The sequence below is a fragment of the Paraglaciecola hydrolytica genome (assembly GCF_001565895.1).
GTDB classification, from domain to species: Bacteria; Pseudomonadota; Gammaproteobacteria; order Enterobacterales; family Alteromonadaceae; genus Paraglaciecola; species Paraglaciecola hydrolytica.
On sequence record NZ_LSNE01000006.1, the window covers coordinates 325,744 to 383,414 of the forward strand.

Annotated in this window: 56 protein-coding genes and 4 tRNA genes (1 of these 60 running past the window's edge); 47 read left to right on the plus strand and 13 right to left on the minus strand. The window is 42.1% G+C overall.

Annotation, left to right across the window (positions count from 1 at the left end; genetic code table 11):
- Positions 1-140 precede the first annotated feature (140 nt).
- The 4 genes from AX660_RS13470 (at position 141) to rsgA (ending at position 5,866) form a co-directional block, all read left to right on the plus strand.
- A complete protein-coding gene (locus tag AX660_RS13470; RefSeq protein WP_201027450.1) occupies positions 141-1,454 on the plus strand; it encodes an MATE family efflux transporter in 1,314 nt (437 codons plus the stop codon).
- Positions 1,455-1,456: 2 nt separating this feature from the next.
- Positions 1,457-3,466: an excinuclease ABC subunit UvrB gene (uvrB, locus tag AX660_RS13475; protein ID WP_068377786.1), complete on the plus strand. Its 2,010-nt coding sequence runs from the start codon at positions 1,457-1,459 to the stop codon at positions 3,464-3,466.
- A gap of 169 nt (positions 3,467-3,635) precedes the next feature.
- Positions 3,636-4,559, plus strand: coding sequence for a LysR family transcriptional regulator (locus AX660_RS13480; RefSeq protein ID WP_068377788.1), 924 nt, complete (start codon positions 3,636-3,638; stop codon positions 4,557-4,559).
- Between the two features lie 263 nt (positions 4,560-4,822).
- Positions 4,823-5,866 carry a ribosome small subunit-dependent GTPase A gene (rsgA, locus tag AX660_RS13485; protein ID WP_068377790.1) on the plus strand — a complete coding sequence of 348 codons (1,044 nt, stop codon included), beginning with the start codon at positions 4,823-4,825 and terminating at the stop codon, positions 5,864-5,866.
- A gap of 44 nt (positions 5,867-5,910) precedes the next feature.
- On the opposite strand, the gene queC is transcribed toward rsgA, so the two are convergent.
- Positions 5,911-6,570 (minus strand): 7-cyano-7-deazaguanine synthase QueC, encoded by a 660-nt coding sequence (gene queC / locus AX660_RS13490; protein WP_068377792.1) that lies wholly within the window; start codon positions 6,568-6,570, stop codon positions 5,911-5,913.
- A 141-nt stretch (positions 6,571-6,711) separates the two neighbouring features.
- Between queC and queE the strand changes: the two genes are divergently transcribed.
- From queE to AX660_RS13565, 15 genes are all read left to right on the plus strand, one after another.
- Positions 6,712-7,386: a 7-carboxy-7-deazaguanine synthase QueE gene (gene queE / locus AX660_RS13495; protein WP_068377794.1), complete on the plus strand. Its 675-nt coding sequence runs from the start codon at positions 6,712-6,714 to the stop codon at positions 7,384-7,386.
- Positions 7,386-7,829, plus strand: a complete 444-nt coding sequence (locus tag AX660_RS13500) for a hypothetical protein (RefSeq protein ID WP_068377796.1) — start codon at positions 7,386-7,388, stop codon at positions 7,827-7,829. The genes queE and AX660_RS13500 overlap by 1 nt, the downstream gene beginning before the upstream one ends.
- A complete protein-coding gene (locus AX660_RS13505; protein WP_235594743.1) occupies positions 7,829-8,716 on the plus strand; it encodes a type 2 periplasmic-binding domain-containing protein in 888 nt (295 codons plus the stop codon). The genes AX660_RS13500 and AX660_RS13505 overlap by 1 nt, the downstream gene beginning before the upstream one ends.
- Positions 8,717-8,851: 135 nt before the next feature.
- Positions 8,852-10,783, plus strand: a complete 1,932-nt coding sequence (locus AX660_RS13510; RefSeq protein WP_068377799.1) for an ATP-dependent DNA helicase — start codon at positions 8,852-8,854, stop codon at positions 10,781-10,783.
- Complete coding sequence (tsaB, locus tag AX660_RS13515; RefSeq protein ID WP_068377801.1) at positions 10,780-11,466, plus strand: tRNA (adenosine(37)-N6)-threonylcarbamoyltransferase complex dimerization subunit type 1 TsaB; 687 nt, start codon at positions 10,780-10,782, stop codon at positions 11,464-11,466. The genes AX660_RS13510 and tsaB overlap by 4 nt, the downstream gene beginning before the upstream one ends.
- A gap of 150 nt (positions 11,467-11,616) precedes the next feature.
- Positions 11,617-11,925 (plus strand): hypothetical protein, encoded by a 309-nt coding sequence (locus AX660_RS13520; protein WP_068377803.1) that lies wholly within the window; start codon positions 11,617-11,619, stop codon positions 11,923-11,925.
- Between the two features lie 122 nt (positions 11,926-12,047).
- Positions 12,048-12,650, plus strand: coding sequence for a Slp family lipoprotein (locus AX660_RS13525; RefSeq protein WP_068377806.1), 603 nt, complete (start codon positions 12,048-12,050; stop codon positions 12,648-12,650).
- Positions 12,651-12,771: 121 nt separating this feature from the next.
- Positions 12,772-13,614: an alpha/beta fold hydrolase gene (locus AX660_RS13530; protein WP_068377808.1), complete on the plus strand. Its 843-nt coding sequence runs from the start codon at positions 12,772-12,774 to the stop codon at positions 13,612-13,614.
- A gap of 216 nt (positions 13,615-13,830) precedes the next feature.
- The gene (fadD, locus tag AX660_RS13535; RefSeq protein WP_068377810.1) at positions 13,831-15,486 is read left to right on the plus strand and encodes a long-chain-fatty-acid--CoA ligase FadD; all 1,656 of its coding nucleotides are present in this window, start codon (positions 13,831-13,833) and stop codon (positions 15,484-15,486) included.
- Positions 15,487-15,555: 69 nt separating this feature from the next.
- Positions 15,556-16,734 (plus strand): ribonuclease D, encoded by a 1,179-nt coding sequence (gene rnd / locus AX660_RS13540; RefSeq protein ID WP_068377811.1) that lies wholly within the window; start codon positions 15,556-15,558, stop codon positions 16,732-16,734.
- On the plus strand, positions 16,734-17,015 hold the full coding sequence (locus AX660_RS13545; protein ID WP_068377812.1) for a YcgL domain-containing protein: 282 nt from the start codon (positions 16,734-16,736) through the stop codon (positions 17,013-17,015). Before rnd ends, AX660_RS13545 begins: the two co-directional genes overlap by 1 nt.
- Before the next feature lie 26 nt (positions 17,016-17,041).
- Positions 17,042-17,992 (plus strand): lytic murein transglycosylase, encoded by a 951-nt coding sequence (locus AX660_RS13550; protein ID WP_407669389.1) that lies wholly within the window; start codon positions 17,042-17,044, stop codon positions 17,990-17,992.
- A gap of 3 nt (positions 17,993-17,995) precedes the next feature.
- Complete coding sequence (locus AX660_RS13555; RefSeq protein WP_068377814.1) at positions 17,996-18,676, plus strand: fumarylacetoacetate hydrolase family protein; 681 nt, start codon at positions 17,996-17,998, stop codon at positions 18,674-18,676.
- A 3-nt stretch (positions 18,677-18,679) separates the two neighbouring features.
- Positions 18,680-19,057 carry a hypothetical protein gene (locus tag AX660_RS13560; protein WP_068377816.1) on the plus strand — a complete coding sequence of 126 codons (378 nt, stop codon included), beginning with the start codon at positions 18,680-18,682 and terminating at the stop codon, positions 19,055-19,057.
- Complete coding sequence (locus AX660_RS13565; protein ID WP_068377949.1) at positions 19,054-19,548, plus strand: YcgN family cysteine cluster protein; 495 nt, start codon at positions 19,054-19,056, stop codon at positions 19,546-19,548. Before AX660_RS13560 ends, AX660_RS13565 begins: the two co-directional genes overlap by 4 nt.
- A gap of 41 nt (positions 19,549-19,589) precedes the next feature.
- Here the strand turns inward: AX660_RS13565 and dsbB are convergent, their stop codons facing one another.
- Positions 19,590-20,105 (minus strand): disulfide bond formation protein DsbB, encoded by a 516-nt coding sequence (dsbB, locus tag AX660_RS13570; protein WP_068377951.1) that lies wholly within the window; start codon positions 20,103-20,105, stop codon positions 19,590-19,592.
- Between the two features lie 24 nt (positions 20,106-20,129).
- Complete coding sequence (nhaB, locus tag AX660_RS13575; RefSeq protein ID WP_068377818.1) at positions 20,130-21,710, minus strand: sodium/proton antiporter NhaB; 1,581 nt, start codon at positions 21,708-21,710, stop codon at positions 20,130-20,132.
- 250 nt (positions 21,711-21,960) lie between these two features.
- On the opposite strand from nhaB, the gene fadR reads away from it, so the two are divergent.
- Together fadR and AX660_RS13585 are read left to right on the plus strand one after the other, a co-directional pair.
- The gene (gene fadR / locus AX660_RS13580) at positions 21,961-22,671 is read left to right on the plus strand and encodes a fatty acid metabolism transcriptional regulator FadR (RefSeq protein ID WP_068377820.1); all 711 of its coding nucleotides are present in this window, start codon (positions 21,961-21,963) and stop codon (positions 22,669-22,671) included.
- Between the two features lie 233 nt (positions 22,672-22,904).
- Positions 22,905-24,071 (plus strand): LysM peptidoglycan-binding domain-containing protein, encoded by a 1,167-nt coding sequence (locus AX660_RS13585; RefSeq protein WP_068377822.1) that lies wholly within the window; start codon positions 22,905-22,907, stop codon positions 24,069-24,071.
- 34 nt (positions 24,072-24,105) lie between these two features.
- On the opposite strand, the gene AX660_RS13590 is transcribed toward AX660_RS13585, so the two are convergent.
- The 3 genes from AX660_RS13590 to AX660_RS13600 are packed head-to-tail and all read right to left on the minus strand — an operon-like array spanning position 24,106 to position 27,868.
- Entirely contained in the window at positions 24,106-25,017 is a 912-nt protein-coding gene (locus AX660_RS13590; RefSeq protein ID WP_068377825.1) for a tetratricopeptide repeat protein, read from the minus strand.
- Positions 25,014-25,991 (minus strand): polysaccharide deacetylase family protein, encoded by a 978-nt coding sequence (locus AX660_RS13595; RefSeq protein ID WP_068377827.1) that lies wholly within the window; start codon positions 25,989-25,991, stop codon positions 25,014-25,016. The genes AX660_RS13590 and AX660_RS13595 overlap by 4 nt, the downstream gene beginning before the upstream one ends.
- Positions 25,988-27,868, minus strand: coding sequence for a serine/threonine protein kinase (locus AX660_RS13600; RefSeq protein WP_131811802.1), 1,881 nt, complete (start codon positions 27,866-27,868; stop codon positions 25,988-25,990). The genes AX660_RS13595 and AX660_RS13600 overlap by 4 nt, the downstream gene beginning before the upstream one ends.
- 240 nt (positions 27,869-28,108) lie before the next feature.
- Between AX660_RS13600 and AX660_RS13605 the strand changes: the two genes are divergently transcribed.
- A complete protein-coding gene (locus AX660_RS13605) occupies positions 28,109-28,915 on the plus strand; it encodes a PP2C family protein-serine/threonine phosphatase (RefSeq protein ID WP_068377831.1) in 807 nt (268 codons plus the stop codon).
- Between the two features lie 77 nt (positions 28,916-28,992).
- On the opposite strand, the gene AX660_RS13610 is transcribed toward AX660_RS13605, so the two are convergent.
- From AX660_RS13610 to ygfZ, 3 genes are all read right to left on the minus strand, one after another.
- Complete coding sequence (locus tag AX660_RS13610; RefSeq protein WP_157884339.1) at positions 28,993-29,673, minus strand: FHA domain-containing protein; 681 nt, start codon at positions 29,671-29,673, stop codon at positions 28,993-28,995.
- Between the two features lie 205 nt (positions 29,674-29,878).
- Positions 29,879-30,364, minus strand: coding sequence for an FKBP-type peptidyl-prolyl cis-trans isomerase (locus AX660_RS13615; protein WP_068377835.1), 486 nt, complete (start codon positions 30,362-30,364; stop codon positions 29,879-29,881).
- An 84-nt stretch (positions 30,365-30,448) separates the two neighbouring features.
- Positions 30,449-31,375 carry a tRNA-modifying protein YgfZ gene (gene ygfZ / locus AX660_RS13620; RefSeq protein ID WP_068377837.1) on the minus strand — a complete coding sequence of 309 codons (927 nt, stop codon included), beginning with the start codon at positions 31,373-31,375 and terminating at the stop codon, positions 30,449-30,451.
- A gap of 160 nt (positions 31,376-31,535) precedes the next feature.
- On the opposite strand from ygfZ, the gene AX660_RS13625 reads away from it, so the two are divergent.
- The 3 genes from AX660_RS13625 to AX660_RS13635 are packed head-to-tail and all read left to right on the plus strand — an operon-like array spanning position 31,536 to position 33,118.
- On the plus strand, positions 31,536-31,787 hold the full coding sequence (locus AX660_RS13625) for an FAD assembly factor SdhE (protein ID WP_068377839.1): 252 nt from the start codon (positions 31,536-31,538) through the stop codon (positions 31,785-31,787).
- 31 nt (positions 31,788-31,818) lie between these two features.
- Positions 31,819-32,214, plus strand: coding sequence for a protein YgfX (locus AX660_RS13630; protein ID WP_068377841.1), 396 nt, complete (start codon positions 31,819-31,821; stop codon positions 32,212-32,214).
- A 4-nt stretch (positions 32,215-32,218) separates the two neighbouring features.
- Complete coding sequence (locus AX660_RS13635) at positions 32,219-33,118, plus strand: MaoC family dehydratase (RefSeq protein WP_068377843.1); 900 nt, start codon at positions 32,219-32,221, stop codon at positions 33,116-33,118.
- A gap of 46 nt (positions 33,119-33,164) precedes the next feature.
- Here AX660_RS13635 and nadB read toward each other — a convergent pair whose 3' ends face one another.
- A complete protein-coding gene (nadB, locus tag AX660_RS13640) occupies positions 33,165-34,799 on the minus strand; it encodes an L-aspartate oxidase (RefSeq protein WP_068377845.1) in 1,635 nt (544 codons plus the stop codon).
- A 241-nt stretch (positions 34,800-35,040) separates the two neighbouring features.
- Between nadB and rpoE the strand changes: the two genes are divergently transcribed.
- From rpoE to AX660_RS13690, 10 genes are all read left to right on the plus strand, one after another.
- Positions 35,041-35,622 carry an RNA polymerase sigma factor RpoE gene (gene rpoE, locus AX660_RS13645; RefSeq protein ID WP_068377847.1) on the plus strand — a complete coding sequence of 194 codons (582 nt, stop codon included), beginning with the start codon at positions 35,041-35,043 and terminating at the stop codon, positions 35,620-35,622.
- A 58-nt stretch (positions 35,623-35,680) separates the two neighbouring features.
- Entirely contained in the window at positions 35,681-36,301 is a 621-nt protein-coding gene (locus AX660_RS13650; protein WP_068377849.1) for a sigma-E factor negative regulatory protein, read from the plus strand.
- A gap of 46 nt (positions 36,302-36,347) precedes the next feature.
- Positions 36,348-37,313: a MucB/RseB C-terminal domain-containing protein gene (locus AX660_RS13655; RefSeq protein ID WP_407669390.1), complete on the plus strand. Its 966-nt coding sequence runs from the start codon at positions 36,348-36,350 to the stop codon at positions 37,311-37,313.
- Between the two features lie 2 nt (positions 37,314-37,315).
- The gene (locus AX660_RS13660; protein WP_068377851.1) at positions 37,316-37,804 is read left to right on the plus strand and encodes a SoxR reducing system RseC family protein; all 489 of its coding nucleotides are present in this window, start codon (positions 37,316-37,318) and stop codon (positions 37,802-37,804) included.
- A gap of 262 nt (positions 37,805-38,066) precedes the next feature.
- Positions 38,067-39,863, plus strand: a complete 1,797-nt coding sequence (lepA, locus tag AX660_RS13665) for a translation elongation factor 4 (RefSeq protein WP_068377852.1) — start codon at positions 38,067-38,069, stop codon at positions 39,861-39,863.
- The gene (gene lepB, locus AX660_RS13670) at positions 39,864-40,772 is read left to right on the plus strand and encodes a signal peptidase I (RefSeq protein WP_068377853.1); all 909 of its coding nucleotides are present in this window, start codon (positions 39,864-39,866) and stop codon (positions 40,770-40,772) included.
- Positions 40,773-41,459, plus strand: a complete 687-nt coding sequence (rnc, locus tag AX660_RS13675) for a ribonuclease III (RefSeq protein WP_068377854.1) — start codon at positions 40,773-40,775, stop codon at positions 41,457-41,459.
- Entirely contained in the window at positions 41,449-42,351 is a 903-nt protein-coding gene (gene era / locus AX660_RS13680) for a GTPase Era (RefSeq protein ID WP_068377855.1), read from the plus strand. The genes rnc and era overlap by 11 nt, the downstream gene beginning before the upstream one ends.
- A 43-nt stretch (positions 42,352-42,394) precedes the next feature.
- Positions 42,395-43,036: a pyridoxamine 5'-phosphate oxidase gene (gene pdxH / locus AX660_RS13685; RefSeq protein ID WP_068377856.1), complete on the plus strand. Its 642-nt coding sequence runs from the start codon at positions 42,395-42,397 to the stop codon at positions 43,034-43,036.
- 35 nt (positions 43,037-43,071) lie between these two features.
- The gene (locus AX660_RS13690) at positions 43,072-43,842 is read left to right on the plus strand and encodes a TatD family hydrolase (RefSeq protein ID WP_068377858.1); all 771 of its coding nucleotides are present in this window, start codon (positions 43,072-43,074) and stop codon (positions 43,840-43,842) included.
- On the opposite strand, the gene AX660_RS13695 is transcribed toward AX660_RS13690, so the two are convergent.
- The gene (locus AX660_RS13695) at positions 43,839-44,462 is read right to left on the minus strand and encodes an AhpA/YtjB family protein (RefSeq protein WP_068377860.1); all 624 of its coding nucleotides are present in this window, start codon (positions 44,460-44,462) and stop codon (positions 43,839-43,841) included. The genes AX660_RS13690 and AX660_RS13695 overlap by 4 nt on opposite strands.
- 320 nt (positions 44,463-44,782) lie before the next feature.
- Between AX660_RS13695 and AX660_RS13700 the strand changes: the two genes are divergently transcribed.
- Genes AX660_RS13700 through AX660_RS13715 form a run of 4 tightly spaced genes read left to right on the plus strand, consistent with a single transcriptional unit; the run spans position 44,783 to position 49,390 of the window.
- The gene (locus AX660_RS13700; RefSeq protein ID WP_068377861.1) at positions 44,783-45,763 is read left to right on the plus strand and encodes an ABC transporter ATP-binding protein; all 981 of its coding nucleotides are present in this window, start codon (positions 44,783-44,785) and stop codon (positions 45,761-45,763) included.
- Complete coding sequence (locus tag AX660_RS13705) at positions 45,760-46,494, plus strand: ABC transporter permease subunit (protein WP_068377863.1); 735 nt, start codon at positions 45,760-45,762, stop codon at positions 46,492-46,494. Before AX660_RS13700 ends, AX660_RS13705 begins: the two co-directional genes overlap by 4 nt.
- 2 nt (positions 46,495-46,496) lie before the next feature.
- Positions 46,497-48,365, plus strand: coding sequence for a GldG family protein (locus AX660_RS13710; protein WP_068377953.1), 1,869 nt, complete (start codon positions 46,497-46,499; stop codon positions 48,363-48,365).
- Complete coding sequence (locus AX660_RS13715) at positions 48,362-49,390, plus strand: DUF4340 domain-containing protein (RefSeq protein ID WP_068377865.1); 1,029 nt, start codon at positions 48,362-48,364, stop codon at positions 49,388-49,390. The genes AX660_RS13710 and AX660_RS13715 overlap by 4 nt, the downstream gene beginning before the upstream one ends.
- 59 nt (positions 49,391-49,449) lie before the next feature.
- Here AX660_RS13715 and AX660_RS13720 read toward each other — a convergent pair whose 3' ends face one another.
- Positions 49,450-49,998: a DUF1415 domain-containing protein gene (locus AX660_RS13720; RefSeq protein WP_068377867.1), complete on the minus strand. Its 549-nt coding sequence runs from the start codon at positions 49,996-49,998 to the stop codon at positions 49,450-49,452.
- 25 nt (positions 49,999-50,023) lie between these two features.
- Positions 50,024-50,878 carry a bifunctional methylenetetrahydrofolate dehydrogenase/methenyltetrahydrofolate cyclohydrolase FolD gene (gene folD, locus AX660_RS13725; protein ID WP_068377869.1) on the minus strand — a complete coding sequence of 285 codons (855 nt, stop codon included), beginning with the start codon at positions 50,876-50,878 and terminating at the stop codon, positions 50,024-50,026.
- Between the two features lie 401 nt (positions 50,879-51,279).
- Between folD and AX660_RS13730 the strand changes: the two genes are divergently transcribed.
- From AX660_RS13730 to lon, 8 genes are all read left to right on the plus strand, one after another.
- A tRNA-Pro gene (locus tag AX660_RS13730) sits at positions 51,280-51,356 on the plus strand.
- Positions 51,357-51,384: 28 nt separating this feature from the next.
- A tRNA-Arg gene (locus tag AX660_RS13735) sits at positions 51,385-51,461 on the plus strand.
- A 51-nt stretch (positions 51,462-51,512) separates the two neighbouring features.
- Positions 51,513-51,588, plus strand: a tRNA-His gene (locus tag AX660_RS13740).
- Between the two features lie 3 nt (positions 51,589-51,591).
- Positions 51,592-51,676, plus strand: a tRNA-Leu gene (locus AX660_RS13745).
- A 305-nt stretch (positions 51,677-51,981) separates the two neighbouring features.
- Entirely contained in the window at positions 51,982-53,292 is a 1,311-nt protein-coding gene (gene tig, locus AX660_RS13750) for a trigger factor (protein WP_068377871.1), read from the plus strand.
- An 89-nt stretch (positions 53,293-53,381) separates the two neighbouring features.
- A complete protein-coding gene (clpP, locus tag AX660_RS13755; protein ID WP_068377873.1) occupies positions 53,382-54,026 on the plus strand; it encodes an ATP-dependent Clp endopeptidase proteolytic subunit ClpP in 645 nt (214 codons plus the stop codon).
- Positions 54,027-54,124: 98 nt separating this feature from the next.
- Positions 54,125-55,402, plus strand: a complete 1,278-nt coding sequence (clpX, locus tag AX660_RS13760) for an ATP-dependent protease ATP-binding subunit ClpX (RefSeq protein ID WP_068377875.1) — start codon at positions 54,125-54,127, stop codon at positions 55,400-55,402.
- A gap of 155 nt (positions 55,403-55,557) precedes the next feature.
- Positions 55,558-57,671, plus strand: the 5' portion of a protein-coding gene (lon, locus tag AX660_RS13765) for an endopeptidase La (RefSeq protein ID WP_068377877.1). 253 nt of this gene lie beyond the right edge of the window; only the first 2,114 of its 2,367 coding nucleotides appear in the window; it begins with the start codon at positions 55,558-55,560; its stop codon lies beyond the right edge, outside the window.

The window sequence follows — 57,671 nt, forward strand, 5'->3', positions numbered from 1 at the left end:
GCAGCAAAGCTCGATAACATGCTGTTGGTATTCTCTATTGCCACTTATTTTTGACTACCTGAGTGAGAATTGTATTGAGTCAAACATCTCTAGTACGTCCTGACCTACTAAACAGGGATATTGCTACAACCTTAAAATCCATGACCTTACCGATGATCGTCGGCATGATCATGTTGATGACCTTTGGTTTGGTTGATACCTTTTTTATCAGCATGTTGGGTACGGCAGAACTTGCCGCTATTAGTTTTACTTTTCCGGTGACCTTTACTGTCATCAGCTTGAACATTGGTTTAGGTATTGGCACATCCGCGGTTATAGCTAGGCTATTGGGCGCCAACCTACATGAGCAAGCTAAAGAGACCGCCACTGGTGCTTTGATGTTGGCCTTTGTATTGGCTGTGGTCATGGCACTTATTGGTATTGTCAGCGTAGAGCCCATTTTTAGTTTGATGGGAGCTTCTGAGGATTTAATCGTGCATATTAAAGACTATATGCATGTTTGGTATGCCGCTGGGGTGTTTTTGGCTATGCCTATGGTGGGCAATAGCGTATTACGTGCCGCTGGGGATACTAAAACGCCAAGTTATGTTATGGCTTTTGGTGGACTAGTAAACGTGATACTTGATCCCATATTAATTTTTGGCTGGGGGCCGTTTCCCGCTTTAGGTATTCAAGGGGCCGCCATTGCAACCTTAATATCCTGGGCTATTGGCTTGTTTTATATCATTTATTTGTTGGCGGTAAAACGTCAGTTAATGCAGGCTAGATTATTAAACTGGCCAGAACTTAAACGTAGTTGCGGCGGTATTTTAAAAATTGGTTTGCCGGCGGCAGGTGCCAATATGCTTACGCCTATCGCGACTGGTGTGGTGACGTCCATTGTGGCAGGTTATGGTTCTATTGCCGTGGCAGCGTGGGGCGTGGGTGGTCGTTTAGAGTCCATTGCCAGCATAGTGGTGTTGTCGTTATCCATGTCTTTACCTCCATTTATCAGTCAAAACCTCGGTGCCAACAAGTTAGATAGGGTGTTACAAGCTTTTAATTTGTGTATTAAATTTGTTTTGCTGTGGCAGTTGTTTATTTTTGTGCTGGTGGCATTGGGTGCGCATTTTATAGCGGATATTTTTACTGATGATCCTCAAGTAGCCAGTATTATTCAATTATTTTTAGTCATAGTGCCTTTAGGTTATGGTTTACAGGGTGTGATTATTTTAACCAACTCATCGTTTAATGCCATGCACTTGCCGATGGCAGCCTTGGGTTTGAGTATCGTACGTTTGTTTGTGGTGTTTGTGCCTTTTGCTTATATTGGCAGCCAACTTTATGACTTGTCCGGTTTATTTGTCTCCGCGGTGGTGGCTAATTTACTGGTGGCCATATTGGCTTTTAGTTGGTTTAAAAAGGTCTTACATACTCAAGTTGCCGAATTGAATTTATCAGAAAAAGTTAGTTAAACATGAGCAGAGCATTTGAACTTAGCGCAAAATACAGCCCCGCGGGTGATCAACCCAAAGCCATTAAAGCCTTAGTCGAAGGGCTTGAAGATGGTCTTGCTCGGCAGATATTACTGGGTGTAACCGGCTCAGGTAAAACCTTTACTATGGCTAATGTCATTGAAAAAATGCAAAGGCCTACCCTCATTTTGGCTCACAATAAAACCTTAGCCGCCCAGCTTTATGGTGAAATGAAGGAGTTTTTCCCCAATAACGCCGTGGAATATTTTGTCTCCTACTACGACTATTACCAGCCAGAAGCCTATGTGCCTTCTAGTGATACCTTTATTGAAAAAGATGCCTCGATAAATGAGCACATCGAACAGATGCGTTTGTCAGCCACCAAGTCCCTGATGGAAAGACGTGACGTTATTATTGTTTCTAGTGTGTCGGCTATTTATGGTTTGGGCGACCCTGAGTCCTATATGAAAATGCTGGTGCATTTTCGGGTAGGTGATGTAATGGATCAGCGCGATATACTGCGCCGTTTAGCTGAAATTCAATACAAACGCAATGATGTGGCTTTTGAACGTGGCACGTTTCGAGTCAGGGGCGATGTGATAGATGTGTTTCCGGCAGACTCTGAACGCCACGGTATTCGAGTGGAGTTATTTGATCAAGAAATCGAGCGCATTAGTATTTTTGACCCTTTAACGGGAGCGGTGGAAAAAACCGTGACCCGTACTACGGTTTTTCCCAAAACTCACTATGTGACTCCCCGTGAAAAAATCCTCGATGCCATTACCCACATTAAAGACGAGTTAAGAGAGCGTAAGGCTCAGTTGATTTCAGTAAACAAATTGGTAGAAGAGCAGCGTATCAGCCAGCGCTGCCAATTTGATATTGAGATGATGCAAGAATTAGGTTATTGCTCAGGTATCGAAAACTACTCACGTTATTTATCTGGCCGTGCACCGGGCGATCCACCACCCACCTTGATTGATTATTTTCCCGCTGACGGTTTATTGTTTATTGACGAATCTCACGTTACAGTCTCGCAAATTGGCGCCATGTATAAAGGTGACAGATCACGTAAAGAAACCTTGGTGGAATATGGTTTTCGTTTGCCCTCGGCCTTAGATAATCGGCCCCTTAAGTTTGATGAATTTGAACGTATTTCTCCACAAACCATATATGTCTCGGCAACACCAGGCAAGTTTGAGCTGGAAAATGTACCAGACGACATCGTCGAGCAAGTAGTGAGGCCGACGGGTTTAGTGGATCCAACCATTGAGATCCGCCCAGTGGGTACTCAGGTGGATGATTTGCTATCTGAAATTCATAAGTGTGTGGCGCTTAATGAGCGTGTTTTAGTCACCACCTTAACCAAACGTATGTCCGAAGACTTAAGTGATTATTTGGACGAACATGGGATTAAAGTGCGTTATCTGCACTCTGATATTGATACGGTGGAACGTATCGAGATTATTCGTGATTTACGTATTGGCAAGTTTGATGTCTTGGTCGGCATTAACTTATTGCGTGAAGGTTTGGATATGCCAGAGGTGTCACTAGTGGCTATCTTAGATGCTGACAAAGAAGGTTTTTTACGCTCTGACCGTTCGCTTATTCAAACTATAGGTCGTGCTGCACGCCATCTTAAAGGCCGCGCTATACTTTATGCCGACCGTATTACTGGCTCGATGCAACGCGCCATGGATGAAACCGACAGGCGTCGCGAAAAACAAACGGCTTATAACCTTGAACATGGCATTACCCCTACACAAATGTATAAAGCGGTTACCGATATTATGGACGTGGGAGATGGTAGTAGTGATGGTAAGGTTAAACTGCGTAAGGTGGCTGAATCAGGCAAAAACTATCAAAGCATGAGCTTGAATCAGGTACTGCAAAAAATCAGCGAGCTGGAAAAACAAATGTTTAAGTTTGCCAAAGAGCTTGAGTTTGAAAAAGCGGCTAGTTTACGCGATGACATTGAGATGTATCGCCAGCAAGTGGTGAAACTTTCATAACAGGCTTGGGGTGATTGATATCCTTTCAAGGAGCAATGCCCTTGAGTAAAACGGTAAGTCGATTAGTACTGATTTTATGTATATTTGTTAAATTTCCGTTGTAATCTGGCTATCACTTTTCTAAGATGTAGTTTAGTATCAATAATTATACCTATATACGGTGCTGTCCATGTTAAATCGTCTCCAAGAATCCGATATAAAATTACTCAGGGTGTTTTATGCTGTGGCATCCTGTAATGGTTTTACTGCCGCTGAGCCAGTGTTACGTATGCAGCGCCCCAATATAAGCGCGGCCATTAAAAAACTAGAAGAACGTCTGGACTTGGTATTGTGCCATCGCGGTCGTGGTGGTTTTCAAATGACCAAAGAAGGCGAAGTGGTTTTTCAAGAAACTAAACGTATATTTAATGCCTTCGATAACTTTGTATTTAACCTTAAAAGTTTACATGACGATTATTCTGGCCATATTACTTTGGTGATGATGGCGGGGTTACCCCTGTCCTATCATTTGGCGGTGAGTAAGGCTGTGAAAAGTACCATGAAAAAGTTTGTGGATATTCACGTCAACATTCAAACTCGTTTATACAATGAAGTTGAGCATGTGGCTTTATCGGGCGAATGTCATTTGGTGTTATCCACTTACGATATGTTAAAGCCGGAATCTGTGACTTTTCATGCCACCGAAGTCACCTGTAAAGGACGTTTATACTGTGCGCCATCTCATGCTTTAGCTAAGTATAAAGAAGCCTTACCTCATAATATTCGTATTGAAGATTATCCAGCGATTGGTATTTCCGGTCTGTCTTCGGCCAACTACATCTCTGATGACAGACGTATGTCGATTCAGACCTTTTCAGATTCATTTGATGCCTGTTTATCGGCAATTATGACCGGTGAATATGTAGGTTTATTACCGGATTATGTGTTGTTAAATCAAGGCAGTGGTTTAGGCCTAGTGCCCGTGGGTGGCAGCATGTTTGAATTTAGTCATGAGCTGTTTATGATGAACGGTAAAAATACCCGTTTGAACCCTGTGTTACGCCATTTGATCAAAGAGGTGAGTTATTTTATTCAAATGGTTGAGAAAAAATAAAGTTAAGTCAATGACTTGGCTGTAGTGGTAGGTTTGCTACCTCAACAGCAAAACAATTTTTAAAACGAGATAAATTAAGGAGTGTTTGATGTTTGTATCCATGGCTTTTGCTACGAGTTTTAAACTTGGGTAATTGAGCTCCACTAAACGAATTTTCTGTTTTTTCTGCTCTTTACCCAAACTCACTAAGGGCCAACTGTATATGCAGGTGGCTACTAAATATTAGTGGTGTCTCTGCGCACCTGTAGAATTTGGGTACCAACATGAATACAAATTACTCGTTGCCACAATTGGGTTGGCAAACCACGTTTCAACAACAACTCACTCTTGACGACATCGGCACTACTATTATTGCCAGAGTCAGTGAGCATCATCGCAATCGCTATCAGCTATTAACTGAACAAGGAGAAATCACCTTGTTAATAACGGCTAATTTGCCTGTGATGACAGTGGGGGATTGGTTATTACTCTCGCCACAACTGCAATTTATTCGATTATTAGAACGTCGTTCGTTATTTCAGCGTAAAGCGGCGGGCAGTAAAATAAACACGCAATTGATTGCCGCTAACATTGATACCGTCATGATTGTTTGTTCTTTGAACGATGATTTTAATCTGAGCCGTATTGAGCGTTATCTGGCGCTTTGTCATGAGGCGCAGGCAGAAGTGCTTGTCATACTAACAAAAGCCGACTTATGTGCTGATGCTGAAGTTTTAAAACAAGAGGTTCAACAATTGTCGAGCCTGTTAATCATTGAAACGATTAATGCTTTAGATCTCACCAGTGTTGCAGTACTTACGCCTTGGTGTAAAACGGGTAAAACTCTGGCTTTTATGGGCTCGTCAGGGGTAGGTAAATCGACCTTGGTTAATACTTTGCTTGGTCAGCCCATACAACTGACTGGCGAAATTCGTCATGACGACAGCAAGGGAAAACATACCACCACAGGCCGTTCTTTACATATGATGGACAATGGTTGTTTGCTGCTTGATACGCCGGGAATGCGCGAAATTCAACTGGCAGACTGTGCGAGTGGAGTGGCTGAAACGTTTGCTGAAATCAGTTCCTTAGCCAGCCACTGTCGTTTTAATGATTGCAGTCATAACAATGAGCCTGGCTGTCAGATACAGAGCGCACTGAATCGTGGTGATATTGATGAGCGGCGTTTGCGCAATTACCAAAAGTTGTTACGTGAACAACAACGTAATAATGCTAGTCTTGCGGAACGACGTGCCAAAGATAAAACCATGGGCAAACTGCATCACAGTATTCAAAATGCAGCGCGTAAATATAAAAATCAAGAATAATCCTTTTGAATAACGGCTAGGACTAGCCGTTATTTTCTCATCTGTTATTCATATTCCAGTGGATCATTCACGCCATTTTCAGCAAAAGCTTCGAGTCTTTCTTGGCAAGCTCCGCATTTTCCACAAGCTTTGGCGCGGCCGTTATAGCAGGTCCAAGTTTGGCCATAATCTAAACCTATATTGAGTCCGGTTTTAAGGATGGCAATTTTACTGTCATACAAAAAAGGTGTGACTATTTCCACCGCTTCATAGTTGGCTATGGCGCACACATCATTCATTTTAATGACAAATTCTGGACGACAATCCGGGTAAATGGCATGGTCGCCTGAATGAGCGCCATAAAAAACCTTGCTTGCCTTTAGTGAAACCGCGTAACCTACCGCCATCGACAGTAAGATCATATTGCGGTTGGGCACCACTGTGGTAAGCATGCTTTCTTGTTCGTAATGGCCTTCTGCAACGTCAATATCAGACGTTAACGACGAGCCGCCGATAAGCTCATTAATGGCTGAAATATCAATAATTTTATGTTGCACCTGTAAATTGGCACAGGCACGAGCGGCATAATCGAGTTCTTTTTTGTGGCGCTGACCATAATTAAAAGACAAGGCATAAACCTCATATCCTTGATTAACGGCCATATTAAGTACGGTAAAAGAATCCATCCCGCCTGAAAATATTACTACCGCTTTAGCTGCTGTCATGTTTCACTTCTTTATCTAACTACAATTGGTTAAGATCTTAAGTGATCCTGTGGGGAATTCCCAGAAACTTGCTTATAAAAACTGCGTCAAAAACGGGCGCACAAAACAAGTGCCGAAAATATAAAACTAAAAGGAGCGGTCTTGAGTCAGTACAAAATAAATGAGGTGTTTGAATCGATCCAAGGGGAGGGCAGTTTTACTGGCGTTCCATCGATTTTTATACGCCTGCAAGGTTGTCCTGTGGGGTGTCCTTGGTGTGATACCAAACATACTTGGACTATTGATCCTATGCTAGAGCGCAGTAGGGACGTGGTGATGGCGGAACAAGCTGAGTCAGAGCATTGGTTTACACACTCGGTAGAGCAGTTATTGGCCCTATTTGCTGCACAAGGTTATCAGGCCAAGCATGTGGTGATAAGTGGCGGCGAGCCTTGTATGTATGACTTAGTGCCTTTAACAAGCCATTTAATTACACTAGGTTATAGCGTGCAAATTGAAACCAGCGGTACTTATGAGATCCTAACTCATGTTGATACTTGGGTAACAGTTTCACCTAAAGTAAATATGCCCGGTGGCAAACCCGTGCTTGCCAGTGCGATGCAACGAGCGAACGAGATAAAACACCCCGTCGCCATGGAAAAACATATTGAAGAATTGGATCAGGTGCTTAAGCTTTTGCCTGCGACAAACAAACCACTGATTTACTTACAACCTATTAGTCAGCAAAAGCGCGCAACAGAGCTGGCTATTAAAGTCTGCATACAACGTAACTGGCGTTTATCGCTACAAACTCACAAATTTATCGGGATAGAATAATGGACGGTTCGAGTACTCTAGAGTCTGTTGACGTGCAGCAATTTTTAACAAATTTTGCCGAGACATTTAATAATAATAAACCAGAGTTAGCCGCTACATTTTGTTTGTTGCCCAGTATTATTATTGGCGATCACAACAAAACCGTTTTAAATAGTCAAAAGGCACTGCAAGCGATATTTAGTCGTTTTATCAGACGTTTACATGCCAAGGGTATTGTTAACTTTGTACCAGAGGTTAATCAAACCATGCGTTTGTCGGATAGTTTGTTGTTTACTAATATACGTTGGCAGTTATTCGATAAAGAGGGGCAACTACAAGTGAATGGTTCTTCTTCTTATACTATGCAACTTATGCCCGATCAGCAGTTAAAGATTATTATTACCGTGATCGATGATGAAGAAAAACAACTTGAAAAAATGTTTCCCCTAAGCAAGAGACTGTAATGATTAACATGCGTTATGTGCTGTGTTTGACCTTGTTATTGAGTTTTAGCAGCTCGGCGGCATCGTGGCGGATCAATTATCCCCGTCCTATGTCTGAAAACGACAAAGGTAGTGAATATCCTTTAAAATTGCTGGCGTTGGCGCTGGATCAGACCGGTGTGAATTATCGACTTATCGCTTCTGATCGCATAATGCCACAAAGTAAAGCCCTCAAACGTTTGATGGATAACCGCGAAGTCAACGTCGTCTGGAGCATGACTGACGAGCAGCGTGAAGAAGTGTTGTTGCCAGTGCGTATTCCCATTTATAAAGGTTTGATCGGCTGGCGGATTTTTTTAATTCGTAAAGACATGGACTCACGTTTTAAATATATTCAAAGCTTAGAACATTTGCTAAAACTGAATCCTATTCAAGGCAGTGACTGGCCTGATACCCGTATAATGCAGGCCAATGGATTTGATGTATTAACCGCTTCAGATCACGATGCCTTGTTTGGCATGTTAGTTAGTGCACAGGGAGATTTTTTCCCACGTTCAATTGTGGAAATATGGGATGAGCTCGAAAACAACAATTCACGCAATAATCTAGAAATTGAAAATAAGCTAGGCGTACGCTATCCCGCTGCCATGTATTATTTTGTGAATAAAAAGAGTGTACCGCTGGCCAATCTGATCCAAACAGGTTTAGAGATGGCGATTAAAAATGGCAAGTTTGATGAGCTGTTTTTACAAGTACACCAGCCTTATATTGACGCCTCAGATCTTAAAAACCGCACTTTTTATCAATTACAAAACAGCTATTTGCCTATCAAAACCCCCTTACATCGTAAAGAACTGTGGTTTGAAAACAAACAGCCTATAGTGAACACTGAAGAGCCTGAAAGCTAAGCTCAAGCTCTTTCGCGACGCGATAAACGCAGAGTTTGCAGCACATAATATTTTAGGTTTTATAAAAAGACTAATGCCCATCTTTTTGGCATAATCCCTCGCGTTTTCAATCATTAACTTATTCTGCAAGGTGCCATGTCTCGTACTTCCTACTTATTTGCTGCCGATGGCACCTTGTCTGGTGCTATTGATGGTTTTGTACCACGACAAGCACAAACCGATATGGCGGCGGCCATTGAACAGACTATCATCGACAAGGTGCCATTGATCGTTGAAGCGGGTACGGGCACAGGTAAAACCTTTGCTTATTTGGTACCGGCCATCGAGTCGAAAAAGAAAACCATCATTTCTACCGGTACCAAAAACCTGCAAGAGCAGTTGTTTCATCGTGATTTACCTTTGATTAAAAAAGCCCTGGGCAGCAACAGTAAAACCGCTTTGTTAAAGGGGCGGGCGAATTATTTGTGCTTACATCGTTTGCGTCAGCATGGTGGCAACAGTAATTTACTGGATGTTACGGTATTAGGTGAATTGAGTGAAGTAAGGCGTTGGTCATCCAGTACTAAAAGCGGTGATATGGGTGAGCTCAAAAGCTTGGCCGAAGATGCCAAGGTATTGCCTTTTGTGACCTCGACCACCGACAATTGTTTGGGCAAAGATTGCGCCGATTACGAAGATTGTTATTTAGTCAAAGCACGGCGTAAGGCGTTGGATGCTGACTTGATTGTGGTTAATCATCATTTATTTTTTGCTGATATGGCCCTTAAAGATACCGGTTTTGGTGAGCTTATCCCCGAAGCCGATTTGGTGGTGTTTGATGAGGCTCATCAAATTCCCGATATCGCTAGCGAGTATTTTGGTGAAACCCTGTCAAGCCGCCAATTACATGATATCTGTCGGGATATTGATGTGGTGTTTCGCACGGTATTAAAAGATGCCAAACAGATCAGTACGGCAGCGGATAAATGTAAGATGATCGTGGCAGATTTTCGATTGTATTTTCCAGAAAATCCACAAAAAGGTAACTGGCGTCAGTTGTTACAAAACGAAGAAATTCAGCAGCATCTTAGTAAATTGGACGACAGCTTAAAAATCCTCGCTGAAGTGCTTAAATTACATGTTGGTCGTGATAAAGATTTAGATAATTTGTATGAGCGAGTGGTCGAAAATCAAGGCAAACTTGAACGTTTAACCGACGCTCAAAAACTCGGTGTGAGCTTGTGGTACGAGACCACTTTGCGCCATATCGTTTTGCATTTAACCCCTTTAAGCATAGCAACTAAATTTGCCAGTTTTATTGCCGAGCCAAAACGTTCTTGGGTATTTACTTCAGCTACCTTAATGGTCGATAACGCATTTACCCATTTTCAGCGGCAGATGGGCTTGATGGATGCTCGTACTCTGTCTCTCGATAGCCCCTTTGATTATCCTAAACAGGCGATGTTATGTGTACCGCGTTTTTTACCAGAGCCTAATGCCCGAGAGATGCGCGATACCTTGCTGGATATTTCCATTAAGTTAATTAAAGCCAGTCGTGGCCGTTGTTTTTTGCTGTTTACTAGCCATGCTACCCTCAAAGCCATTGCTCAGTTATTAGAAGGCAAAATTGATAATCCTTTGTTAGTGCAAGGCACTACCACCAAACGGGCTTTGTTAGACGAATATATCAGCAATAAACATGCAGTATTGTTGGGTACTGGTGCTTTTTGGGAAGGAGTCGACGTACGGGGGGATGACTTAACTTGTGTATTAATTGATAAATTACCTTTTGCCTCGCCGGATGATCCTTTATTGCAGGCACGTATTGAAGATTGCCGTAAAGGGGGAGGGAATCCATTTGCGCAGTTGCAAATTCCCCAAGCGGCCATAGCCCTTAAACAAGGTGCAGGGCGCTTGATCCGCGATGAAAACGACAGGGGAGTATTGGTCATTTGTGATAACCGTTTAGTGACCAAAGACTACGGTAAAATCTTTGTTGGCAGCTTGCCCAATATGCAACGTACCCGCGACTTAAACAAAGCGCTGGCATTTTTAGATGAATTAAATAGTAGTGAGGAAACGCCATGAATTGTTTGGTGCTTGATACCGCAACCGAAGCTTGCTCAGTGGCTTTGCAATGGCAAGGTCAGCAGGTAAATCGCTTTGAGGTTTGCCCTCAGCAACACAGCCAACGTTTATTACCCATGGTTGATGAGGTATTAGCTGAGGCTAAGGCCGAATTAACGCAACTGGATTTTATTGGTTTTGGGCGTGGCCCAGGTAGTTTTACTGGTGTGCGGATCGCGACAGGCATGTTGCAAGGCTTAGCTTTAGGGGCAAATTTACCTGCTATTGGGGTATCTACTCTGGCGGCGATGGCGCAACAAGCAATAGAAACCTATCAAGCTCGTGATGTATTTTGTGCCATTGATGCCCGTATGGGCGAAGTGTATTTTGCCCATTATCAGGTCCTTGATGGTTTGGCTAGTTTGCAGGGAGAAGAGCAAGTTTTGCCACCCAGTGAGGCCGCTAAATTACTAGTAGCAAGCTCGGGGGCTTATGGCGTGGGCACAGGTTGGGCTGCATATGCTGAGCTTGATGCAAATCAGCAGATTAAGGTGCTTGCCGATATTTTGTATCCCGATGCTAAATTTATGCAGTCCTTGGCAATAGCACTGTTCAATCAAGGCCAAGTACAAACTGCCGAAGAAGTGCAGCCGGTTTATGTGCGCGATACCGTGACTTGGAAAAAGCTGCCGGGCAGAGAATAGGCCTTAAATAGTCAAAACTGGAACAGAATTTGCCTTGTTTTGATAGATCCGCGGCCAATGAGTGCCCCCGTTCTAGATGTTCAGGGCAGTTCCTTGCCAACTTCTTATGGTTATTACAGAGTATTGCTTTTGAGTTTAAGAGGATAAAGGTTGGATATCGATCCTTCAGGTCTATCATCGCTGCGTGCTATTGGCGTTCCGCTTACTCGGAAGGATAAGTCACGCCCCGTAGGTCCTGAAAATGTTAAACAAGAAACCAAAAACAGCACTGAAATAACCATAGTAAAATCGGGGAGCGAGCCAGTATTCAAACAAGCTGAGGCTTTTCGGGGGAGCGGAACTTCGGGGGCAGTAAACGGTCTTAAACAGCAGGTAGCCATTGAGGCTTACCAGTCAATTGCCAAAGAACAACAACGGCAAGATATTCAGATGTTATTAGGTGTTGATACTTTTGTGTAAGGTTTTTATTAAATAGCGTGTTACACCAAGCCTTAAAAAATCCTTTAAATTCAGCATGAGTTCAGTTAATAATTTAATAATTGTGGTAGCGTAGTCGCTGAAAATTCAAGTGAGGTAGAGATATGTATAAACAAATAAGCATGATGTTGTTGGCCCTACTTGTTAGTAGTTGCGCCACGGTACCGGATAAAATTCAATTACCAGAAGGCACGCCTTTAGTCAGTTATGAAGATGCTGCATCTCAAGCCGACAGCAAAATTGGTCAAAAAGCACGCTGGGGTGGAGTGATTGCTAAAATCGAAAACAAAGCAGAACAAACGGTATTAGAAGTGGTGTTTTATGCTCTGAGGAGCAATGGCCGTCCCACTTCTGGGGATGAGAGTATCGGACGTTTCCGCGTTTATGTCGGTGGTTTTATGGATCCTATGGTGTATAAAGTAGGCCGCTCCATGACCTTTACCGGTGACTTTAGTGGTGTAGAAGAAGGCCTAGTGGGTGAGCATAAGTATGTATTTCCAACTCTGCAAGCCTCTGCCTACTACTTATGGAAAGACATTCAACAAGTTGATGTGACTTCGGTACATGTATGGCCTTATGATTACTGGAGTGGTTGGTATCCTAGACCTTATCATCGCAACATTTATATTCGCTCATCAGGCAACAGTTTACCGGCTGGAGCCGCTACTAAACCTCAACCTGTTAAGCTTGAGCGTTCTAAAAATTAGTGGCAGATGATTGCCAGTGCGGCAATCTGTATCTAAATAAGCGGCAATTAAGTGCCGCTTTTTTTATGGTTGTTTTATCGATTATGGATCGGTATTACTCACTTTCAAAACAGGATGGTCAATGCAAGAACTACGTTTTGAATTAGCTCATTTAACCTTAAGTGGTTTAGGTTTGGGCGACCCCAACAAACCGATGATCTTGGCATTACACGGTTGGTTAGATAATGCCGCGAGTTTTATTCCTTTATCTGAACATTTAAGTGATTTTTATATCGTGGCGCTGGATATTACCGGTCATGGTAACTCGGCTCACCGTGCATTAGGCAATCATTATCATTTGCTTGATTTTGTGCAGGATATTCATGAGTTGGTTGAGTCTCAGGGCTGGCCGCCATTTATCTTACTCGGGCATTCAATGGGCGGTATTATTGCTTCCTTATACGCCAGTTGTTTTAATGACAAGGTCTCTAAACTTATCTCCATTGAGTCTTTTGGGCCCATTACCAAAGATGCCCGTAGTAGTCCTCAGCAGTTAAGAGAATCCATCGAAAGCCGTATCAAGGCTAATCAAAGTCAAGCTAGGCACCCAAGCAGTTTAGAGCAGACCATAGCCGCCCGCGCGCGAGCAGGAGACATGAGTTTGTTGGCAGCAGGTTTATTGGTAGAACGTAATGTAGGACAAAAAGACGGGCAGTATTTTTTTAAGACCGACCGCAAATTACGTACCTTTTCATCAGTACGTATTACCGAAGAACAAGCAGAAGCCTTTATGCGCAATATTACTTGCCCCATGTTGGTGGTGCATGGAGATCGGGGTTTTGAATTTATGCGTGCAGCGTTTAAACACAGGCAAAACTGGGTGACACAACTCACTGCGGCAGAATGCAGCGGTCATCATCATGTACACATGGATAATCCTGAAGCGGTTGCCCAACCTATCCGCGAGTTTTTAACTACGGATTGAACAGCTATAGCGATAGATCAGGATTAATCAGCTAAATTGCGCAATTGTTAATCGCTTGTTGATAAGTTGATTTATCTTTACTGCAGCATTCGTTAGAATCAACTGGTCGTACCCCTTGGGTCAAAATTAAAAATAAACACAGCCTAATTAATCAATTTGATTTTTATCCTAGAATTGATGAATTAAAAACAAGTGTTTGCAGTGCCTGGAGGCAGAGTGGAAAAAATCTGGTTAAAAAATTATGAACCCAGCATACCCGCAGAAATAGATCCGGATCGCTACTCCTCGCTAGTGGATATTTTTGAACAGTCAGTCAACAAGTTTGCAGCGACTACCAGTTATATCAACATGGGATGCAGCATCACTTTTAATGAGTTGGATAAACTATCCCGTGATTTTGCTGCCTACCTGCAACAATCAGGTCTGCAAAAAGGTGATGCAGTCGCGATCATGATGCCTAACTTACTGCAGTATCCGGTCGCTTTATTTGGTATTTTGCGCGCCGGTATGGTGGTTGTTAACGTTAATCCTTTGTACACCGCGCGGGAATTACAGCATCAGCTCAAAGATTCTGATGCTAAAGCCATAGTCATTGTTGAAAACTTTGCCCATACCCTATGCGAAGTGTTGGCGAATACCAATGTGCAAACGGTGTTATTAACATCATTAGGCGACATGCTGTCACCTCTGAAAAAAGTAATAACAAATTTTGTGGTGAAACACGTCAAAAAACTGGTGCCAGCTTTTAGTCTTCCCCAAGCAGTCTCGTTTATTCAAGCCTTAGAAATAGGTCAAAAGCATGACTATCAACGCCCAGAATTGACTGGCGATGATCTGGCATTTTTGCAATACACAGGTGGTACTACTGGTGTATCTAAAGGTGCAATGTTAACTCACCGTAATATCGTCGCCAATCTTGAGCAGATTTCTGGCATCTTGGAAGTGGTTATTAAGCCAGGCGAAGAATTTGTAGTAACCGCATTGCCGCTCTACCATATCTTTGCTTTGCAGGCTAACTGCCTGACCTTTGTTAAATTTGGTTGTCCCAACTTATTAATTACCAATCCGCGCGATATGCCAGGTTTTGTGAAAGAGCTCGCAAAATATCCTTTTACTGTGCTGACCGGAGTGAATACCTTATTTAATGGTTTACTCAATACGCCGGGTTTTGCCGATTTGGACTTTAGTCGTCTGAATTTTGCTTTAGGTGGTGGTATGGCAGTACAACGACCGGTCGCCGAGCGTTGGCAAAAAGTCACCGGACACGTGTTATTAGAAGGTTATGGCTTAACCGAATGTTGTCCGGTTGTGACGGTAAATTCTCCAAAAATTACAGAATACAAAGGCTCCATTGGTCTGCCTGTGCCATCTACTGAGATAAAACTGGTAGATGAAGAGGGGCAAGAGGTTGCACACGGCGAAGCAGGTGAGATGCTGGTTAAAGGTCCACAAGTTATGCTGGGTTATTTGAATCGCCCCGAAGCTACCAATGAAATGATTGTGGACGGTTGGTTATCAACAGGGGATATTGCCCGTTGCGACGACGACGGTTATTTTTATCTGGTGGATCGCAAAAAGGATATGATCCTAGTGTCTGGCTTTAATGTTTTTCCCAATGAGATCGAAGAAGTTGCTGCCATGCACCCTGATGTGGTTGAAGCTGCCGCAGTGGGTGTACCAAATGAGGCAACGGGCGAGCTGGTTAAGTTGTTTGTGGTTAGGCGCAATAGCGCTTTGACCGAACAAATGATCATAGAACACTGTCGTAAAAACTTAACGGGTTACAAAGTACCGAAAAAAGTTGAGTTTAGAGACGAGCTTCCTAAAACTAATGTTGGTAAGATACTGCGCAGAGAACTTCGCGATAAATAATCAGCTGTTTATCTTTATTGATAAAGTAAAAAGCCGGCCCACGCCGGCTTTTTATTATTTTGGAATGTTATGCAATATACTTTTATCACTGACACTGTAGCCCTAGAAAGCTTTTGCACTAAAGCCAGCCTTTGCCGGGCTATCGCTGTGGATACTGAATTTGTCAGAACCCGCACCTTATATCCACAACTGGGTCTGATTCAGCTATTTGATGGCGAGCAACTGGTATTGGTCGATCCGCAAAAAATTGATGATTTTTCTAGCCTGACCACTTTGCTAACTAATCCCGATGTAGTCAAAGTATTACATTCTTGTTCTGAAGATTTAGAAACTTTTTGGCAGGCTTTTAAAATAATGCCAGCGCCGGTGTTTGACAGCCAGTTTGCCGCCAGCGTCGTGGGCATGGGGACCTCGTTAGGTTATGCCAAGCTAGTTGAGCTGATGTTAAACGTCACTGTCGATAAAGGTGAGTCACGCACTGATTGGTTAGCTCGACCGCTGAGTGAAGAGCAATGTGCTTATGCGGCAAATGATGTGTTGTATCTGTTGCAGCTCTACCCTGAATTAAAAGCCAAAGTGGAAGAGCAAGGTAAACTTGCTTGGATCTATGCTGAAATCGCTGCACTGGCGAATAAAAAACAAAGTTTAATTCCGCTAGATAGTGTTTATTTAGGTATCACCCACAATTGGCAGTTAAGTGGAAAGTCATTGTTGGTATTGCAACGTTTAGCGGCGTGGCGTATGGAAACCGCACGGCAGCGTGATATGGCACTCAATTTTGTTGTGAAAGAACAAAATTTGTTAGAAATTGCCAAGCGACAACCTAAATCGAAACCCAATTTATTGAGTATTCCTGGCATCAATCATCATGAAGTGCGCATCCATGGTGATGCGATATTGGCGATAGTTGAGTCTTGTCAGCATGCGCCGGTTGATACTTATCCACCTAGGGTTGAGCGTTTAACAGAATATCCTCAATTCAAACAGGTGAGTGCGGCGGTACGTGATATATGTGTGCAGGTAGCCGAAGAGCTGGCGGTGCCAATTGAAATGGTTGGCTCCAAAAAGCAGGTTAATCAGTTGATTTCTTGGTGTTGGTTTAAGCGTGATGAAACCCAAGCTTTAGGCCTGATACCTGACTTGATCAGCAACTGGAGAGCTGAATACTTTATTCCCAAACTGACGTTGTTAGAAGGCTTAGGCTTGACTGACAAACTCAAGCGTAATCAATCTAAGGTAGCTAGTTAATGCTGTGCGCTGTGTATAAAAGTAGTAAAAAAGCGGAAACCTATTTATATGTGCCAGGCCGTGATGATTTTTCAAAGGTACCCAAAACTTTGTTAACAACTTTCGGCGCGCCGATTTTTTTAATGATTATGCCACTTAAAGCAGAACGCCAACTTGCGCGGCTGGATGTGGCAAAGTTACGTACTGAATTAAATACCAAGGGATTTTACCTACAGCTTCCACCTCCAGAGGAAAATATGTTAAAAATTCATTTGGCACAGCAACAAGGGCAAGTTAAATGAAAAAGATGTTTGCTTGGTTTTTAAGTATGGCGTGGCTGGTTAATACAGTAGTTTTTGCTCAAGATAAACCTGAGTTTAGTGAATATGTCGTCATGCTTAAACAAGAAGCTGTGGCTCAGGGCTTTAGTGCCTCGTTTGTGGAGCAACAGTTTAGTGATGTGCAGTTTCACCAAAAAGCGGTGGTGGCGGATAAAAATCAACCTGAAAGCAAACTGACTCTAGATAAATATCTTGGTACTCGTGTGCCAGATTGGAAGGTACAAAAAGCGCTGAAACTAATGGCTGAACATCAGGTTGAGCTTGATAAAGTCGAGCAACAATACGGTGTGCAAAAGCGTTTTATTGTGGCTTTGTGGGCCAACGAAAGTAATTTTGGCACTTATATGGGTAAGTACCCTGTGATCTCGTCATTGGCGACGATGGCTTACGAGGGTCGCCGAGAAGACTTTTTCAAAAAACAATTATTTGCCGCCCTGACTATCTTACAAGAAGGGCATATTAGCAAAGAACAGTTTTTAGGCTCGTGGGCAGGCGCCATGGGTCAGAGCCAGTTTATCCCGACGACTTTTTTAGCCTATGCTGTGGATTTTGATCTGGATGGTAAAAAAGACATCTGGGGCAATAGCAGTGATGTGTTTGCTTCGATTGCCAATTTTTTAAAATCAGAAGGTTGGAACAATGATTTAACTTGGGGCCGTCAGGTAGTATTACTCGAGGGCTTTGATATGGCGCTAGCTGGCTTAGGTAAAACCAATAAGCGTAGTTTAGCTCAGTGGCAATCCTTGGGGGTACGTCGTTATGGTGGCGAAGATTTACCCGCAATTGAGCTACAAGCAAGCCTTGTTGCTCCAGATGGTGTTTCAGGGCGAATTTATTTGGTGTATGACAACTTTGATACCTTAATGAAGTGGAATCGCTCCAGCTATTTTGGAGTGTCTATTGGTTATTTGTCGGATCGGATTAAGAAAGGAAGTTAAGTTTTGTTAAACACCAACCATAGTCAATATATACATCAAGCTTTTAATGGGCAGGCAATCGACCTACCGCTTGGAAAAGTCGTTTGTGTCGGGCGTAATTATCTTATGCATATTCATGAGTTAAATAATGCAGTACCCGATAAGCCGCTGTTATTTATCAAACCTTCAACCAGCTTGGTGGCACTTGCCGAGCCAATTGAAATCCCGCAGGACTTAGGCGAATGTCATAACGAAATTGAGTTAGCCATTTTGATTAGTCAAACACTTATAAAAGCCAGTGAGCAACAAGTGGAGCAGGCAATCTGGGGTTATGGTTTAGCCCTCGATTTAACCTTGCGAGATGTGCAGGATTCTTTAAAACGCCAAGGGCATCCATGGGAGAGAGCCAAGGCTTTTGACGGCAGCTGCCCACTTTCGCCCTTTGTGTTAAAAGCGCAAATTAAGGATCATCAAAACGTCAATTTTGCACTTAAGGTTAACGGCCAAGTTCGCCAACAGGGCAATACTCAGGACATGCTGGTGGGGATTAACGCCTTACTCAGTGAAATTTCTCAGACCTTCACTTTGTTGCCCGGTGATATAGTGCTCACAGGAACCCCAAAAGGAGTTGGGCCTTTATATACTAAAGATCAGCTTGAAATAGAATTACATGGCCAGTTTTCTATCACTACCGAGGTAAAATAAGCAGTGTGTATTACATTTACCCATGAAGTAGATAAGGCAAATAAACTCTTGATATGTGAGGTCAAAGGCTTAGTAGAAACCTCTCTTGATGCTGAGCATTTGCTAAAAAATGTAGTAAAACTGGCGGGTAAAGGTCAGGTAAAAAATGTGGTAGTGGATGTCACTGAGCTGAGCATTGGTTATTCTTCGATGCACATGGCTAATTTGATGCTTACTATGCAAAATGAGGGCTGGTTGGTTGACATCAAAATCGCCCGTATCGTTGAACCCAAAGATAATGCACAAAATTTGGTGGGAGAAATGGCTGAAAAGTATAACTTACCGATCAAAAACTTCGATAATCGCAGTGATGCCTTAATATGGCTGTTATTCAACAAATGACTTTACCTTACTGGCAAACCAAAACCTTAGAGCAAATGACCAATGCAGAGTGGGAAGGGATCTGTGATGGCTGTGCAAAGTGTTGTTTGCACAAATTTATCGATGATGAAACTGTCGATGAAGCTACACCAACGGCTCAAATAAATGCCAATGAGCAGGTACATTACACCAACATCGCCTGTGGTTTATTAAACACTAAAACCTGCTCTTGTACTCAATATGCTAAGCGTACTCAACTAGTACCTGAATGTGTAAAGCTGACCAAAGAAAACCTACAAGACATATTTTTTATGCCGCCTAGCTGCAGTTACCGACGTTTACATGAAGGGCGAGGTTTGCCTTCGTGGCATCCTTTATTACATAAAGGTAAAAAGACTGCCATGCATTTAGCTGGCATGTCGGTTAGAGGAAAAACCGTCGCTGATCATGACGTGGATTTAGAGCAGTTCGAAGACTATATCGCTTTATGGCCTGTGAAGGATTTGGATTAGTACTGACGGTTTAATCGTCAAAAAAAACATTAAAAAAGCGCTTAACGCGCTTTTTTATTAATTAATTTACACAGGATGACTACAGCTAATACGACGGAATAAATCGCAAAAATTATCGCCATCCATTGGGGCATACTAAGACCTAACAATGACCAATCGATGTCGCCACAATCCCCAGTGGCGGCAAAAATATTAGGTAGCCATTCATGTAACGGTGCCCAACTCGGAAAGTTTGGTACGATCTCACAGGTAGCAAAAAAGGAATTTTTTGCACCTTGTATCTCAACATGTTCTAGCGCAATAACTAAACCCCATACCGCCGAGACGCCCCACAACACATAAGCTAGTAAACGGCTGATGATATTATTGTTTAGCAGTGGTAGCAGCGCCGCAAACAGGATGCCAAACACCGCTGTGCGTTGATAGATGCACATGATGCAGGGGCGCAGCTCCATACCGTATTGAAAATACAGCGCCGCGACTTCGAGGGAGAAAGCCGACAACAGTAACCAGATCCATGCTGAACTGTGGCGGCCTAAGTTGGCCAGAAAATTAATCACAATTGTGTTTCCCTATTTAGCTTAGTGGGCTGAGGACACGGCAGATGATACTGCCGAGTGATGCTCAATCCAACCTACGCTATATAACCAGGAAGTGAGATCCTCTAAACCAAAATAAACGCCGGCCAAACCAACAATGGTTAACACTATGGTATAGGGTAGAGCCATGTAGACCATGGTTCCGTATGACAAACGTAATAATGGTGCTATAGCTGAGGTTAATAAAAACAGAAAGGCTGCTTGACCATTAGGTGTCGCTACACTGGGTAAATTAGTACCGGTATTGATAGCGACTGCCAATAAGTCAAATTGATCACGGGTGATGGTGCCATTTTTTAGGGCTGCACTGACCTCGGTGATATAAACCGAGCCAACAAACACATTATCGCTGACCATAGACAGTACGCCATTGGCTAAATAAAACAGCACTAATTGGGTTTTTCCTTCATAACTCAATACCCAATTAATTACCGGTGTAAATAAACCTTGATCGATAATGACCGCAACCACACCAAAAAACACACATAACAAGGCAGTGAAAGGTAGTGATTCTTCAAAAGACTTACCAATAGAGTGCTCGTCTATAATACCGCTCATTGAGGTGGCTAGTACAATGATGGATAAACCAATCAAACCAACAGCAGCAAAATGCCCAGCTAAACCAATAACCAACCATACTGCGATTAAACCTTGCACACCTAATCTTGCTTTATCTTGTGTGGTCATGTTGTCATCGACGCTTTTGCTGTAACTAGTCAGAATTTCTCTAACCACTGGAGACAATTGTGCACCATAGGTAAACAGTTTAAATCTTTCAACGACATAGGTGGTTAACAAACCTGCGAAGAATACCGGTATAGTAACGGGGGCCATTCGAATAAAAAATTCAATAAAGTTCCAACTGGCTTTATCGGCGATAATCAAATTTTGTGGTTCACCAACCATAGTCATTACGCCACCAAGAGCGGTACCAATGGCGGCGTGCATCATCAGGTTACGTAGAAACGCTCTAAAATCTTCTAAATCTTGACGGCTAGGGTGGGGGAGTTCTTCGTCTTGAGAATGATCGTGGTCAGATAGAAAATCTTTGCCTGATGCCACTTTGTGATAAATAGAATAAAAGCCCATTGCCACTGTCATGATAACGGCGACCACTGTTAGCGCATCAAGGAATGCGGACAAAAACGCTGCAGCTGCAGCAAAAGCGATGGATAAGGTGATTTTATTTTTTAACTTTAGCAATAACTTAGTAAAGAGATAGAGCAGCATACCTTTCATGAAATAGATGCCTGCCACCATAAATATGAGTAGTAGGAGCACTTCGATATTTACCACCATCTCGTGTTTCATGTGTTCGGGCGTGGTCATGCCAATGAATAAGGCTTCCATTAACAATATACCACCGGGTTGCAGGGGGTAGCACTTTAAAGCCATCGCTAAGGTGAATATAAATTCTGCAACTAAGGCCCAGCCAGCCAAAAAAGGACTGTACATAAACAATAAAGGGTTAATTATCAGAAAGGCAATAATGGCTTGTTTGTACCAAGTTGGCGCTTTGCCGAGAAAATTAGCAGCAACAGCCTGTGGTATCGACATTTGCATAAGTAGAGATCCTTGGAGAATATTGATGTTATTATATGGTTGTTTTAAATAGTGTAGCGTAAAAATGCAAGGGAAATCTAAAGCTTACGTACTAATATGGCAATTTAATTAACGGTATTTTAACTTTTAAATGTTATTGTCAATTAAGTCAGTCAATGTTGTATATAAAGATTAATTGTTCCGAACAAATATCATCTGGTACAATCAGTTAACAAAAAAATAATAGCAAATTTAACCAAGCGAGTCGTGAATGATTTATAAGGCACAAAGTCCAGCTGGGTTTGCTGAAGAGTATATAGTTGAGTCTATCTGGAGTGGTCGTTTTCCTCCCGGTACTATTCTACCAGCAGAGCGAGAGTTGTCGGAGCTTATTGGTGTCACACGGACAACATTGCGTGAAGTATTACAACGTTTAGCTCGTGATGGCTGGTTGACCATTCAACATGGCAAACCTACTAAAGTGAATAATTTTTGGGAAACTTCTGGACTTAATATTTTAGAAACCTTGGCGCGCTTGGATGAAGAAGGCATTCCTGAATTAGTTGATCATTTGCTTGCTGCTAGAACCAATTTAAGTGCGGTATTTATCCGTGGTGCCATTCGTAATAATCAAGCTAAAGCGATTGAAATATTAGAAAAGTATTGTGATGCACCTGACAATGGTGCGGATTTTTCTGGCAATGATTATGCTTTGTCACATGATCTCGCATTTGCTTCGGGAAATCCAGTTTATGTATTAATGATGAATGGCTTCAAAGGTTTGTACTCTAGGATCGGCGGATATTTCTTTTCCAATCCCAAATCTCGTGATTTAACTCGTAGTTATTACCAACAACTACTAGAGTTAGCGCAGAAGGGGGACTATAAACAAGTGCCGTTAGTGATTAGAACTTATGGCATTAAAAGTGGCAAAATCTGGCAAGAAATGCGTAACGATATGCCTAAAGGGCTGGTTGATTAATTTCTAATATAATTGAGGCTGAATCAAATATTTAGCTTCAAATGCCTTATCTAATACAACAGATATTGCCTAAAACCACTTACCGTACTTGCTCTAGACTGACTCTGATTACCAACCACTAGCATAAGTGAATATGCGTATTTACTCGCAATAGACTTGCAATATGTAGGTAAATTGCAACATTATGACGTATTGTAAAAAATATTAGTTATTTTATTAAATAGGTGTGGAATATGTTTAGTTTAAGGGAAGGCAAACTTGTCATCGCGCTGCTAACTGCTTTGGGGTTAAGTGCGTGTCAGTCGACGTCAACCACAAACCCACCTGTTGAAACAGTTAAACAAGAAGTTAAACCGATAGTTTATGTTGCGCAAGAAGGATTGACAGCAAAACTGCGATTTAGCAAGGCACTTGAATATCTTGAGAATGGTCAAGAGGGCCAGGCAAAAGTTGAATTACAGAGTTATTTAGCCAGCATTCCGGATAGCAAAAGTGCCAAGGATTTGTTAACTCAGATTGAGATGGATCCTAAAACATTTTTTCCACAGGAATCTTTTGCTGTTGTACTTAAATCTGGTGAAAGTTTATCAACACTCTCAAAAAATTATCTCGGTTCTGCCCTTAAATTTTATGCTTTAGCAAAATATAACCAAATCAGTAACCCTAGTCGGGTGAATATTGGGCAGACGATTAATATTCCTCTAACAGCAAGTGCTAGCAAAAAACGTCAGTTAGAGTCGCAAGGCGATGTTGCCAGCAAGGCTGATGTTAGCCCTATTGGCGACACAGATCCCAAGCCAGACAAGGCAAGTACGGTAAAGACTAGTGATAGTAGCAATAAAGACCAAGTCGCTAGTAACAACAAAAAGGCCGCAGTACTAACTAGTGCCGCACCCGTCGAAACGGCAGAAACAGTGCTGGCTAGTTTGTTAAAGGCTTTAGAAGCAAAGGATTTTGTTGTGGCCCAGCAACAGGTTGAAAAACTACAAGGTTTTGGCGAAATTAGTAAACAAGCTAGGCCTTTGGTTATTAAAACTTTAACAGGGGATGCTGCTCGTTTAAGCGCATTAAATAAACCCTTAGCGGCAAACCGTTACGCGCAAATTGCACAATTAAATTTGCAGGATAACGATAATTTAGCTGCCTTTGATCATCTTAAAAAAGCCAGTCTTTTAGATCCGGCCAATGTTCAAGTATCAGAAGATATGCTGGTATTGCAAAAAGACCTCAGTGATAAATATCACCGTGAAGCCTCGTCCGCTTATCGCCGTCAGGAGTTAGACTTGGCTATTGAAAAGTGGAACAAGGTGTTAGAAATTGACCCTCAACACAGCAGTGCCAAACTGTATCGTGCACAAGCCATTGAATTAAAAGAGCGATTGAAAAAGTTAAATAACTGATCCACTTAAATTGGTATAAAAAAGCCACATAACATCAGTTTGTTGCTTTTATTTGCCGCAGATTTTGTTGGATACGCTTAGCTTGAAACAGCAATTTAGTTGCGCTTTGATTATTGTGATCAAAGGCGACACTGCTCTGTAAATACTCTACCGCCTTATCAATATCGCTTTTTAATACTTTATTAGCTTGCACAAAATAATGGTTTGATACCTGTTGTTTTAGCTGCGATAGCTGGTCAGATACGCCCGACGTGGGTTGTAGTTTATATGCCTGTTCAAGATAGCCTATGGCTTGTTCATTCTCCCCACGTAGTTGATGTACTTCAGCTAATTTAAGCAAAGCATGCAATTGATGTTGTTGCGCCTCAGTATTTTTTGGTGTTGTTAGCAAATAATCTTGGCTTAGTTGTAGCAGTGCGCTGAAGTTTTTCTGCTTAAGTAGGTTTTGTGATTGTTGATTATAGTCAGCCTGAGCTTTTTGCAACTGTTGCTGGGTTTGACTCAGTTTGATGTTCTCATTCATCTTGGCCGTTTTTTTTTCGGCGGCAGACAGCCCTGTTTTAAATTCAATATTTCTAAGTTGCTGCATGGCAAATTGATTATCTGGTTCAAGTGCCAAAATTTTCAAACATATGGTTTTTAGCGAGTTGGAGTTAGCTGCTGGTGTTAATTTTTTTGCCTGAGCGGTAAGCAGAGCGGTTTTCTGAGATATTAACTGGCTTAAGCGCCTTACTTCAGCATCCACTAGTGCTTGCTGTGGAGAGATGGTTTTTGCAATTTTCCATTGGATAAGCGCATCTGCGTATTGTTCTTCTGCTTCTAGTTGCATTGCTAATAATTGGCGTTGTAAATAAATATCGGCTTGCTCATGAGTGACAGTTGCACAAGCACTTAATATGCAGACAATCAGCGCGCTTAGGTAGTACTTTTTATTAGCTGCGCTCATTTTAAGTTTACTTGTTTAAAGCCATCAAGCTGCTTGACGAAAGTAGTCAGATTATCGTCGGCGTAGATCATGGTGCGATTCAGTAGATAAGGAGAGGCAAATGTGGGGTTACTGCCTTTTTTTACGGTCAGTCCAAGTTGGTAGTGTTGCTTCGCCAGTAAGTCGATGAGTTGTTGGCTGGTATTACCATATGGGTAAGCAAAATATTGGGCTGTACGTTGGATCTTTTGTTGCAGTATTTTATCGGTATCTAACACTTCTGTTGCCAAACGTTGCAGATAAGCACTTGAATTTTCGCCTCCCGCTTTGGGAGATAAGTTGTCATGTGACTTAGAATGAGACTGAATATCGACTAAGGGATCATTATTCAAGAAGCCGACATCACGCCAATTTAACGCGGACCCTACGCCTATAAAATCAGGATAAATAAACAAGGTGGAAGCAAAACCATATTTTTTTAAGATCGGATAGGCAATTTCCAGATAGCTTTTATAACCATCGTCTATGGTGATGACCACAGATTTTTCCGGTAATGCCTGTTGGCCCTGAGTAAAATGATGAAATTCTTGCAGCGAGATCACTCGATAATCATGTTGCTGCAAATAGGCCATTTGTTGTTCAAAATTGTTTGCTGACACCACCATGCTGTTATTAGCTGGCCCAGCGGAAAATTGGTGGTAACAAAGGATCGGGATACTCTGATAGCCATTAACGTAAACGGCTGCGGGGTTGAAATTGCGTTTGGGGATGGCAACTACATCACCTTTACTCAAATTAAGTTGCGGATTGTATCGCGCTATAATGCTGGCGTCTTGTGGATGACCAAGATAAGCGATGGCCAAGCTCGTTAGGTCGTCCTGTGGTAAGGGTTTGATGATGATAAAGTTTGCATCTTGTGCGACAGTTTGCCGACCACTGCTGGCGCAGCCTGACAAGCCTGCTAAGCAGCAAAAGATAAAAACCAGTCCCTTCATTTGGTTTTTTTCCCAGTTGATTTAGTGGTACTTGTTGGTCCCTCAGATTTGGCTGGTTTAGATTTTGTCAGTGCACTATCTAGTTCGATTAAGCTGCTTGCCAAAATGGTTTCATCATTCTCAAACATTGTGTTTACCGGTGCTTCTTCACTAGCATCAGTGGCTGTATTGTCAGACTTTTTCGGTTTTACCTTACGCAATAAGGTTTTAACTGATTTGTTGATGGTTTCGACGGTATTTTTAATTTCAAACGGTTGGCTCGATTCTATCTCTTCATATTCGTCTGTGGCGAGGGTATGGTGGGCGGCCGCGGCCATCTTATTAAAGCTAGTAAATAGCTCACCTATTTCATCGTTGCGACTTAAAGATATACGCGTGTCGTGATGACCTTCGGCATAACTTTGTAAGGCACGATTAAGTATTTTGAGTGGCTTAGCCAATAAAGCACCAAAAATAAACAGCACAACAAATACCGAAGAAATAGTGACTAATGCCAGTCCCAACATTAACCAACCGGTGATACTTTTCACTTGCTCCAGGCTGGCTTGTGATAAACCCAATATGATGTGACCGACTTCAGTATTTTGGAACAATATCGGCGCATTAATATTAAAAACCTTGTTGCCGTTGGCGAGCTCTATACTGGTGGTCGTTAGATCATCTTTTTCTAATACGTGCTCAGCACTTTCGCTTAACTTATACTGTTGTCCTACCAAAGAAAGATCACTGGCTCCCCTGATAGTACCAGAGCGGTCTGTGACAATGAGATAGCTGAACGTATCGCGACTACTGGCTTCGCTAATAAAACTTTCTAGGGTGATCCAATCTTCGCTTAGCAGAGGGATCGCTGTTTCAATCGCAATAAATTTGGCAAAGGAAGCGCCTGAATCAACCGCTTGGCTAGTCATTGCTCGAGATTGAATAGTAAATACCACAGTCATACTGACCAACATGATCACTGCCACAATCACACTCATATAGAGTGACCAGCGGATTTTTAAGGGCACATATTTATGTTTACGTTGTTCTTCTTCTTGCTCTCTGACACTGGCCAATTCTTTGGCTAATGCGGCAGCTAAAGCCCCACCTGTTTGAAAACGCTTATCGGGTTTTTTTTGCAATAATTTAGAAATGATTTGACGCAAACCCGCAGGTAAGCCGGGACAGAGTTTCTGCAGTGGCTCGGGTTGGAGTTGGGTGATTTGTGTCATTAAAGTGCCAATGTTGCCTGCATCAAAGGCTTTGGCTCCACTGAGCATTTCATACAAAATTACCCCAACTGAGAACAGATCAGAACGGCCGTCGATTTCTTCTCCTAGTGCTTGTTCAGGGGACATATAACGTGGTGTGCCAAGCACCGAACCAACATGAGTTTTTTGTACTTCCTCGCTTTCATTCATGCGGGCGATACCAAAGTCGGCAACTTTGATCGACTCACCATCAGGCAATACAATAATGTTGTCAGGTTTAATATCGCGATGGACTATGCCGGACTGATGAGCATAATTAAGGGCTTTAGCCAGTTGTAAACCGATGACTAGGGTTTCTGCCACCGACATTTTTTTCTTTTCTTTTAATACATCGCCCAGGTCTTTGCCTTCGAGTAACTCCATCATCATGTAGGGCGTTTTGTTAATTTTACCTACATCGTAGACCGTCACAATGTTGGAGTGGGATAAGGCCCCTGCGGCTTTGGCTTCGCGCAAAAAACGTGATAAGTACTCTTCGTCTACACAAAGATCTTCTTTTAGTACCTTAAATGCCACGGCGCGATTAATTTGTGGATCATAGGCCTTATACACCTTGGCCATGGCGCCTTCGCCTATAAGTTCCTGAATTTCAAACCGTCCAATTGTTGTGTTCAAAATATCCGTCACAGTTTGACTCCCGCATACTGTTAAATTGCCAAAGCTTTGTTATTGAAGTTTGCTGCTAAGTAGGTAATTATCGGTCGAAAATGAGTCTACATAGAAAAATAGCTTCAGGCAAAATACTATTATACTCAGTGGCATAAGTCTCGATTGATATTCAGCAAGTCGATATTTTTACGTAGGTTTTTTGCGCTTTTTTACATAATATTGATGCAAAAGCTTTGATGTATAGGAAATTAACAATTCATGTTGAAAAATGATTGGCTGTCAGTTGCTGATACCGATATCGGGGCGATCCGTAAGATTAATGAAGATGATTTTCTCAACGCGCCGCAAATAGGTTTATGGTGTGTGGCCGATGGCATGGGGGGGCATCAAAAAGGAGATCTTGCCAGCAGCATGATAGTCGATCGTCTTGCGGAGTTTAATCTACCTGGAAACTTTCCGCTTACGCCTAATTTAGTCAAAGAAGGCTTGATCGAAGTGAACAGCAGTTTGCTGAGCATTGCCGCTCAATCTGCACCTAAGACAGTAATTGGCAGCACCGTAGCAGTCTTATTATTTGATCACAGTCACGCCCATTGTGTATGGGCCGGTGATAGCCGAATTTACCGTTTTCGGCAGAATAAATTAACTCGCTTAACTAAAGATCATAGTCAGATAGAAGAAATGCTCGAAGCTGGTTTATTGAGCGCGGAAGACGCTGAGCACCATCCTGCATCAAATGTGATAACTCGTGCGGTAGGCGCTAATAGTAGACTTGATTTGGATGTCAGTTCGATAGCTCGTCGGCAGGGAGATATCTATTTGTTATGCAGTGATGGTTTAAACAAAATCATGCCTGATGATGAAATTGCCAACATCTTAAGAACCTCTCCCTTGTCAGAAGCCGTTGAGGTATTTATTGGCACTGCCTTGCAACGTAAAGTGCGGGATAATGTAACAGTAGTGCTGGTTGCGGATTATGCCGCTCAGTCTGAAGAGTCTATTGATAAAGCCAGTCTTGATGCAACTTTAGCGCTGGATGAAACCTTGCCCTTAAAATCTAACTAGCCATTGCCAACAGTCTAGGCATGTTTAGCTTGAACAACATTCATATATTAAAGTTAAATACGGCTAATTCAGTCAAGCTAATCTTTGTGTAGGATAGTGGTTTTTTCTAACATGGCTTCGTTGCGGATCTTGGGGCGGTACTCTCGAATGGTGAACAGAATATCTTTAAATAGAATTTCATCACCGTGTAACAGTACTTGTTTATTTGTTACTTTTTTACCATTAATTTCAGTGCCATTAGCTGAACCTAAATCTTCAGCAAACAAAACCTCATTGTCCAAAAAAATCCGCAGGTGGTAACGTGAAATGTATGAGCGCAGTAACGTGATGTCACATTCAATGGCTCTACCTATGGTTATAGGCTCAATAATTTTATATTCCAAACCTTCCAATGGACCATTTTCGGCATAGAAATACCAACCATCATGTACTGCGGCCGGTTTTAAACCTTTGGTTAATGACAATCTACGATCAATAATTGGCGCTATGTTATTGAGTACTCTGCGTTCGGTAAACGGTGCAATGCGGATAAACCCTCGAATAGTGACATCATAAAACCATGAAATGGTCAGGGCTACGGGGAATAAAATAATCAGTAATACCAATAATCCCTGAAAATAACTGTTACTCAGGCCCACAGCGGGAAAAGTAAGTGAGGCGACTTGCACAATAATCCATGAACTGACCACATACAGTAGCAAGGTATTGAGAACTTTTCGTCGGCGTAATTCGCCAAACAGATTGCTCAATTTATGCATTGTTTTATCCATTAAGTAGGTAAGGCTCTCGTGGCCGTTAAACTCAGTTGATATTACCTGTAACTTCTTGTATTGACTAGGGTATGTTAATTGATTATGGAAGGGAGGTGTGTTTTACCGATTTTAAATGGGCCAGTTGTTATAACGGGCCGCAAATATAGCCAATGACACAAAGCAGACCACTTTGTGTCATTATCAATATTTCTTAATGATTGTGACCACAACCCTGAGCAGAGTGAGGATGGCCATGGGCAATTTCTTCATCTGTGGCGGCTCTAACACTTAATACTTCTACGTCAAAATTAAGGGTAAGTCCTGACAAAGGATGATTCCCGTCAATAACAACTTCATCATCAGTAACATCGATAACCATTACCGATTGTTCGCCGTCATCTGTCGTGGCGCGAAAGGTCATACCGGGATTCACTTCCATACCAGCAAACATGGACATGGGAACGACTTGCACAAGCTCTTCATAGCGTTCTCCATAAGCTAATTCAGGGCTGACATCGATAACAAATTTATCGCCGCCTTGTTTACCTTCCAATTCATTTTCTAGGCCTTGGATCAAATAATGACTACCTTGCAGATAGTCCATTGGAGCACCCTGCCGGGAAGAGTCGATTTGTGTACCGTCTTGGGTACAAACAGTGAAGTGAATAGAGGCTACGGTGTTTTCAGTAATTTTCATGATTGTCCACATACTAAGGTTATAATTGCGCTGATCCTTGCTCAAGTCGCAATATTAATTAAAAAATAAGCTTGAACTATGCTGTTAGGCTAGTTCATAGGGTTGAGGTAAGACGGTAAAAATCGTCTCTGGTGATTCTTTAAGGCGCATTACCGAGCCTATTTCGGTATCGTGGGCTAAGACGGCAAGTAACCAGCTTTGGCCTTTGTGTGTCGCACTACGTAATATTTTTCCTGCCGGACGCCAATTTTCACCCAATTGAAGTTCGAGACTGTCGCCTGCTTGAGTTTGATGAGAGCCTTCGCCATGCAAACGAAAAGCAGCACGTTTGTTTTTACCCAAATATTTAGTGCGCGCCACTACTTCTTGTCCCATGTAACAACCTTTGCTAAAACTGATAGCGTCGAGTTGTTGTAGGTTCATCATTTGCGGGACAAATTCGTTAGCGGTTGCTAGACGGACGTCGGCAATACCGGCCTTAATATCTTCTATTTCCCACAAGATCTCACCAGCAGGTGTTGAGTCGATGGAGACTTTATTGGCAGCGGTTTGCGGTTGTAGAATGACATAGCGGGTACTATTACCATGTAAGGCCATGACTAAACCATGGTCGTTGTGTACGATTTCTTGGTTTAGTTCAGGCAAGAGGCCAAATACTCTGATGATCTCTGCTTCAACAGCTTTACCAAGTCCGGCTGAGATTAGCCAATTTTCACTACCGTTAGTGATAGTAACTTTGGCAAATACTCCGTATTTTTTAAGTTCACTTAAGGACTTTTCCAATACCGAACTATGGCTTAATAACAACAAATCTTGCTGCCATGAAAAGAGGTAACTGACACTCCAGGTTTTCCCTTTAAAATCACAATGGCAGGCTAATAAGGCCTTATTGGCCGTCAGTGCGTTAACGTCTGCGGTAATCTGCCCTTGTAAGTACTTTTCTTTTTCAGGACCAGACAATTGAATCAGTCCCTTGTCCGTTAAAACCGTATAAAAATCACTCGCTACCATATCGTTCTCTTTTGTCCTTGCTGCCACTTTGAGCATTTGTTTAGGATTAAACTGTCTTAGTCAGTTTATCGCTTAATGCGTTGTACTTTAATAATGGTATCATGTTGCTAATTTGCCAATGAAATAAAATAGATGGCTATGCATAAAATGAGGAATAAGCATGTTTGATAACAAACGATTAGGCCGTTTGAAGTGGGCTTGTCGCCGTGGAATGTTAGAGCTCGATGTATTGTTTATGCCTTTTGTAGAGCATGGTTTTGCAGAGTTAGATGATGAAAAAAAACTGGTTTTTGAACGATTGTTAACCTTTGATGATCCTGATTTATATGCGTGGTTTATGGGCCATTTAGCCTGTCATGATGATGAGATCAAAGCTATGATTGGACACATACTTAGTCGTGTCAAAGTATAGGGTCGAAGTGTTGCCCTCTCGGCTGAAAGTTATGCTGTTGGTGACCTTGTGGGCTTTAATCTTGTTTTCGTTATTTCATTGGCAAAGAGATATCTTTCCTTATCAACCGTTGTTGCAATTTTTTCTGGCGGCACTGGCGGTGGTATTAGCTTTTAGAACGCTGCAAAGGGCGGCCAAAACTCAGCCGTTTGTGGTCGCGTTTAACCAACAAGGCCAGTGGAGCTATTTGGATAAAAACAACCAAGTCCAATGGCAAATGACCGATAAATCTCGTTTGACTGACTGGTTATTGTGGGTTCAACTGGTTTCTCCCCTTGATCCACGTCAACGCCATTGGTTGCTGGTATTTAAAGATCAACTTAATCAAGAGGATTATCGCAGTTTGTGTCGGGCGATCCTTTATCAACAACAGAGCAGAGAACTGTAGTTTTATGTCCCAGCAACGTGATCACTATCTGCCTACTGTACCTCAATTTGCATACTTAATTCCCGCCATTTTATGTAAAGCCAACAAGGTGTTTATCAAAGAATCGATTTTGCCCAGTGAACGTTATTGGGTAGAAGCTATCACTTTAGATTTACACAAAATTAAGGCATTTAATCAGCTTACGGCGTGGCACCATAGTGACATAGTACACCCAGGTTTTTTACATACCGTGGCGTTTCCATTGCAACTTAAACTCATGTTACATAAGGACTTTCCTTTCTCAATGATGGGGATAGTGCATATCGCCAATATGATTGAGCAATATCAAACTATAGCGCCGACTAGTCAGATTGAGGTGTGCTGTCAATTAGCTGAAATCAGACAACTTAAGATTGGTTGTTTGTTTTCGATTGAAACAGAATTTTTTATTAAGCAGCAGCGAGTGTTGCGAGCTAAACATCAATATTTACGAAGGGCAGATAAAGTAACTAAACCCAGAACAAAGCTTGCTCCAGAAACCGATTGGCAAGGAGCAAACGCAGCCCAGCATTGGCCTTTACCCAGCAGCTTAGGTTGGCAGTATGCCAAGTGTTCACAAGATTACAACCCCATTCATTTGCATCCTCTGAGTGCCAAATTGCTGGGTTTTAAACAACATATAGCTCATGGCATGTGGATGAAATCTAGAGCATTTTCAGCATTATGTGATGCACACCCCGCCAAACTGCAAGGTGCATTAAGTTGTGATGTAGAGTTTAAGAAACCACTTTTTTTACCTAATTCCATTACTTTTCAACAGCGGGCTATATCAACTGAATCTGTTACAGAGTTTTGTATTAGTAGTGAACTTAATCAGCAAACGGTTGAACATATGAGCGGCAGGTTGGAGTTTTTAGACCATTAGCCAAAGGTGAATGGAGGTTGCACCTTTGGCTACATAGTGACTGGTTTTATGCGGATAACCCCGTATTGCCAGTGGTTTTGCCTGACAAAATAGTAGGCACTGGGTTAGCTAATAGCTCAGGATAGTCGAGATTATAATGTAAACCTCTGCTCTCTTTGCGTTGTTGTGCACAACGTACAATCAAATCAGCGACTGTCAGCAAATTACGTAATTCCAACAAGTTATTACTGACTTTGAAGTGGGAATAGTATTCATCAACTTCTTGTTTTAACAAGGCGATACGATGTTGTGCCCGTTCAAGTCGTTTATTGGTGCGCACTATGCCGACATAATCCCACATAAACAGTCTTAGCTCATGCCAATTATGTTGGATGATAACTTCTTCGTCAGAGTTGCTGACTTGACTTTCATCCCATGCATTAATGGGCTCAATAACGTGTTTTTCGTCTAAACGTTGAATAATATGATCAGCGGCTGCATGAGCAAAAACAATACATTCAAGTAAGGAATTGCTTGCCATGCGGTTGGCGCCATGTAAGCCGGTATAGGCAACTTCACCTATGGCATATAAGTTATCTAAATCAGTTTTTGCATCAAAATCGGTCACCACGCCACCACAACTATAATGGGCAGCGGGTACCACGGGTATAGCTTGGCGAGTCATATCTATGCCCAAAGAGCGGCATTTACGATAGATATTCGGGAAGTGTTTAACGATAAAATCACTGGGTTTGTGGCTGATATCTAAATACATGCAATCCGCGCCTAAGCGTTTCATCTCAAAGTCGATGGCGCGGGCCACAATATCACGGGGGGCTAAATCGCCTCTTTCATCAAAACGTTGCATAAAGGCAGTACCATCGGCATGGCACAACTTTGCACCTTCGCCACGCAGCGCTTCAGTGATTAAAAAGTTACGAGCCTCAGGATGATATAAGCAAGTAGGGTGGAATTGGTTAAATTCCATGTTTGCCACCCGACAACCTACGCGCCAAGCCATGGCAATACCGTCGCCACTAGAGACATCAGGATTCGAGGTGTATTGATATACCTTACTCGCACCGCCCGTGGCTAATGCCACAAAACGACTACGAATTACCTCAACACTTTCTCGTTTTCTATTCCAAACATAGGCACCAATAATGGCGTTTTTATCGGTGCTGCTTTTAATTAAATCAACTGCATTATAACGTTGAAATAAATGAATATTGGGATGGTGTTTGACAGCCTCAACTAAAGTTAACTGTACCGCAGCGCCGGTGGCATCAGCAGAGTGCAGTATACGTCTGTGGCTATGACCACCTTCACGAGTTAAATGAAATCGCGCTTCAGTCGTTGTTGATTCATTTTCCTGAGCTGAAATTTGATCGAAAGGCATGCCAAATTTAATCAACCACTGCATGCAAGCCTTGGCACGGGATGCAGTAAAATGCACAGCGCCGCGGTCACATAATCCTGCGCCGGCGTCCAAGGTATCTTCTACATGACTTTCTATAGAGTCATCTTCATCAAAAACGGCGGCTATGCCACCTTGTGCATATTTTGTTGAACCTTCTGAAATATCACTTTTACTCAGCACAATGACCTGACAATGCTCAGCAAGTTTTAATGCCAGACTTAAGCCTGCGGCACCACTACCAATAATAAGCACATCACATTGATGTTCGACGCTAGCCTGCATACACTACTCAATTAAACCAACAGAAGTCCGTCATACTAAATAACAGTCGAAAAATTACAATAATTGACTGGTAATTTCATACATAAAGCCCCATTGAATGCTTGTGTAGTAGTCAAATTTGGCTTTGTTGCAATTTTTTTGTCAAATAAAACATGTAAAAGCGAACTTTACTGAGATCCTATAGTCAATAGTAGTGCTTGCATGAGTCGTAGTATTAATTCGTAAGGGAGTAAGGGCTCGAATGAGCGAGCAATTAACAGATCAACAGATAGTTGAAAAGGTACAGCTTGGAGATAAAAACGCGTTTGGTTTGTTGGTGATAAAATATCAACACAAAGTGGCGTATTTAGTTTCAAGGTATGTAAAAAATTCTGGCGATGTATCTGATGTAGCGCAGGAAGCGTTTATTAAAGCCTATCGGGCTTTACCGAGTTTCAGGGGAGAAAGCGCATTTTATACATGGCTATACAGGATTGCCGTTAACAGCGCTAAAAACTATTTAGTTGCGCAAAGCAGGAAGCCTCCTGCAAATGATGTTGACGCAGAAGATGCGGATTTTTATGATGGCAGTGATGCGTTAAAAGAGAACAATTCTCCTGAAAAGAGTTTGATGTCTGATCAAATGGAGAAATTGTTGTTTGATACACTTGAACAGTTACCAGAGGATTTGCGTATGGCTATTAGCCTACGTGAGTTAGATGGGATGAGCTATGAAGATATAGCCAATGTTATGGATTGCCCAGTTGGCACGGTAAGGTCACGTATCTTCCGAGCCCGAGAAGCTTTAGATAAAGTCATTCAGCCCATGCTGATGAACGACTAAGCTTCAGTTAAAATTAATTTTTAGATATTTAATATCAATTTAGCGGGAACCAGTATGTATGTCGCAGAAGTTTGAAAATTTGTCAGCGTTAGTTGATGGTGAAAACTCTCAATTTGACTTGCAAGGTAATGAGTTAATTACCGCGATTAAAAATGATAAAGACTTAGAGCAGAAATGGCACTCTTATCATGTTATTCGTTATGGCTTGCGCAAAGAGTTACCTCAGCAAATGCAATTTGATATCGCTGCTAAAGTGATGTTGGCTTTAGAATCTGAGCCAGCCATTTTGGCTCCTAAGAGAAATTGGCGCGATTTACCTGTGTTAGGCTCTGTCATTCCCTTCGTTAAACAAGGTGGACAAATGGCCATTGCCGCTTCTGTTGCTGTTGCGATGATCATTGGGGTACAGCAGTTTAATCAAAATGAAGCTGATCAACCTTTTAATTCAGCGGCACCTATATTGGGTATTCCTGGTGGCTTGTCGCCGGTGAGCTTTGAACAAACCAATACCATGCCACAAAATGATATGATGGAACAAAGACGTAGAATTAATGCATTTATTGCTGATCATCAACAACAAATGCGTTTAAAATCAGTAGAATTAAACATCACACCTAGTTCTGTAGAGCAACCTGCAAAAAATGATTTCCAGCCTGAAATTCTTAACGATACACCTTAAATTTATAACGGTACCCCGCATAGGGGTACTGCTGGCCTTATTATGTATATCAACTGAGAGTTTAGCTCAGGAGAATCAAGACACAGAGCTTCAAGCTGATTTCGCAATTAGCCAGTACCCTTCAGATACAGCAGAAGCTTGGTTAAGTAAAATGGCTAAGGCGTTCAAGTCACTCAATTACAGTATTTCTTTTGTGGTACTTAAGCCCGGAGTTGATTCACAGCCTTATCTGTGGCGCCATGCTATCGACGAAAATGGCATTGAAATGGAGCAATTAAATTTGCTTAATGGGCCAGGCAGGGAAGTGGTAAGAATTGGTAACAAAGTCAGTTATTTTGAACCTAACGTGCCGCCCTATAGCTTGCAATCCAGTACGATAAACGGGCCATTTCCCTCAGAGCTTTTTTATCAACCAGAAAAACTGTTTGATAGTTATGAGTTTGTCTTGGTCGGCAGGAGCCGAGTTTCTGGCCGTTCGGCCCAGCAAATAAGAGTAATCAGTAATGATAAAAGTCGTTTTGGTCTCAACCTCTGGCTTGATCAGGAAAGTGGTTTATTACTCAAAATGAATATGGTGAATCTTGAAGGTCAACCACTTGAACAAATTCAGGTGGCAGCTATTCAAGTGACTGAACAGCCAGATCCCTTTTTCGCCCGTATCGACCTGCCAATGTTGCCGGATATATTGGTCATGCGTGGCCAGCAAGCTACAACACCGCGCTGGAAGCTTAATTATTTACCATTAGGTATGCACGTTGCTAAACAAGACATTCATCGTCTGCCTATGACGGGGGAACTGGTTGACTACATTTTGCTTACTGATGGCTTAGTTGATGTTTCAATTTATTTGCAACCCATGGCCAGTGCTAAAGCTTCACAGGATTTAATTGGCCGTCATGAATCTAATACTATTTTGACTCGACAAATGGGCGAGGTAAGTGTCACTTTGGTGGGTAAAATACCGGCAGTTACCGCCGATGCCATTTTAAAATCTATCCAATTAGTGCAATAACCATGGTTGAAGAAATCGGTATTGTGGTGCGGATAGATATCGAACAAGGCATACAATACCTTTGGATTGAGACAGAAGTTAAAACAACGTGTAGTAGCTGTCAGGCTCAAAAAAATTGTGGTACCAGTGTTGTGGCTAAGGCCTTTACCAATAAAAAACAACAACTGAAACTGGCCTATGCACAAACAGTTGAACTTGGCCAAAAAATCAAAATAGGCATTCCAGAAGAAAGGCTACTTAGCGCTTCATTATTAGTGTATTTACTACCCATCTTCGCGCTAATGAGTGGTTCCGTATTAGCTAGCTTAGTACTACCGATGTTTGCACTTGATTCGGAGTTATGGCAAGTACTTGCTGGTTTTACCTTAGCCTTCATAGCGTTTCTGGGGGTAAAAAACTATCTTAATGGTGCAAATCAGCAGCATTTTTGTCCACAATTGTTAGGCCTTATTGAACCCCAACCTCAGCTTATAGACGTTAAGCAGATCTGAAAATGCGTTGTTAAGCAGGCGATACAAGTAACAACTTGGTTTACTAAATTGAGTCAGTCCAAATATAGAGCTAAGCGTTGACTTAGTGTGATGGAGTGGGATTAATCAAATTGCGATGAGATCCTTGTCGCAAAGTTAGCTATAAAAATGTAAAATCCAGCCCTATTTAATCAATTGTTCCCATCTTTCGCCTGAGCATGTACTTTTTGTTCGAACAAGCGCTTGGGGAAAGCAACAGCACTAGGTATATTTCTAAAACGCTATGCAACAGAAGCACATACGAAACTTTTCAATTATTGCCCATATCGATCACGGTAAATCAACCCTTTCAGACAGGCTTATCCAACACTGCGGTGGATTACAAGCCCGTGAAATGGCCGAACAAGTTCTTGACTCGATGGATATCGAAAGAGAGCGTGGTATTACCATCAAGGCGCAAAGTGTTACCTTAAATTATAAAGCCAAAGACGGTGAAACCTACCAGTTAAACTTTATCGACACCCCTGGGCATGTGGATTTTACTTATGAGGTTTCTCGTTCGTTAGCGGCTTGTGAAGGTGCATTGTTAGTGGTGGATGCCGGGCAGGGTGTAGAAGCTCAGACTCTGGCAAACTGTTACACCGCCATTGAATTAGAAATGGAAGTGGTGCCGATCATTAACAAGATTGACTTACCACAAGCCGAGCCAGATCGTGTGGCGGCAGAGATAGAAGATATCGTTGGTATTCCAGCGATGGACGCGGTGCGTTGTTCTGCAAAAACAGGCGTTGGCATAGAAGATGTACTTGAAGTGATTGTTAATCAAGTACCTTGTCCTGAAGGCGATCCAAACAAACCGTTAAAGGCGCTGATTGTTGACTCGTGGTTTGATAATTACCAAGGTGTTGTTTCATTGGTACGTATTATTGACGGTCAACTTCGTAAAAATGACAAAATGAAAATCATGTCAAATGGCGTAATACATCAGGTAGATAAGGTAGGTATCTTTACACCTAAAGCCACTGATACTGGAGTGTTAAGCGCTGGCGAAGTAGGTTTTGTTATTGCCGGCATTAAAGAAATCCATGGCGCACCGGTAGGTGATACCATCACACTGGCTAAAGATCCCGCGGCGCAAGCGTTGCCCGGATTTAAAAAGGTTAAACCACAAGTTTATGCCGGTATGTTTCCTATCAGTTCTGATGATTTTGAAGACTTCCGTGATGCCCTCAACAAACTCAGTTTAAATGATGCTTCTTTATTTTTTGAACCAGAAAGCTCATCAGCTCTCGGTTTTGGTTTCCGTATTGGTTTCCTTGGTATGTTGCACATGGAGATCATACAGGAGCGTCTAGAGCGAGAGTATGACCTTGATCTAATCACCACAGCGCCTACAGTGGTGTATGAAGTAGTGAATACCTCGGGTGAAATTATCTACGTAGATAACCCTTCTAAATTACCACCAGTGAACAACATTCAGGAAATTCGTGAGCCTATTTGTGAAGCGAATATCTTAGTACCACAAGAATACCTAGGTAACGTAATTACCTTGTGTATCGAAAAGCGTGGTACGCAAAACAATATGACTTATCACGGTAAACAGGTTGCCTTAAGTTATGATTTACCTATGGCCGAAGTCGTCGTGGATTTCTTTGACCGTTTAAAATCAACTAGCCGTGGTTTTGCATCGTTAGATTACAATTTCAAACGTTTCCAAATCGCTAATATGGTGCGTTTGGATCTGTTAATTAACTCCGAAAAAGTCGATGCCTTGGCAATGATTACTCACCGAGATAACGCTCAAGGCCGTGGTCGCGATATTGTTGAAAAACTGCGTGAAATCATTCCTCGGCAGATGTTTGATATTGCCATTCAAGCAGCAATAGGAAATCAAATCATTGCTAGAAGTTCGATTAAACAGTTGCGTAAAAACGTTATTGCAAAATGTTATGGTGGTGATATTAGCCGTAAGAAAAAATTGCTACAGAAACAAAAAGATGGGAAAAAACGGATGAAACAAGTGGGTAACGTAGAACTCCCTCAGGACGCGTTTATGGCCATACTGAAGGTGGGTAAATAAATGGCAAATTATTTTTCTATTTTTTTAGTGGTATTAACCTTGTCATCAGGTTTTATCTGGTTAGTGGATAGTTTGCTGTTTGCCCCTAAAAGGCGTGAGCGTATGGCCTTAGCTGGCAATATGCAAAGCGGTGATTCTGAACTGCAACCGGATCAACAATTACCGTGGTTGGTGGATACAGCCCAACAGATATTCCCCGTTATTGCGTTTGTATTGATTTTGCGTTCGTTTTTATATGAACCCTTTCAAATCCCTTCTGGTTCAATGATGCCTACATTATTGGTAGGTGATTTTATTCTGGTTGAGAAATTCTCTTACGGTTTAAAAGATCCTGTCATGCGCAAAAAGTTTTTTGCGACGGGTGAACCAGAGCGTGGTGATGTCGTGGTATTCAAATATCCGGTTGATCCCAGACTCGATTACATCAAACGAGTAGTAGGTTTGCCTGGCGATACGGTGATTTATCGTAACAAACAACTGCAAATTAAACCCGCTTGTAATACTGCGGATAATTGTCTTCCTATGGCCCCTGTGGCACTTAAGTTAGAAAGTGTTGGTGAAGCATTTCAGAATTTCTCACCCTTAGAAAGGTACACTGAACAACTCGGTGAAGTAAGCCATGAAATCTATCGCACTACGGATCACACTAACCGTTCAGGAGATTATTATCGTCAACCCGGTACTCAGGTCGATGAGTGGTTAGTGCCTGAAGGTCATTATTTTGTGATGGGTGATAACCGCGATAACAGTTTAGATGGCCGTTTTTGGGGCTTTGTACCTGAAGAAAATTTAGTGGGTAAGGCCGTCGCCATTTGGATCAGTTTTGAATTTGATCGGGTACCGAGTAGTTGGATACCTTCGTGGATCCCAACCGGTGTCAGATTTGAACGTGTTGGTGGCATACATTAGATGCATTTAGTTGATCCTTATATAAGTTTATATAAGAAAATAGCTTATACCTTCGCAGAACCGGCCAATTTGACCAAGGCACTGACTCATCGTAGTGCCAATAAAAAACATAATGAACGCTTGGAGTTTCTTGGTGATGCCATACTCGGCATGATCATCGCAAAAGCGCTTTATCAGCGCTTTCCATTGCAGCCAGAGGGTAAATTAACCCGTATGCGCTCCAATCTAGTTAAGGGCGATACACTCGCCGCTTTAGCTCGTGAGTTTGCTTTGGGAGATTTATTACTGTTAGGGCCAGGTGAACTTAAAAGCGGTGGGTTCAGACGAGATTCTATTCTGGCCGATGCTCTGGAAGCCATTATTGGTGCGATCTATTTAGAAGCAGGTTTAGATGTATGTGAGCCCATCGTACTGCAATGGTTTAGCGATAGACTTAACGAGCTTGACCCTCAAGCTGTGTCTAAAGATGATAAAACCCGTTTGCAGGAATTTTTGCAAGCTAAAAAGTTACCTTTGCCCTTGTATGAAGTGACCGAGATTACCGGCCAATCCCATGAACAAATTTTTTACGTTGAATGCTCTGTTGCAGGCTTAAAACAAGCCACAGTTGGCAAGGGCAATAGCCGTCGAAAAGCGGAACAAAAGGCCGCTAGAATAGCCTTTGAGAAATTATCCAATGCAGAATAATACTCGTTGTGGAATGATTGCTATTGTTGGTCGCCCCAACGTAGGTAAATCAACGCTGTTGAATAAATTACTGGGTCAAAAAATCAGTATAACTTCACGTAAACCACAAACCACTCGTCACCGCATTATGGGCATTGATACAGAAGAAGAGTATCAGGCGATTTATGTCGATACCCCAGGTTTACATATCGAGGAAAAACGGACGATTAACCGTTACATGAATCGTGCGGCGTCGAGCTCCATTGCTGATGTAGGTTTGGTACTGTTTTTAGTTGAAGGTACCAAGTGGACTGAAGATGACCAGATGGTTTTAACTAAAGTTCAGCAGAACAATGTACCTTGCTGGCTGATAGTTAATAAATCCGATAACGTTAAAGATAAAGAAACCATGTTGCCTCATTTGCGTTGGTTAGGTGAGCAACATCAGTTTGATAAAATTATGCCGGTGTCGGCGAAAACCGGCAAAAATGTTGAAGAGCTGCGCGCACTGGTACAACAAAGTTTGCCTGAGAGTGAGTTTTATTTTCCCGAAGATTATATTACTGACCGTTCCAGCCGTTTTATGGCCTCGGAAATTATTCGTGAAAAACTCATGCGTTTTACCGGTGATGAATTACCTTATTCGGTTACCGTAGAGATTGAACAGTTTTTACTCAGTGATAACGGTATGTATCGTATTAACGGTTTGATTTTAGTGGAACGCGACAGCCAAAAAGCCATGGTTATTGGTAAATCTGGCGCCAAGCTTAAAACCATAGGTGCCGAAGCGCGTAAAGACATGGAAGCTTTGTTTGAAGCTAAAGTGTTTTTGGAATTATGGGTTAAAGTTAAATCCGGTTGGGCAGATGATGAAAGAGCCTTACGGAGCTTAGGTTACGGCCTAGATAACTAAACGTTGTAGTAAGTGCGGCTTAACGAGTCAAAGGGAGCAGGCAATGCAATCCATTAGTGATATCAGACGAGAATATAACAAGGCTGGTTTGGACACGGACAGTTTGACTGCTAATCCTTTAGATTTGTTTGATATCTGGTTGCAAAATGCAGTAGATGCCAAACTAGATGATCCTACAGCCATGACTGTGGCTACCGTTGATTCTAGTGGCCAGCCTTCTCAACGTATTGTTTTGCTCAAAGATGTTAATCAAGGGGGCTTTATTTTTTATACCAATTTAGGTAGTAAAAAGGCATCCGATCTCAAACAAAACAACAAAATATCCCTGCATTTTCCTTGGCACATGTTAGAGCGCCAAGTGAAAGTATGTGGCACAGCGCAACCATTGAGTGTGGCGGAAGTGACTAAGTACTTTTTTTCTCGCCCTAAACCGAGTCAAGTTGCTGCTTGGGTATCTCAACAAAGTCATCCAATTGCCACTAAACAACTGTTGATGTCGCAATTTCATGCGGCTAAACAGAAATTTTTGCAAGGTGAAGTCCCCTTTCCCAGTCTGTGGGGAGGTTACCGAGTTATACCCCATGAAATAGAATTTTGGCAAGGTGGCGAACATCGCATGCACGATAGATTTTTGTATAAGCTTGACCACAATCAGCAGTGGCAACATCAAAGATTAATGCCCTGATTGTTATCTAAGCTTGCATGTGAGAGTAACTGAACATGTTAATCGATAGCCATTGCCATTTGGATTTTGCTGACTTTGATGAGGATCGCCAGCAAGTTATCGAAAACTGTGCGCAATTGGGTATAGGTAAACTGGTGATACCGGGTACCCAAGCCAGTACTTGGTCAGGAATATTGCAGCTCAGCCAAGAGTATCAAGCTATTAAACCTGCCTTAGGTTTACATCCTTATTTTTTAGAGCATTTCAAGCCAGCCGATTTAGCCTTATTGATACAATTACTCAGTCAGTTTAGTGACAACATTGTTGCTGTAGGAGAAATTGGTTTAGATCACGTTATTGACATCGCGCCTGAGCTTCAAATGACTGTTCTTATACAACAACTGCAGATTGCTAACGATTTTAATTTACCTGTTATCTTGCATCACCGGCGCTCCCATAATGATTTAATCAAAACCCTCAAGCAGCAGCGTTTTAAGTGGGGCGGTATAGTGCATGCTTTTTCTGGCAGTTTACAGGAAGCGAATACCTATATAGAACTAGGTTTTAAATTGGGGGTAGGCGGTGTTATCACTTATCCTAGAGCGCACAAAACTCGTGAGGTGGTGAGGCTGCTGCCTTTAGATGCTTTAGTCTTGGAAACCGATTCGCCGGATATGCCGCCTATGGGTAAACAAGGTTTACGCAACAGTCCACAAAACCTCATTTTGATCCTCAATGAGTTAAGTCACTTGCGGCAAGAAAGTCCTGAGCAGATAATGGCTCAGTGTCGCTACAATGTCCTTAACACTCTTAGAAATATGCACTAGTCTTGCTCAAGATTGGGTGGGTTGCGGTATTGGCGGTAACGGAAGGTATAAAACGCACGGCAAATGATAAAACCAATAATCCCTGCTAAGACTAATAGTACTTCCAGTTGTTGTAGCAATTGTTGTTGATAATCAAAATGATATTGCATCACTTTGGTTTCATCTAACACTAAACGTAAATAGCCTACTATATCGTTTTCTTGGTTACGGATGTTTTGAATAAATACCAGCGGGATGCTCGGATCAACCTTATAACGCGCGATAATAGTGATGTTGGAATCCAGCTCATCAATCAATTGCCCCTTTTGATTATATAAAGCAACTGCGCTTACATAGGGATCACTGACCAAATAATGTAATTGCTGGGTAATGTTTTGTTTGTCTTGTGTGAGCATTGGCGAGACTAATGTTTGCGCCGCCAATTTACCTAAACTTCTGCCAAGTTGATTGGCTTGTTGCTTATACCAAGTTTCTGCCTGCTCAGTATGAACCAACCACAAATGCACACAAATAGTCACACCCAAAATCACTAAAACTAAGTTTAACAAACGCTTAATGATCGAAAAGTTACTCGGACGATCCAAGGGCTGAAGTGTTAAGGAGGTGTTTAATAGACTCATGCTCTGGACAATAATGTAATTCTGCAAAATTTCCAAGGCAAAAATCGGCAATTGTCAGTCTTGAGTATTTGTAACAAAGCATTTATTCCGGTGTTATTGCCTGAACCTTAATGGTTAATTTAGGTCGATATTCCGCTGCTTATTTCATTCACGCTAAGATGATGACAAAATCATCGTTGCTGATGAAGTAGGGATGGATCTTCATCTGTTTATCGTTCTAGATGAACTGTTAATTTTTGATATAAACCCATTAAAACATTGAAAACAGTCTGGCTAGCACTATATCTAGAGCCGTTGTTTTCGATCATTTTAGGATTGTTATGATCTCGGTAAAAAACTTATTTAAGTCATTTGGCAGTTTTAAGGCTGTAGATGACCTCAGCTTTGATATTAAACCTGGTGATGTGGTGGGGTTTTTAGGCCCAAACGGTGCTGGAAAATCTACTACCATGAAAATGCTCACCGGCTTTTTAGCGCCGACTCGTGGCGACATCCGCATTTTTGATTTGGACTTTAATTCTCAACCAAAAGCCATAAAAAAAATGATTGGTTATCTGCCAGAAGGGGCTCCGGCCTACGGGGATATGACGCCACTGCAATTTTTAAATTTTATTGCGCAAATTCGTGGTTATTCTGGCAGTGAAAAACAAACACGCATTCAGAGTGTGATCCAGCAAGTTGAACTACAAGAAGTACTGGATAAGCCTATTGATAATCTGTCTAAAGGTTTTAAACGTCGTGTAGGATTAGCACAGGCCTTAATTCACGATCCGCAAATTTTAATCTTAGATGAGCCAACTGATGGTCTGGATCCAAACCAAAAACATCAAGTACGTGCCTTAATTAAAAACCTAGCGAAAGATAAAATTGTCATTATCTCTACTCATATTCTCGAAGAGGTCAGCGCGGTGTGTAATCGTGTGATGATCATTGCCAAAGGTAAGTTATTGTTTAGTGGCACACCCGACGAGTTAAATCGTCAGTCCCGTTTTTATGGCGCAGTTACGTTGAGTTTTAGTTATAAAGCCGATATTTCTGAGCTGGCCGAACTTGAAGGAGTGGCTGAAATGGTTGTTGATCCGGATAACGGCAACGTCACCTTAATCCCTGAGCCAAACAAACATATTCTGCATTTAGTTACCGCCCACGTGCAACGTTGCAAATTACCGGTGGACAGCTTGTTTGTTGAACAAGGCAGATTAGATGATGTATTTAGAGAGATTACTCAAGCGGAAGCTCAGAAGGAGCAGGTTGATATTCACGAGGAGCAAATTGATACTCAGAAGGAAATAGCGCAATGAGTAATGTGATGATCTTATTAAAACGTGAATTTGCCAGTTTTTTTGCCACGCCAGTGGCCTATGTATTTATTGGTATATTCTTAATTTTATCCGCAGTATTTGCCTTTTTTATTGGTAGTTTGTATGAACGTGGACAAGCTGACTTGTTGCCATTTTTTAATTTTCACCCTTGGTTATATCTATTTTTAGTACCCGCCATGGCCATGCGCACTTGGTCAGAAGAGCGCAAAAGCGGCAGTATTGAATTACTCATGACCTTGCCCATCAGCACTTGGCAAGCCATGTTAGCTAAACATCTTGCCGCTTGGTTGGTATTGGGGTTGGCCTTGGTATTGACTTTTCCGCTGTGGATTACGGTCAACTATTTAGGTAATCCAGATAACGGCATCATTCTGGCGGCCTATCTTGGCAGTTGGTTTATGGCCGGAGCATTTTTAGCCATTGGTATTTGTATGTCAGCTATGACTAAAAATCAGGTAATTGCCTTTATTTTGTCGGTGGTAGTGTGCTTTTTGTTTGTGGTCAGTGGCAGCAATATTGTATTAGATGCCTTTAAAAACTGGGCACCAAGTTTAGTGATAGACACTATCGCATCTTTTAGTTTTCTCACTCATTTTGAAGCGATGGCTAAAGGTGTGATTGCCTTAAACGACCTAGGGTATTTTTTATTGGTTACCTTGAGTTGGCTGTTTGCAGGTTTACTTATTATTGAACAAAAGAAGGCAGATTAATGATGCAACACAAATTAACCACTTCTATTAGCCTAATATTAACCGCCGTGGTGTTTTTTGCCTTGGTATTACTTAACAACCAATTGTTATCACCACTGCGCTTGGATCTGACTGAAAATCAGGTGTATTCCTTATCTAAAGGTAGTAAACAGGTATTAGCCGACATTGATGAGCCGCTTAATCTGTACTTTTTCTTTTCAGACAAAGCCACAAAAAATATGACGGGTTTGCGTAATTACGCTAATCGTGTCGAGAGTTTGTTGACCGAATATCAAACTATCGCCAAGGGTAAACTCAATCTGCAGATCATTGATCCCCAGCCATTCTCTGAGCAAGAAGATCAAGCAAATCAATATGGTTTAACCGGCGCCACGATAGGAGCTGCAGGTGAAGCCGTATACATGGGGCTCGCAGCCACCAATGCTATTGGCGAGCAAAAGGTGATAGCGTTTTTTGATCCTAAACAAGAAAGCTTTTTGGAATACGAGATCAGTAAGTTAATCCATCAGCTGAGTAATACCAAGCCGGTTAAAGTTACTTTATTAAGCGACCTAAGTATTGCTGGTGGGCAAAATCCTATGACAGGTCAAGCTGATCCGGCTTGGACTTTTTACACCCAGTTACAGCAGCTTTATCAAGTTGAACTGCTGGGTAGTGATATCTCAGCCTTACCAGAGGATACGGATTTATTGGTCTTAGTACACCCTAAAGAATTAAACGAAACACTGCTATACGCTATTGATCAATATGCCATGCAGGGCGGGAAGCTCTTAGTTTTTGTTGATCCTCACAATGAATCAGATCCTTTGGCGATGATGGCGGGTGCAATGGGCGCTAATGGCTCATCTTTAGAGCGTTTATTTAGTGCATGGGGCCTGAGCTTCGACAGCGAACATGTCTTGCTCGATGCCATGGCGGGATTAGATATTCGCACCCAGGCGGGTGGTGTAACACGTCATTTTGGCTTTATTGGTCTAGGAGCAGAGCAACTTGATCGAGACGATATTACCACGACTAATTTAGAAGTAATCAATGGGGCATCCTTTGGTACCTTTAGCAAACTAGCTGGTGCCAGCACGCAGTGGATGCCTTTGATGCACTCCACCGTTAACGCTGATCTTATGCCAGTCGAAAGTTATGCCATGACTCGCGACCCTGATGAATTGGCGCGCAAATATCAAAGTAAAAATCGTCAGTATGCCTTGGCAGGACGTTTAATGGGTAAAGCTAAATCTGCTTTTGAAAGCGCCGCCGAAGGTGAAAATGAGGCTGATTTCAAATCCTCAACATCAGCATTAAATGTGCTGGTGGTAGGCGATACGGACTTATTAGCCGATCGTTTTTGGGTACAACAAGCCAACTTCTTTGGTCAGACGATTTTTACACCTTTTGCCAATAATGGGGATTTTGTCACTAACTCGGTAGAAAATCTCAGTGGCAGTGATGCCCTGATCAGTATTCGCAGCCGCGGTACTTTTGCTCGCCCGTTTATCAAAGTGGATGAATTGACGGTTATCGCTGAACAGAAATTCCGTGAACAAGAGCAAATATTGCAACAGCAACTTGATGAGACTGAACAACAACTTATTCAACTGCAAAACCAGCAAGGTGAGGGCGCTGCTTTAGCGGTGTCACCGGAGCAACAGCAAGCTATTGATGCTTTTGTACAGAAAAAAATTCAGATCCGTAAAGCCTTACGAGAAGTACGTCATCAATTAGATAAAGACATCGAGACGTTGGGTAGTTGGCTCAAATTTATTAACATTGCACTGGCACCGCTGGCTTTGGTTTTATTCTTGATGTTGTGCGGTGTATTGTTAAGAACCAAATCTAATCCTGCGCAGCGCGGTCTGACTAAGGAGGCCAAATGAATAAACAGTTAGGCCTGTTAGTACTGATTGCGTTGCTGGCGGTAGGCGGAGGAGTGTGGTTAAGTCATCAGTCCGAGTCGAAAAGCAGTGAAGTGCAACTTATGTTTGTTGATGGCAGTAAAAAAGCCAGTAAGATCACTGCAGTTAGTTTGCAAAACAGTCAAGGTAGTTTATTGCAAGCTGAGTTAATCGACGGTCAATGGATGGCTAAATTGGCTGAGTCTGGGGCGAGTTATCCGTTGGATAAAACCGCCTTGGCCGATTTTATTCAGAGCCTAGTGCAAGCTAAACTGCAAGAAGCTAAGACTGCAAAAAAAGAGAATTATCATCACTTAGGCGTTGAAGCCATTGACGATGTAGATAGCCTTGCGACGTTGGTGTCAATCACGAGCAGTGATGCCGCTAAACCATGGCAAATATTGATTGGTAATAAGGTTAATACTGGGCAGGGAAGTTATGTACGTATGCCACAAGTTTCCCAAAGCTGGAAAGTGGATCAAACGATCAACTTGCCGAGTAGCAAGTTTGATTGGTTGAAAAGACCGATATTATCCATCAGTAAAGACGACATCGAGTCTATCAGTCGCAGTGATAACAAAGGTTGGAGCATAGTTACAGATGACGAAGCCGAATTTAAACTTAAGGCTATGCCTAAAGGGCGAGAGTTACGTTATCCAGGCGTTGTCACTGCACTTGTCAGTAGCATACTTGAACTCGATTTTGAGCAACTATTAGCTTTGGATGATGCACAATGGCAAAAGGCTAAAGTCATCAGCAAGTTAACGCTAAAAACCAAGGCAGATGAGGTTATTCAGTTGAAGGTTGCAAGCTTGGATAACAGCTATTTTATCCAGTTTAGTTCAGAGCAACTTAATAACTATTGGTTAGATTGGACCTATCAAGTGAGCAGTTTTAACGCACAGCAGTTAACTAAATCCCTTGAAGACTTTTTAGCTGAACTGCCTAAAGCAAGTGATGCAAAAGCTAGAGCAGATGAAATTGAGGAAGGGGATTCGCCCTTGTAGTTGCAACTTCTACTTGGTAATAAGTATGAAAATTTAAAACGTTGCCAAGGCAACGTTTTTTATGCCATCAACTTTCTCAAAGCGACGACACCTAATTGCCTCGCTTTAGCCATATTACGCTCTGGGATGGATTCAGGATCCGGATAATGGTTTAACACTCTGCTCAAGCTAGCTTCACGCAAAATATGAATAATCGGGTAGGGTGAGCGGTTGGTATAGTTAGCGGGATCGTTTACATCTTCGCCGTCAAAACAATAATCGGGGTGAAAACTAGCCAATTGATAGATACCACGATAACCACCACTTTCAACTAAACTTGAGGCCAGTGATAGCCAATCTAAGTAGTCATCAAATTGCTGATAGTTCTGGGGATAAATGATTAAGGTAGTTTCAATATTAGGATCACCGTCAAGCAAGGCCAACTCGTCAATCAAATAGCTTAAAGAGTCAGCTTGTTGTTTATTAGAATCAAGGCAATAACGTATGGTTTGACGTTCAAATTCTTTTTTGGCAAAAGGGCAAAAGTTCAGACCAATTACGACCTTTTCGAGCCAGCTTTTTACTCGGCTTATCACTAGTTGCTCTGACTCATTTTGCACTTGCTGCACAGCTTAGCTATCTCTTATGACGCTGTTATGAATGATACTTAACGTAGGCTTCCAGCGTATTTTCAATCAAGCTGGCAACGGTCATCGGACCAACACCACCAGGTACAGGTGTTATCCATCCGGCAATTTGCTCGGCTTCTCTGAATTCTACATCACCACCTAAGCTACCGTCACTCTGGCGATTAATACCTACATCAATAACGATGGCGCCGGGTTTGATCCAGTTACCAGGAATAAAGGCGGCTTTACCCACAGCAACAACCAACAAGTCAGCGCGTTCAACATGAGCTTGCAGATCACGGGTAAATTTATGACAGCAGGTAACGGTACAACCGGCCAGTAACAACTCCATAAACATCGGACGACCAACGATATTTGAAGCGCCGACTACTACCGCATCTAAACCCTTAATCGGTCTTTTAGTTGACTCAATCAAGGTCATGATCCCTTTGGGCGTACAGGGCCTAAGCGCTGGGATACGCTGGGCTAGACGGCCAATATTATAAGGGTGGAAACCGTCCACATCTTTGTGGGGATGAATACGTTCGAGTATTTGTTCTTTATCTAAACCTGCAGGCAAAGGTAATTGCACTAGGATGCCATCAATTTCCGGATCATTATTGAGTTGGTCGATAATCGCGATTAATGCCTCTTGCGTCGTATTGCTTGGCAGATCAAAGGACTTTGATAAAAATCCAACCTCCTCACAGGCCTTACGTTTGTTGCTTACATATACATGGGAGGCTGCATCACTACCTACCAGCACTACGGCGAGTCCTGGCGGACGCTTACCTGCAGAAACGATAGCATTAACCTGAGATGCAACATTTTGGCGAAGGTGTTTGGCGATAAGAACGCCGTCAATTTTTTGGGCAGGCATAATAGATAACAGAATTGGCTTAATTATGCGGCTATTGTCACATAGGCTAATGTAATCAAGCAATTAACTTGCGTTAAAAAAGCCAAATGGCAGTGATTTTGAGTAGAATGTAAAAGCATAAGTAAAAACACATGATTTAACTAAAATTGGTTTTAGTCCCCAAAAAATGACCGATGGACTTATAACTACATCAAGCAATAACCTTGGTGTTTTTGTGTTCAGACCCTTGGGTTTTAACGCTATTTAGTCATGCTAACGTCCTGTTTTGAGTTAAATTTCAGCAATGTGAACTAAAATTGAACACTTGGTTTTTTTTTATAAAAAAATATTTGACGAGGTTAGGGCAACTGGGTAACATGCGCCCCCTCGAAACGAGAGAGAATAATAGTTTCGATTTAAGTCGGTGAGTAGCGCAGTTTGGTAGCGCACTTGGTTTGGGTCCAAGGGGTCGTAGGTTCAAATCCTATCTCACCGACCACTTCTCTCAATGTTGCTAGATTCGTCAAGCGTTCGTAGCTCAGCTGGATAGAGCAACGGCCTTCTAAGCCGTGGGTCGCAGGTTCGAGTCCTGCCGAGCGCGCCAAGCGATTCGGAAGGATTGATAAAGTTTTAGATATACTGCAGTAATATTGTGGTGGGCGTAGCTCAGTTGGTAGAGCCCCGGATTGTGATTCCGGTTGTCGTGGGTTCGAGCCCCATCGTCCACCCCACTCGCGGAAGTGGTGAAATTGGTAGACACGCTGGATTTAGGTTCCAGTGCTTCGCAGCGTGAGAGTTCGAGTCTCTCCTTCCGCACCATCTGTAAAAATACTTCGTTTTTGTTTTAGCATCCCCAAGCATTAATTTTGTAAATTCATTAGAACGAAATATAACATATCCCCATTTAGCGCGGATTTTTTAAACTTTCGGCTCGACTTGCAATAAACCTATCGCTATACTACTGCGTCTTTTTTATCTGGCAATTTTTTGTAAAACAGTTAGGTCCGCATTTGTTTTAGTGAGAGCGGCAATTTGATCTTATTGTTGCTGCTAATGTCCGCCGATAAAAACCCACATTGTTAATAACACATGAGCGCGAATAAGCGCCAAATTGAGGTAGAAGAATGCAAGTTTCCGTTGAGACGACTACAGGTTTAGAGCGCCGTCTTACTATCACCGTACCTGCTGTGTCTATTGATACTGCAGTAAAATCACGCCTGCAGCAGTTAGCTAAAACCCAACGTATTAATGGTTTCCGTCCAGGTAAAGTGCCTGTCAACGTGATTCAAAAACGTTATGGCCAGGCAGTACGCCAAGAAATCGCCGGTGAAGCAATGCAACGTGGTTTTTATCAAGCCATCACTCAAGAAAAAATCACCCCAGCGGGTGCACCAAATTTTGAGTTAAAAACCGATGTAATGGGTAAAGACCTTGAGTTTGTGGCTTCTTTTGAGGTTTATCCTGAAGTTGAAGTCAAAGATCTTAACAAGATTAAAGTCGATAAAGCAGTAGTTGAAATCACTGACAAAGATCTTGATAACATGATGGAAACTTTACGCAAGCAGCATGCTGGCTGGAAAGAAGTTAAACGTAAGTCTAAGAAAGATGACAAGTTAACCATGAACTTTGTTGGTACTATTGACGGTGTCGAATTTGACGGCGGTAAAGCTGAAGATTTCGTATTGGAAATGGGTAAAGATCGCATGATCCCTGGTTTTGAAAAACCTCTAGTTGGTGCAAAAGCTGGCGACGAAGTGATTGTTGATGTTACTTTCCCAGAAGATTACCACGCTGAAAAACTTAAAGGCAAAGCTGCACAATTCACGGTTAATGTGACTAAAGTTGAAGCTTTAGATTTACCTAAAGTTGACGCTGATTTTGCTAAATTATTTGGTATTGAAGATGGCAGTATTGAATCTTTGAATAATGAAGTACGTAAAAACATGCAACGCGAACTTGACCAAACACTTAAAGCGGCGGTTAAAGAGCAAGTCATTAATGGTTTGTTAGCTAACAATACTATCGACTTGCCAAAAGCCTTAGTTGATCAAGAAGTGAATGCTTTGCGTGAACAAGCGAAACAACGTTTTGCTCAGCAGCAAGGTGGCAAAGTTGAAAACTTGCCTGAACTACCAGCTGATTTGTTTACTGAAAATGCACGTAAGCGTGTAACTATTGGTTTGTTGTTAGGTGAAGTTATCAAAACTAATGAGTTGAAAGTTGATAACGCAAAAGTAGAAGCTTTGATTGAAACGGCTGCTTCTGCCTATGAAGATCCACAAGAAGTTGTGGAATACTACAAATCTAATAAAGAGTTAATGCAACAAATGCAAAATGTTGCCATGGAAGAACAAGCTGTTGAGCTCTTGTTAGCTCAGGCTAAAGTAAAAGAAGTGAAGAAAGCATTTGATGAGATCATGAACAAACAGGCTTAATTTGCCCATTGTTAATTGACTTGTCTAGTCTGCAACTGCTTAAATGCTCGGTATCCCCGAGCATTTTTATTTGTGAAGAATTCTAAAATATGATGATAACACCCGCTAGTCCCAGTAATGCCCTTGTCCCTATGGTAGTTGAGCAAACTGCTAAAGGTGAACGTTCGTACGATATCTATTCACGTTTATTAAAAGAAAACGTTATTTTTCTAGTTGGTCAAGTTGAAGATCACATGGCTAACCTGATTGTGGCGCAGTTATTGTTTCTAGAAGCTGAAAACCCTGAGAAAGATATCTTTTTATATATTAATTCTCCTGGTGGTTCTGTTACTGCTGGTATGGCGATTTACGACACCATGAATTTTATCAAGCCTGATGTGAGTACCGTATGTATTGGTCAAGCGGCAAGTATGGGGGCGTTTTTATTGTCTGCAGGCGCGAAAGGCAAACGTTATTGTTTACCTAACTCTCGTGTGATGATCCATCAACCATTAGGTGGTTTCCAAGGTCAAGCATCGGATTTTGAAATTCATGCTAAAGAAATCCTGTCTATCAAAGAGAAGATGAATCGCTTGATGGCTAAACATACTGGTCAGGATTACGAGAAAGTAGCCAAAGACACTGACCGTGACAATTTCTTGTCGGCTCAAGATGCCGTGGAATATGGTTTGGTCGATCAAGTATTATCAAGCCGTCCTGACAGCCAGCAGGCTGGTAAAAAGTCAGATAAGTAAATAGTATTCTTGATATCAATCTACAATTGAATCAGTCAATCATGCTGGAGTGTGATTAGTCAGTTGATAGTTTGTCTCAAAATAGGAAAAGACAACAAATGAGTGACAAAAAAAGCGGAACTGGTGATAGCAAACTTTTGTATTGTTCGTTTTGTGGTAAAAGCCAACATGAAGTCAGAAAGCTGATCGCAGGTCCTTCGGTATTTATTTGCGATGAATGTGTTGATCTATGCAACGACATTATCCGTGAAGAAATCAAAGAAATAGCGCCGAAGAAAAAGAAAGACCATTTACCGACACCAAAAGAAATTCATAAACACTTAGATGATTATGTTATCGGTCAAGAACACGCTAAAAAAGTGTTGGCCGTGGCGGTATACAACCATTACAAACGTTTGCGTAATGGTGATGTACATGAAGGTGTTGAGTTAGGTAAAAGTAACATATTGTTAATTGGCCCTACTGGTAGTGGTAAAACATTATTGGCCGAGACCTTAGCTCGTTTGCTTGATGTACCTTTCACTATGGCCGATGCCACCACCTTAACCGAAGCCGGTTATGTGGGTGAAGACGTTGAAAACATTATTCAGAAGCTATTACAAAAATGCGACTATGACGTTGAAAAAGCGCAGCGTGGCATAGTCTATATTGATGAAATCGACAAAATCTCTCGTAAGTCTGACAATCCGTCGATTACCCGCGATGTATCTGGTGAAGGTGTGCAACAAGCCCTGTTGAAGTTGATAGAAGGTACTATTGCGTCTGTCCCCCCTCAAGGTGGCCGTAAGCACCCCCAACAGGAGTTTTTACAGGTTGATACCTCTAAGATCTTATTTATCTGTGGTGGTGCGTTTGCGGGCTTAGATAAAGTGATTGCACAACGTGCCCACACAGGTACGGGTATTGGGTTTGGTTCTGAAATCAAAGATAGCAAAAACAAAGCACAAGAAGGCGAACTGTTCAAAAAGGTTGAGCCAGAAGACTTGGTTAAATATGGTTTGATCCCTGAATTTATCGGGCGTTTACCTGTATTGACCAGCTTAGAAGAACTGAGCGAAGACGCTTTAATTCAGATCTTAAAAGAGCCTAAAAACGCGCTAACTAAACAATACTCAGCTTTATTTGGTATGGAAAATACTGAATTGGAATTCAGAGACGATGCACTGCAAGCGATAGCTAAAAAGGCGATGAAACGCAAAACGGGTGCTCGTGGTCTGCGCTCTATTGTTGAAGCAGTATTGTTAGATACTATGTACGACTTACCTTCAATGACTAATGTCAGTAAAGTGGTCGTAGATGAAGCAGTTATTCGCGGTGAATCAAAACCTATTTTGATTTACGACAATAGTGCAGACAAAAAAGTCGCTTCAGAATAAGTAAATTAAAACGAATGTTCAAAGGTCCCATCTGGGACCTTTTTTATTATTTTACAATTAGTCTTGAATGTTTTAGGTTTTTTGTTTGAACTTTATCTGCCTATCCCCATATAGTCTGAATATTCCTGTAATTATTAATTAGGACGAGATCCAATATGACAAAAGCGCGAGAAGATCGCATAGAAATGCCGGTGCTAGCGTTACGCGATGTAGTAGTTTATCCCCATATGGTTATCCCCTTATTTGTCGGCCGGGAAAAGTCCATTCGTTGCCTTGAAGCGGCGATGGACAAAGATAAACAAATATTTTTAGTTGCACAAAAAGATGCGGGAGTAGATGAACCGAGCACCAAGGATATCTATACTTTTGGTACTATCGCCACCATTTTACAGTTACTTAAGTTACCTGACGGCACGGTTAAGGTACTGGTCGAAGGTAATCAACGTGGTGAAATAGATACCTTTACCTCGACCGAAGATTTTTTTGTGGCAGAGATCCTGAGTAAAGTAGACGAAGAGTTGGCAGAAAACGAACAAGAAGTATTAATTCGTTCAGCCATTGCTCAGTTTGAAGGTTATGTAAAACTCAATAAAAAAATTCCGCCAGAAGTACTGACTTCCTTAAATGGTATCGAACACGCCGCACGTTTGGCCGATACTATGGCGGCACACATGCCGCTGAAGCTGCTGGAAAAACAAAAAGTACTCGAAATGCTCGGCGTGTCTGAAAGGCTAGAATATTTGATGGCCTTGATGGAAAGCGAGATTGACTTGTTACAAGTCGAACGAAAAATCCGTACCCGCGTTAAAAAGCAAATGGAAAAGAGCCAACGTGAGTATTATCTCAATGAGCAGATGAAGGCGATTCAAAAAGAATTGGGTGAGCTAGATGATGCACCAGACGAATTTGAAACGTTAAGCCAAAAAATTAACGATGCAAAAATGCCAGAAGAAGCCAAGAAAAAGGCCACTACTGAGCTCAATAAGTTAAAAATGATGTCGCCAATGTCGGCTGAAGCAACGGTAGTCAGAAGTTATATCGACTGGTTAACTAACGTTCCTTGGTCCAAGCGCAGTGTGGTTAAAAAAGACTTAGCGCTAGCTGACGAAATACTTAATGCTGATCACTATGGTCTAGATAAGGTCAAAGAACGCATTATTGAATATTTGGCAGTACAACAACGAGTTAAAAAACTTAAAGGCCCTATTTTGTGTTTAGTTGGTCCTCCGGGGGTAGGTAAAACCTCACTGGGGCAGTCTATCGCTAAAGCGACAGGGCGTAAGTATGTGCGTATGGCATTGGGCGGCGTGCGTGATGAAGCTGAAATACGTGGCCACCGTCGTACTTATATCGGCTCAATGCCGGGTAAGATGATCCAAAATATGGCTAAGGTTGGGGTAAAAAACCCTTTATTTTTGCTCGATGAAATCGACAAAATGTCCTCCGATATGCGTGGTGACCCTGCATCTGCTTTGTTAGAGGTCTTAGACCCTGAGCAAAATAGTAGTTTTAGCGACCACTACCTCGAAGTGGATTACGACTTATCTGATGTGATGTTTGTGGCGACCTCAAACAGTATGGATATTCCAGGCCCTTTGCTTGATAGGATGGAAGTCATTCGTTTAGCCGGTTATACCGAAGATGAAAAACTCAACATTGCTAAAGGACATTTAATCGATAAACAAATTTCTCGCAATGGTTTGAAAGATTCTGAATTGATCATCGAAGAAAGTGCCATAGTCGGCATTATTCGCTATTACACGCGCGAGGCTGGAGTACGTAGCCTTGAACGTGAAATCTCCAAAATCTGTCGTAAGGCGGTGAAAAAGATTCTGTTGGATAAAACCATCAAACAAGTGGTGGTTAATCAAAATAATCTCAATCAATACTTGGGTGTTCAACGTTTTGACTATGGTAAGGCCGATAAAACCAACCAAGTGGGGCAAGTAACTGGCCTTGCATGGACTCAGGTTGGTGGTGATTTATTGACTATTGAGACTCAGTCAGTAGTAGGTAAGGGGAAAACCACCTTTACAGGCTCCTTGGGTGAGGTCATGCAGGAGTCGATTCAAACTGCTATGACAGTGGTGCGCAGTCGTGCCGACAAACTGCGGATTAACAGTGATTTTCATGAGAAACGTGATATTCACGTGCACGTACCAGAAGGCGCTACACCCAAAGATGGCCCTAGTGCTGGTATTGCCATGTGTACGGCCTTAGTGTCGACTCTGACAGGCAATCCGGTGCGTTGTGATGTAGCCATGACGGG

Bases quoted from the DNA above. Each gene is read 5' to 3' on its own strand.
- AX660_RS13605 (WP_068377831.1), top strand. From the start codon at position 28,109: ATGTTGAAAAATGATTGGCTGTCAGTTGCTGATACCGATATCGGGGCG.
- era (WP_068377855.1), top strand. From the start codon at position 41,449: ATGCAGAATAATACTCGTTGTGGAATGATTGCTATTGTTGGTCGCCCC.
- tsaB (WP_068377801.1), top strand. From the start codon at position 10,780: ATGAATTGTTTGGTGCTTGATACCGCAACCGAAGCTTGCTCAGTGGCT.
- AX660_RS13550 (WP_407669389.1), top strand. From the start codon at position 17,042: ATGGCGTGGCTGGTTAATACAGTAGTTTTTGCTCAAGATAAACCTGAG.
- AX660_RS13470 (WP_201027450.1), top strand. From the start codon at position 141: ATGACCTTACCGATGATCGTCGGCATGATCATGTTGATGACCTTTGGT.
- AX660_RS13695 (WP_068377860.1), bottom strand. From the start codon at position 44,462: ATGAGTCTATTAAACACCTCCTTAACACTTCAGCCCTTGGATCGTCCG.
- AX660_RS13565 (WP_068377949.1), top strand. From the start codon at position 19,054: ATGACTTTACCTTACTGGCAAACCAAAACCTTAGAGCAAATGACCAAT.
- clpX (WP_068377875.1), top strand. From the start codon at position 54,125: ATGAGTGACAAAAAAAGCGGAACTGGTGATAGCAAACTTTTGTATTGT.
- AX660_RS13660 (WP_068377851.1), top strand. From the start codon at position 37,316: ATGGTTGAAGAAATCGGTATTGTGGTGCGGATAGATATCGAACAAGGC.
- rnd (WP_068377811.1), top strand. From the start codon at position 15,556: ATGCAATATACTTTTATCACTGACACTGTAGCCCTAGAAAGCTTTTGC.
- AX660_RS13710 (WP_068377953.1), top strand. From the start codon at position 46,497: ATGCAACACAAATTAACCACTTCTATTAGCCTAATATTAACCGCCGTG.
- lepA (WP_068377852.1), top strand. From the start codon at position 38,067: ATGCAACAGAAGCACATACGAAACTTTTCAATTATTGCCCATATCGAT.
- AX660_RS13700 (WP_068377861.1), top strand. From the start codon at position 44,783: ATGATCTCGGTAAAAAACTTATTTAAGTCATTTGGCAGTTTTAAGGCT.
- AX660_RS13500 (WP_068377796.1), top strand. From the start codon at position 7,386: ATGGACGGTTCGAGTACTCTAGAGTCTGTTGACGTGCAGCAATTTTTA.
- pdxH (WP_068377856.1), top strand. From the start codon at position 42,395: ATGCAATCCATTAGTGATATCAGACGAGAATATAACAAGGCTGGTTTG.
- AX660_RS13635 (WP_068377843.1), top strand. From the start codon at position 32,219: ATGTCCCAGCAACGTGATCACTATCTGCCTACTGTACCTCAATTTGCA.
- AX660_RS13480 (WP_068377788.1), top strand. From the start codon at position 3,636: ATGTTAAATCGTCTCCAAGAATCCGATATAAAATTACTCAGGGTGTTT.
- uvrB (WP_068377786.1), top strand. From the start codon at position 1,457: ATGAGCAGAGCATTTGAACTTAGCGCAAAATACAGCCCCGCGGGTGAT.
- fadR (WP_068377820.1), top strand. From the start codon at position 21,961: ATGATTTATAAGGCACAAAGTCCAGCTGGGTTTGCTGAAGAGTATATA.
- AX660_RS13530 (WP_068377808.1), top strand. From the start codon at position 12,772: ATGCAAGAACTACGTTTTGAATTAGCTCATTTAACCTTAAGTGGTTTA.
- AX660_RS13525 (WP_068377806.1), top strand. From the start codon at position 12,048: ATGTATAAACAAATAAGCATGATGTTGTTGGCCCTACTTGTTAGTAGT.
- lepB (WP_068377853.1), top strand. From the start codon at position 39,864: ATGGCAAATTATTTTTCTATTTTTTTAGTGGTATTAACCTTGTCATCA.
- nhaB (WP_068377818.1), bottom strand. From the start codon at position 21,710: ATGCAAATGTCGATACCACAGGCTGTTGCTGCTAATTTTCTCGGCAAA.
- nadB (WP_068377845.1), bottom strand. From the start codon at position 34,799: ATGCAGGCTAGCGTCGAACATCAATGTGATGTGCTTATTATTGGTAGT.
- AX660_RS13505 (WP_235594743.1), top strand. From the start codon at position 7,829: ATGATTAACATGCGTTATGTGCTGTGTTTGACCTTGTTATTGAGTTTT.
- ygfZ (WP_068377837.1), bottom strand. From the start codon at position 31,375: ATGGTAGCGAGTGATTTTTATACGGTTTTAACGGACAAGGGACTGATT.
- AX660_RS13615 (WP_068377835.1), bottom strand. From the start codon at position 30,364: ATGAAAATTACTGAAAACACCGTAGCCTCTATTCACTTCACTGTTTGT.
- AX660_RS13610 (WP_157884339.1), bottom strand. From the start codon at position 29,673: ATGCATAAATTGAGCAATCTGTTTGGCGAATTACGCCGACGAAAAGTT.
- clpP (WP_068377873.1), top strand. From the start codon at position 53,382: ATGATGATAACACCCGCTAGTCCCAGTAATGCCCTTGTCCCTATGGTA.
- AX660_RS13715 (WP_068377865.1), top strand. From the start codon at position 48,362: ATGAATAAACAGTTAGGCCTGTTAGTACTGATTGCGTTGCTGGCGGTA.
- AX660_RS13625 (WP_068377839.1), top strand. From the start codon at position 31,536: ATGTTTGATAACAAACGATTAGGCCGTTTGAAGTGGGCTTGTCGCCGT.
- AX660_RS13650 (WP_068377849.1), top strand. From the start codon at position 35,681: ATGTCGCAGAAGTTTGAAAATTTGTCAGCGTTAGTTGATGGTGAAAAC.
- rsgA (WP_068377790.1), top strand. From the start codon at position 4,823: ATGAATACAAATTACTCGTTGCCACAATTGGGTTGGCAAACCACGTTT.
- AX660_RS13545 (WP_068377812.1), top strand. From the start codon at position 16,734: ATGCTGTGCGCTGTGTATAAAAGTAGTAAAAAAGCGGAAACCTATTTA.
- AX660_RS13585 (WP_068377822.1), top strand. From the start codon at position 22,905: ATGTTTAGTTTAAGGGAAGGCAAACTTGTCATCGCGCTGCTAACTGCT.
- AX660_RS13690 (WP_068377858.1), top strand. From the start codon at position 43,072: ATGTTAATCGATAGCCATTGCCATTTGGATTTTGCTGACTTTGATGAG.
- folD (WP_068377869.1), bottom strand. From the start codon at position 50,878: ATGCCTGCCCAAAAAATTGACGGCGTTCTTATCGCCAAACACCTTCGC.
- AX660_RS13510 (WP_068377799.1), top strand. From the start codon at position 8,852: ATGTCTCGTACTTCCTACTTATTTGCTGCCGATGGCACCTTGTCTGGT.
- AX660_RS13595 (WP_068377827.1), bottom strand. From the start codon at position 25,991: ATGAAGGGACTGGTTTTTATCTTTTGCTGCTTAGCAGGCTTGTCAGGC.
- tig (WP_068377871.1), top strand. From the start codon at position 51,982: ATGCAAGTTTCCGTTGAGACGACTACAGGTTTAGAGCGCCGTCTTACT.
- queC (WP_068377792.1), bottom strand. From the start codon at position 6,570: ATGACAGCAGCTAAAGCGGTAGTAATATTTTCAGGCGGGATGGATTCT.
- rnc (WP_068377854.1), top strand. From the start codon at position 40,773: ATGCATTTAGTTGATCCTTATATAAGTTTATATAAGAAAATAGCTTAT.
- AX660_RS13590 (WP_068377825.1), bottom strand. From the start codon at position 25,017: ATGAGCGCAGCTAATAAAAAGTACTACCTAAGCGCGCTGATTGTCTGC.
- rpoE (WP_068377847.1), top strand. From the start codon at position 35,041: ATGAGCGAGCAATTAACAGATCAACAGATAGTTGAAAAGGTACAGCTT.
- AX660_RS13630 (WP_068377841.1), top strand. From the start codon at position 31,819: ATGCTGTTGGTGACCTTGTGGGCTTTAATCTTGTTTTCGTTATTTCAT.
- AX660_RS13705 (WP_068377863.1), top strand. From the start codon at position 45,760: ATGAGTAATGTGATGATCTTATTAAAACGTGAATTTGCCAGTTTTTTT.